Genomic DNA, 57043 nt, shown 5'->3' on the forward strand with positions numbered 1-57043 from the left:
AAAACCTTCCGTGCAGATACAAGGGGTGTTGGAAGGATCGCCGTCCGTGCCAAGCTGGAACACCCCTCATCCGACCGCTTCGCGGCCACCTTCTCCCACAAGGGGAGAAGGAAGAGTCGCCCCGCTATGCGAAGCCCCGGCCGACCCTCACGCAGCGGCCAGCAGGCTGGCGTTGCCGCCGGCGGCCGTGGTGTCGACGCAGACGGCGCGCTCATGCGCATAGGCGGCCGGATTGAGCACTTCGCTGACCAGCGGCACGATCGGGCCGGCGCGGTCGGCGATCACCTTGCGCACGATGCGCGCGGCCTCGGGCGTGCCGGAAAAGGCAACGACGTCGACACGCAGCGAGCGTGCCTCGACCGGGTCGGGCCGGCCGTCGATGGCCGCCAGCGGCAGGCCCTTGCCGGTCAATGATGAAAGTGCTGCCGGCGCACCGGGCGCGACCGCCAGCACCGCATTGCCGGCGGCGAGCGCCTGGATGGTCTGGGCAAGCAGCGTGTCGGCGTCCGGTCCCAGGCACAGCACGCGGCCGCGCGGCGACAGCGACAGCGTGTTGGCCTCGCCGGTCGGCCCGGGCAAATCGACCTGGCCGAAATCGATGCTGGCGGCGGCACCGATGGCCGCGGCAGCCTTGCCGCGCACATGCTTCCTCAGCACCGCCACCCGGTCCGCCCGCGTCGACCAGCCGCCGAGCGCCGGGTCTGGCAGATTGTCGGCGAGTTCGGTCGCCGTCACCTTGCGGCCGTCAACAATTGGCGTGCCCGCCTGCGGCCCCTTGCGGAACCGCCTGAGATAGTGCGGCCCGCCGGCCTTTGGCCCGGTGCCGGAAAGTCCTTCGCCGCCGAATGGCTGCGAGCCGACCACGGCGCCGATCTGGTTGCGGTTGACATAGATGTTGCCGGCATGGATGCCGTCGACGAAATGCTGGGCGCGGCCTTCGATGCGGGTGTGCAGGCCGAAGGTCAGGCCATAAGCCTTGCGATTGATCGCGGCGATGACCCCGTCGATGTCGTCGGCGTCGAAGCTGGCGACATGCAGCACCGGCCCGAACACCTCGCGCTCGATGTCCTCGATGCCCTTGACCCGAAACACATGCGGTGCCACGAAGCGGCCATCCTTGGGCGCTTCAAGCTTGGCGATCAGCCGGCCCTGCAGGCCCATCTCAGTGCAATAGTCGCGGATCGATTTTTGTGCCTCCTCGTCGATGACTGGCCCGACATCGGTCGAAATCCGCCAGGGATCACCGAGGCTGAGCGCTTCCATCGCGCCCTTCAGCATCTCCAGCATCTTCTTCTCGACGTCCTTCTGCACGTAGAGGATGCGCAGCGCCGAGCAGCGCTGGCCGGCGCTCTGGAAGGCCGAAGCCAGGATGTCGCGCACCGCCTGCTCGGGCAGCGCGGTGGAATCGACGATCATCGCATTCAACCCGCCGGTCTCGGCGATCAGCATGGCGTCGGGCGCGGCGGTCTCGGCCAACTGCTTTTCGATCAGCTTGGCGACCTCGGTCGAACCGGTGAAGCAGACGCCGGCAATGCGCGGGTCGGCGGTCAGCGGGCCGCCGACCGAGGGGCCGTCGCCGGGCAGAAGCTGGATGACGTCTTCCGGCACGCCGGCTTGGCGCAGCAATTCGACGGCGCGGAAGGCAATCAGCGGCGTTTGCTCGGCCGGCTTGGCGATGACCGAATTGCCGGTGACGAGCGCTGCCGCAATCTGGCCGGTGAAGATGGCGAGCGGAAAATTCCACGGCGAGATGCACGCGATCACGCCGCGCGCTTGCGTTCCCGGTTCGGCATTGGCCGCTTCGGCAGCGTAATAGCGCAGGAAGTCGACCGCCTCGCGCACTTCGGCGACGCCGTCGGCCAGTGATTTGCCGGCTTCGCGGGTGGCGAGCGCGAAGAATTCGATGGCGTTGGCCTCGTAGAGGTCGGCCGCGCGGTTGAGGATGGCGGCGCGCTCGGCGACGGCGCGCTTCGCCCAGGCCGGTTGCGCCTCCACACCGATGCGCACGGCGGTCGCAACCTGCTTGGCGGTGGCCTCGCTGACCGTGCCGACCACCTCGTCGGGTTTTGCCGGATTGACCACCGGACACTGTTTGCCGTAGCCGGCGGCACGGGTGATCGGCCGGGCGTGCCAGCGGTCCGGCCCGGCGAATTCAGCCCTGGCCTTGTCGATCGCGGCCAGCGTCACCGGATCGGTGATGTCGCATCCCTTCGAATTGCGGCGGGCAGCACCGAAGATCGCCGACGGGTGGGGGATCGCCGGATTGGCGGCCGGACCCTGTTTCTCGACGGTTTCGATCGGGTCGCGGGCAATATCCTCCGGCTCGACCTCCTCGTCGGTGAGCTGGTGGACGAAGGAGGAGTTGGCGCCGTTTTCGAGCAGCCGGCGGACCAGATAGGCAAGCAGGTCGGAATGCGCGCCGACCGGCGCATAGATGCGGCAGCGCGTGCCCTCGGCCCGCCGCACCGTCTCGTGCAGCGCCTCGCCCATGCCGTGCAGGCGCTGGAACTCGAAGGAGTCGCGATCGCCGGCCATCGACAGGACGGCGGCGACGGTGTGGGCGTTGTGGGTGGCGAATTGCGGATAGATGCGGTCGGTCATCGACAGCAGCTTTTTGGCGCAGGCCAGGTAAGACACATCGGTGTTGGCCTTGCGGGTGAACACTGGATAACCGTCGAGCCCGAGCGCCTGCGCCCGCTTGATCTCGGTGTCCCAGTAAGCGCCCTTGACCAGCCGCACCATGATGGTGCGGTCGTGCTTCCTCGCCAGCGCATAGAGCCAGTCGATGACGAAGGCGGCGCGCGGACCATAGGCCTGGACGACGACGCCAAAGCCGTTCCAGCCGGCAAGCTCCGGCTCGGCCAGCACCAGCTCGATGATTTCGAGCGACAGGTCGAGGCGGTCGGCCTCCTCGGCGTCGATGTTGAGGCCCATGCGCGAATGACGCGCCGCCAGCGCCAGCGACAAAAGCCGCTCGGCCATCACAGGCAGCATCTTTTCCTTCTGCGTCGCCTCGTAGCGCGGATGCAGCGCCGACAGCTTGACCGAGATGCCGTGATTCTGGCGGATGTCGGGGCCGTTGGCGCCGGCATCGAGCGACGAGATGGCGTCGGCATAGGCCTTGAGATAGCGCAGTGCGTCGGCCTCGGTGCGGGCCGCTTCGCCCAGCATGTCGAAGGAATAGAGATAGCCTTTCTGGGTCATCGGCCGGCCGCGCTTGACGGCCTCGGCAATCGTGCGGCCAAGCACGAACTGCTCGCCCATTTCGCGCATGGCGGCGGCGACCGCCTTGCGGATGACCGGCTCGCCCAGCCGGCGCACCATGGCGCGCAGCGTGCCTTCGATGCCGCCCTCGCCCTCGTCGAGCACCCGGCCGGTCAGCATCAGCGCCCAGGTCGACGCATTGACGAAGATCGAGCTCGATCCGCCCGAATGCGCCGACCAGTCATGCGGCGCGATCTTGTCGGCGATGAGGTCGTCCATCGTCTCGGTGTCGGGTACCCGGAGCAGCGCTTCGGCCAGGCACATCAGCGCGACGCCCTCCTTGGTGGACAGGCCGTAGGCGGACAGAAAAACTTCCATCAGCCGCGGATCGGACGAGCCGCGCACCGCCCGCACCAGATCGGCGGCGCGGGCCGAGATTGCCTTGCGCTCTTCCGTCGAGAGCCCGGTCGCCTCGGCCAGCCGCTTCACGGCCTCGTCTTCGTCAGGCAAGTAATTGGCACGGATCTGCTGGCGGATGGCTTCGAGCGCTGGCATGACGGTCCTGTGGAGCGAGCATCAGTGAGCGGTCCGGCGGTCACCGGACCGAATGACGCAAGCTAGCACAAAGCGCGGTTTCGATCGGTCCAAAGAAATCGACAGGAGAGGTCGATTGAACTATCATTCGGCCGGATTTCCTCGAATTTGACCAAATATTTGATGACAGAAGACCAATTGGACCGCATCGACAGGAACATCCTGTCGGCGCTGGGCAGCGACGGCCGGCTTTCGATGTCGGAACTCGCGGCAAAGGTCGGCCTGTCGAAGACGCCAGTGCAGGCGCGGGTCAAGCGGCTCGAAAAGGACGGCATCATCCGCGGCTACCAGGCGATCGTCGACCGTGAGCGCATGGGCGAAGGCCATGTCGCCTTCGTCCAGGTGAAACTGTCGGACACCCGCTCGGCCGCGCTCGACGCCTTCAACCGCGCCGTGCAGGCGGTGCCGGAGATCGAGCAATGCCACATGATGGCGTCGAGCTTCGATTATCTGCTGAAAGTGCGCACCACCGACATCGCCGCCTACCGCCGCGTGCTCGGCGAGCGCATCTCCGCCCTGCCCCACGTCGCCCAGACCTCGACCTTCGTGGCGATGGAGACGGTGAAGGACCGGTAGGCGCTCAATGACCGGCGCGCGACTTAGGCTTTCCGGGTTCGAAGCTGATGCGAAGCTTCGATCCGGTCGCCTTTGCGAAACGCTGCAAGGTCCGGGTCGAGGGCATATTTCGACCACTTTCCAGGCGAGCAATCACCGCCTGTGTCGTACCCATGGCGGCGGCGACTTCTTCCTGCGTCATATCGGCTTCACCTCGCGCCTTGATCAAAGCTTCTGCGATCGCGAACTCCTCTTCCAAGGCGTCGTATTCGGCGACAAACGCAGGGTCCTTGAACCACTCCTTGGCGGCGTCCTCAACGGGGATTGTTTTCCGGCTCATAGGGCCTCCTTTGCCCGCCTTGCAGCCAACTCGATCTCACTTCGCGGCGTCTTTTGCGTCTTCTTCGCGAACACCCGCACCACAACCACGCGCCGCGCGGTCGCGGTGACGTGGATCGCACGAGCAATGCCATCCCTGCCCTTCATCCGCATCTCCCAAAGCCGGCCCTCCAGATGCTTCACATAGGGCTCGTGGACCTTCTGCAGCCCATGCGCTTCGATCAAGCGCGATATCCGCAGAAAGCTGGCCAGGATGTCTTTCGGCTGGGCTTCGAGTTCCCGTCTCACCTCAACATTGAGAAACTCGACCGACCAATTAATCTGAATCGGAATATATCTTTTTTGCGATATTTATCAACTGTCCCGGCTTCACTCCGCCAGCGTCTTCAAAAACGCCACCAGCGCCGCGCGCTCGCGGCCCGACAGCTGCAGCGGGTGGATCTCGGATACACCCTCGACACTGGCCGGCGCCTTCGAATAATGCGCCACCACTTCCTCGAGCGAGGAAAACTGCCCGGCATGCATGTAGGGCGCACGGGTGGCGGCGCCGCGCAGCGACGGCGTCTTGTAGGCGCGGACGAGTTCCGTCCCGGCCTTGACCATGAAGCGCAGCTCGCCGCAGGCGCTGGCGTCGCCATCGCGAAACGCACCGAAACAGTTGAACGGATCGGCCTCGACTTGGCGCACCGCGTCTATGCGGCCGCGATCCGGCGGCAGATTCGCCACCGGCGGCACGCCGGTGTTGTGAAAACCGCCGTCGGTGAAACGCGGCCCGGTATGGCACGTCACGCAATTGGCCTTGCCGATGAACAGTTTTAGCCCGAGGATTTCTTCGGGCGACAAGGCATCGTCGCCTGGCAGTGCCTGTATGCCGGTATCCAACGCGGCGGCGAACCGGTCGAATCGCGTCTGCGGTGGCGCGATCGATCGCTCGAAGGCGGCGATCGCCTTGCCGATATTGGCGAAGACGCGGTTGACGTCCTCGGCTTGCGCACCGGACATGGCATTCCAGGCAGCCTTCTCGGCATCGCCGCCGAGCGGACTGGCATTGGCCGCCACATTTGAAAGGTCGGGCAGCGGCCCGAAGATGCGCTCGTAGCGCTCGCCGAATCGCGCCTTGATATAATGCGCGTAGGCGGCGCGGTTGCCGGCCTGCTCCAGCGGACTTTCCAGCGGCGCCAGCGCCTGCGCCCAGAGACTGTCGCGCCGCCCGTCCCAGAACAACCATGCGTCATGCCCAACGCCGGCCAACGGCATGGTGCGCCGGTTGGTGCGGCCGACACCGACCGCTCGCGGCAGATCGTCCTGGAACTGCCGGTCGATCTTGTGGCAGGTCGAGCAGGAAACCTTGCCGTCGCCGCTCATCCCGGCGTCGAAAAACAGCGTCGCGCCGAGCGCGGCGGCGGCCGGTACGTCGGCGAAGCGGTTGGTCGTGTCGGCTTTCAGCGGCGGCAGGGCTGACAGCGCCAGCGAGGCGATGGTCTTCTTTTCGGTATCGGAAAACTCAGGCTTGCCGCAGCCGGCAAGCACAGCGATCGCCAGCAGCGCGAAAAGTCGCGAAAAGCGGTTCAACTTGCTCCAGCGCTCAGAGCAACACATTGAAGACCACCGTGTCGGATCCGGCCGCCGCGGAAATGGCGAAATGCAGCTGCCACAAACCGCTCATTGTGAATTTCACCCCGCCGATGCGATAGCGGCCATCGCCCAGATAATCGGTTGGATGCGGGCTGGTCGGCAGACCGTGCCTGTGCTGCGGCATGCCGCCGGAAATCGTGATCGCAGCGCCCTCCACCGGAGTGCCCGCCTTTGTCCTCAGGGTCAGCAGCCAGGATTGCAGCTCGCCCTGCCTGACAACGCCCCGCTCCGGCTCGAAACTGGCCACAAACAGACCGTTCGCCGTCTTTTTCGAACGCGCAATTTCGGAACTGGCAGGCCGAGGCGCTTGCGGCGCGGTCAGATGGACGACGGCGAGAATGCCGGCCAGCAAGGCAGCCAGACCAACACCTGCCAGAACGTAGCGCCATAACGATGCCAAACCGGTTCCTCTTCCAGAAATAACGTCTCACTGAGCGGATCGCGTCCCGCCGCGCAGCTGAGAAAACGCCGCTGGCGCAAAAATCCGCTGCCGCCAAGCATGGCGCTCGCGCTCGCAAAAAGCTACAGCACCGGGTCTTTGGTTTTGTGCATGTCGTTATCCCAAAGCCGCCGCGCAAGCTGTGGCGACATGCACCAGGAGTGAGATACATGGCAGGAAACGGCGTCGCCTCGATCGGTGAATGTATGCTCGAGCTTTCAGGCCAGGCCGGGCCGAACTGGCGCATGGGCTTTGCCGGCGACACGTTCAATACGCTGTGGGCGCTGCATGCGCTGAGCGGTGACCGGCCGGCGACCTATGTGTCGGCCTTCGGCGACGACCCGTTCTCGCGCGACCAGATCGATTTCTTCGCGCAAAACGGCATCGGCATCGGCGCCAGCCCGATTATACCAGGCGCCCGGCCCGGCCTCTATGCAATCGCGCTGACCGGCGCCGAACGCTCCTTCACCTACTGGCGCGGCGACGCAGCCGCGAGGCAGCTTGCCTCCGACGCGGCAGCTTTGGCGAAAAGTCTTGAAAATCAGGCGCTTGTTTACTTTTCCGGAATCACTTTGGCAATTCTGGACGACGCCGCGCGCAAGACACTTTTGGCGGCGGTGGCCAAGGCGCGCGCCGCCGGCTCGCTTGTCGCCTTCGATCCCAACTATCGGCCGCGGCTGTGGCGCCGGAGCGAGGAAGCACAGACCGCGATCCTCGATGCGCTGGCAGTCACTGACATCGCGCTGCCGACCTTTCCCGACGAGCAGATGCTGTTCGGCGACGCAGCGCCGCAGAAAACCGCGGAACGGCTGGGAAAACTGGTCGGCGAAGTCGTCGTCAAGAACGGCGAGGAGCCGGCGCTGATCGCCGCAAACGAGACCCCGCATCCCGTTCCGGCCGTGCATGTCGCCGCCCCGGTCGATACCACCGGCGCCGGCGATTCCTTCAATGGCGCCTATCTCGCCGCCCGGATTGCCGGCCATGCCCCGACCGAGGCGGTGCAGCGCGCCCATCGCGTCGCCGCCGCCGTCGTGCAGGTGCGCGGCGCGCTGGCGCCATTCGAGACGCTAAGGGCGGCGTTCGAGGATTGAAACCGGCAACCGCCGACAAGCTTGCAGCCCAAGGCGGTCGCTATTCGCGCTTTTCGATGACGCCGTACAGGACGTTGCGGTTCTCGCCATAGAACACCTGCGCCTCGACGGTGTTTCGGTCGACGCTCGCATTGATGATGTTCCACATATCGGCCTCCGACCGCAGCAGCAACACCCAGTTCATGAACGTCTCCCAATACCCGGCGTCAGGATTGCCCTCCGCGTAGTTCGCGAAGAGGAATGTCCCGTTCGGCTTCAACATCTGCAGGCAGGTTTTCGTGAGCTTCACGGCGACGTTGTGCGCAAGGTAGTCGTAAAGGCCAGAGGCGTAGATGAAGTCGAACTTGCCAAGCTTGTGACCCCGCGTGAGCACGGTTCGCACCGAGCCGTCGATGGCCTCTACCGCAGTGCCTTGGAAGTCGCGCGTGATCAATCCAACGCTCTGAGGATCCTGATCGAGCGCAACCCAGCGCTTGAGACGGCCCTCCTGTAAGGCGGCCGAGCGACTGGCCTCCCTTAAATGGCCGGCCGCAATCGCCAGGACCTCGGTTTGCGTTCCATTCCTGGTCGCAATCTTATCGACATAGCGGGTCAGAAGATCACGCCGTTCGCGTGCCGCGATGGACGACGGCACATCCTTGGTATGCTTGTAGAGCGCCTTGCCGATCTCCGAGGCGTTTGCCACGCTCTCCGCCACGTGCGAATCGCAATAGATGTAGTCGAGCAACTGCGCGTCGCCGGAATAACCTCTGGGCTTGTCATGGGACCACCGCGTGAGCGGATCCTCAAGAAAGTACTCCAGGACTGGGTGATTCTGCACCACCGGTATCAATGCCTGCCAAATGTCGGGATGAACCTTGGAACGCGTCGCGCTGAGGTACGACGTCACACCACGAATGATCTCGGCGGGGTCCTTTCGTTGCTCGATTTGCTGGTGTGTCGTGTGGAGAATGAGCGCAAGCTCTACGCGAGCGGTTTCGAACGCTTCGCTATGAGGCCCGAGCTTTTTTCGAGGGAAACTGGCGGCGATCATCTCGGCAGTAATCAGACTTTTGCCATCGAGGATGGTTGCCACCGCAGAACTCCATAATCACATTTAACTAGATATAGTTGGATATTGCCTAAAATTTTATCTTTGCCAAGCCACATGTCAGGCATTTTAGCGGTGTCGTTTATTTCCCGCCAACCATGCTAGGTCTTTTGGTCGCTTCGCGGGCCGGATTCCCGATACGAGTTAACGCAAACCTATGCGCGACTGCATATTGCTTGCGAGGCGCCGCAATTCGCTGTCGCGCCTGAGGAGTCGGCCGGCGTGGGGGCAGAAGCTAGAAATGAGTTCGGCATACACAGCCCCGTTCAAATGGGGCTTAGCGTGACGAACGAATACGCGTCATCCGCATTGGCCGATATCGCCCATGCAGAACCGCTTGAGCGGCGCTACGAGCCACGGTCCGACGAACTCCGCAGCCTCTATTGGGAGGAAGGCCAGGCGAAGCGAAGGATGGACGCCAGGCCGGGGCTTTGGATCGCCGTCGCCATCTATCTGCTGTTTTCGGCAACGGATCTGCTGCTGATTCCGGATGTCGCACTCTATACGATCACGGCGCGCTTCGCCGTCGGAGTGACTGCGCTGTTGACCCTGGAAGCACAACTTCGCCGGGGGGTCGGAACGGAATGGATTGACGTGACTTGCGCCGCAGCCATCATCTTTGGCTATGTCGGTTGGTTGTGCCCAGCGGTTATGGCCGCGGACAAGGAAAGCGTCTCTTATTATATGGTCTTCGGTACTATCTTCATGATGGGCGCCAATCTTTTCTTCACATTCAGGTTTAATCTATCCATCATAACTTCTGCTATAATCTTGTGTATATTATACACCGTGAACTATTTTGTACCTTCTACGCTAACATACAAAATAGTACTAGGGATTTTTTACGTTTCGTGTTTCATATTCACGTCGTATGTAAACTGGAGGTTGAACGAGGAACGTTACAACGTCTTCCTGAACGCCTTGGAAGCTAAAATCCAGCACAAGGAGGCCACCGAGCGCGGACAGGCGCTGTTGAATCTGTCGAGAACCGATCCGCTTACCGGTCTGGAGAATCGGCGCGCGATCGACGAGAAGCTGCGCGACTACTGGAGCGACTGGCAAAGGCATGGCAGCGGTTTTGTGGCGATCCTCATCGACGTGGACTTCTTCAAAAGGTTCAACGACTACTACGGACATCAGGAAGGCGACCGCTGCCTGATACTTGTCGCCAACGCCCTGGCCGAGATGATCAAGCAGCACAATGGCTCAATCGGCCGCTACGGCGGGGAAGAGTTCATTGTCCTGGCTCGTATGGAGAAAAGGGAACAGGTTGCAGGTCTTGCGGAAGCCATTCGAAGCACGGTGGAGAACCTCGCGCTTCCCCACCAGCAGCGCAGAGACGGCACCTCGGTGGTGACGGTGAGCGTTGGCGCTGCCTTCACCAGGGCGCAGACTGGCGCCAAGCTGGAGAAGATCGTCCACGAGGCCGATCGTGCGCTCTATCTGGCGAAGGCAGGCGGTCGCAATTGTACTTGGCTGTTCGATCCAAACGATCCCCAGAGCAGCGACGAGAGCGAGAACATTGCGGCTTTGCTGAAGATCGCGATCGGCCAGGACCTCGTTTCACTCGTCTACCAGCCGATCCAGAACGTGGCGTCTGGCCGGGTTGAAGCCGTCGAGGCTCTGATGCGCCTCAAAATGCTGGACGGTACATCGGTTCCGCCGAGCCTGTTCATTCCTGTTGCGGAACGAACCGGCGCGGTCCTGGAGCTCGGGCGCTGGGCCATAAGGACAGTGTGCACTGAGCTCCTGGCGGACGATCACGTCCGTGTCGTCAGCGTCAACGTCTCTCCAATTCAGCTCAAGACGCCCGGCTTCGCAGCTTCGGTTGCGACGATTTTGAGCGAGACCGGCGTCGCCGGCAGCAGGCTGGCCCTCGAAATCACCGAAGGGCTGGAGATGGAGATGCACTCCGACGTTCTGCGCTGCATCAGCGACCTGAAGCTGCTGGGGGTCAGGGTATGGCTTGATGACTTCGGGACGGGCTTCGCGGGCCTCTCATGGCTTCGTCTCATCGATTTCGATATGGTGAAGATCGACCGCTCGTTTCTGCATGACTGCGGCACCCCAAGGGGCAAGGCGATGTTACAGGACATTATTGCCCTGGTCCGAAATCGCGGCCATAAAATCCTGGTCGAGGGCGTGGAAACCGACGAGCAGCTGGCCCTTATTCGCGAATTCGACATCGATAAAATCCAGGGCTTTTACGTCGGCCGTCCTGGTCCCGCCGCCAGTTTCCGCACGAAACCGGCCACCCACAAACGCACATTGTCGATCGTTAAGTCGGCCTGAATGGCGGCCGAGCGGTTGCCGCCAGCGTCGTCGCCGCACTTTCCTCAACAATGGTCCAGCTGCGATGTCTCGGGCCCGGATATACGAATAGCCGATCGACCGTCGCCGCCCGTCTGACCCGCCGGATCAGGTCTGGCTCATCGCTTCGTGCTCGCCGCCCGGAACGCCGCCTCTCCGGCCTCCGACACCTCGGCCCACTTCTTGTCGGCTGCCGGATCCGCGGCGTAGCTGTCGTGCCAGTTCCACCATTTGTAGGCCGGGGTCTGCGGATAGCCCTCGGGCGAGTCCTTGCAGACCTCCTGCCGGCCCAGCGGCGTGATGTCGAGATAGTTCCAGGTGCCGCCGCACCGCGCCGAGGGCGAGCGATTTTATGAGGAGGCGTTGGTGATCAGACAGCCAAGACGACAGGCGACTAACCCGACCGTGAGATCGATTGCCAGGAGGCGGTGGAGCCTGGCTTCCAGGCGGTCATCGACTGCATGCTGGGCTGAAAGCGGAGAGATCTGCTGTTCGCCGGCTGCGCCGCCGCCGCGAACTGGCCGAACAGCTGGCGATCATCGTCATCGTTTCGCGCGGCGATCCCGAGGAAATCAGGAAACAGATCAAGCAGCTGTCGAGGGACTAGGGTCAAAACTCAATCAGCCGGTGATCGACAATGGCCGGGATGGAAGGCGGCCCGTCGCTGGACGTTCCCCCACCACGACAGATACGCGCTCGGGCATCTCTTTGGGCAGCCATAGCCGCACTTCCACCCATCGCTTACCTCATGCGGGCATCAAATCGATGACCCGCATGATCGCGACCGCAGTGCTCGTGTTCTGGGTGCCTTCAGTAGTGGCGCCTTTGGCGCAGGCCCAAACATCGCCCTTCTTGACTGTGAACTTTTCTTTGTTGTGAACGACCGAAAGTTCTCCCTCAGTCATGTGGCAGAGCATGTCGTTCGTCATCATGTTGTCCGGCGTCTTCGCCCCGGGTTGGATAACAAAATCGCGTAGCATGACCGTTTTATAAGCTGGTATGACCGAAGCCCGCTCACCAAGCGCTACAACTCTGACACCGGGGCCGACCTCCTTGCCCTCATCGGGGCCGTAAGTCTGTGCGGCTGCTGGGGTCGCCCAAGCGATCAGTGGCGTCGCGGCTACTGTAAGACCGAGTGCAAATGTGGATCTACGATTGACGGCTTCCATTGCTTCCTCCCTATCAAAAGTTGGTCGGAAAGGTAGGCCAACAAGTCAAGGATGAGCCGTTGCGGCCCAAAGTCAACTGATCTTCCGTTGGGTTTTGAGCCTAGGCCGGATGGGATAACTGCCTGACGACACGAGAAACTCGGAGTGCGAATTGCTCTTGCCGTAGCAGCGGTGCGTGACGCTGGTGAACCCGGCTTAACCCACTGCATCGTCGGCCGCTTCTTCATGTCCTTGGGCGCCTCGCCGGCATGCTGGAGGCCCTTCCACAGCCGCTTCCAACTCAGTGAAGGCGGCGCGGCTCCCGATCACATGGAGTCGGGTTGGACAAGAAAACAATTCTCGTGCTCTTCGGTTGGATGGAGGGCAAATATGATAGCCGCCATCCTGCGACGGAATCTCATCACCATATGGACCGAAGTAGCGCTGTTGCGATCGTCGATTGCATGCTGGACGCCAGATTGACGCGCGGGGAGATGATGCGCTCGCTACGCCGGCTGATCGCCGCCAACAATATGACGCAAAACGAAACGCCAAGATCGAGGCGCAGCTCGCGATCGCACGAGCGATGATCCGCGCCGGCCGGCCACTCTAGGATCATAAATAGCGGACTTCGCGTCTTAGGCTACCGGAACCGCTTAATGCCGCGATCCGGAAGCCGGCGCACAAGTTTGGACCAAAGGCGGTTATGATCTCACGGCAGACCATTTCCGGAACCTGGTCCGACATCCAATGGAGCCTGCAACAAATCGCCTCGCGTCGGCGTCCGTTTGCGGCGGTCATGACTCACCTCCGACCGAATCTGGACACGGCGCAAAGCCAGGACTACTGTCTGCCCAATGAGCAGGCTCGTCCGCATCCTCGCAGTCGTCTTCCTCGCGACCTTCGCCGCGGGCACGGCGGCGCATGCCGCGGCTTTGACCGACATGTCTCTGAAGATGTCGATGGCTGAGATGGACGGCGACATGCCCCACTGCCAGGACTGTCCCGGCGATGACGGCCAGACGTCGGCATGCGACCAGTTCTGCGTTACCTCGCTTGCCGCGATCTGCACGCCTGTCGCGGCCGAGCTTCCGCATTTCGCAGGCATCGTATCTTTGCCTCCCGGAGAACCGTCCGACGGCCGCACCGGTCCGCCTGAGCCCTATCCTCCCCGAACCACCTTCCGAAGCTGACACGGCCGCAGCATCCGCTCGCGACCGACCCATCGACGCGCCCGGCTACGTCCGCGCGTCACAAGAGCCTATTCCGGGATGGTTGATCCAATGCTCTGTCCACGTGTGCCGGCGCTGACGCGTCGAACCTTTCTCGCATCGGCCGCCGCCGTTTCGGCGGGCGTATTGCTTCCACCGCGATCCGACGCCGCCGCAGGCCTTCGCGAGTTCCGGATCCGCGCCGAACCGGGGCGCGCCCAGATCGCGCCAGAGCCGCATGGCAACACCCCCATCTGGTGCTATGACGGCAGCCTGCCCGGTCCGGAAATTCGCATCCGCCAAGGAGTACGCCTGCGGGTCGCGGTCGAGAACAAACTCGACGAAGAGACGACGGTGCACTGGCACGGTTTGCGGGTCCCGAACGCAATGGACGGCGTGCCGCACCTCACGCAGGCGCCGATCGCGCCCGGCGAGACCTTTGCCTACGAGTTCGATGCCGTCGACGCAGGCACCTTCTGGTACCATCCGCACCATCGCAGTTTCGAGCAGGCCGGCCGAGGCCTCTACGGCCCGCTGATCGTGGAGGAAGCCGATCCCGTCCGGGTCGACCGCGAAGTCACTTGGGTGCTGTCCGACTGGCGGCTGACCAAGACCGCCGAGATGCGGGAAGACTTCGGCAACCGCCATGACATGATGCACAACGGCCGGGTCGGCAACACGGTGACGGTCAACGGCCGCGTGCCGGACGCTTTCCCGGTCAGGAAGGGAGAACGAATCCGCCTGCGCCTCATAAACGCCGCCAACGCCCGCATCTTCGGCCTCGACTTCGGGAGCCACGAACCCGTCGTCATCGCGCTGGACGGGCAGCCCGTCGAGCCGCATGCGCCGGAAGGCGGGCTGGTCGTGCTCGGGCCCGCGATGCGCGCCGACCTCATCCTCGACATGACGGCTGACGCCGGAAGTTCCGTGATCGACCGCTTCTACGAGGGCCTGGAATACCGCCTGGTCGACCTTGCCTATGCCGATAATCCGCTCAGGCAGGCGCCTCCCGACTGGCCTGTCGCCCTCCCGCCCAACCCGCTGCCGGAGCCGGACATTGCATCGGCCGTCCGGCACGAGGTCACCTTCAACGGCGGCATGATGGGAGCCATCGTCATGCAGGAGATGGGCGGCAGCATGGGGAACAGGGGCGAGGATTCCTCCGGCACGATGGGCAACCTGGGGGGCATGATGAACATGATGCATTCCGGCGGCATCTGGTTCATCAACGGAGTCGCGGCGGAAGGCCACGTCATGGACCCGATGCTGACGCTTGCGCAGGACAAGAGCCATGTCATCGCGATGACCAACGCGACGGCCTGGCATCATCCGATCCACCTGCACGGCCATCCCTTCCGGGTGATCTCCCGGAACGGCAAGCCGACGCGCCACCGCGAGTGGCAGGACACGGTGCTCATGTCGCCACGCGAGCGGGTGGAGATCGCATTCGTTGCCGACAATCCGGGAGACTGGATGTTCCACTGCCACATCCTCGAACACCAGGCCGCCGGGATGATGGGCGTCTTCCGCGTCGCTTGACCAATTCCCTCGAAAGGAGAACCGAAATGCGTACCATCCTCAACACCGTCGTTCTCGCTTCCTTCGTCTGGGCTGCCGTCCCGGCGCTCGCGGGCGAGAAGGACGTAACGCTCTACAAGAACCCGCAATGCGGCTGCTGCGAAGGCTATGCCGAGTACCTGCGGGAGAACGGCTTCGACGTTACCGTCAAGGCGACGCACGACCTGGCGGAAATGAGCCGCGAGGCAGGCATCGCGGACGAGTTCCAGGGGTGCCACCTGTCGTTCGTGGACGGCTACGTCGTTAGCGGCCACGTCCCCGTCGGCACGGTCAAGAAGCTCCTCACGGAGCGGCCCGACATCAACGGCGTGACGCTGCCCGGCATGCCAATGGGCTCGCCGGGAATGAGCGGCACCAAGGAAGCGCCATTCGAGATGCTGGAGATCACCAAGTCCGGCGTAGGTGGCGTTTACGCTCGCGAGTAGCTCTGCCCGCCCCGAAGCCCGGAAGGAGCCGACGATGATGGACGGCGGAATGATGGAAGGCATGGGCGGCATGATGATGGGCATGAGGCTAGGCTGGCTCCTGCTCGTGGCGGTGCTCGTCCTGGCGGGCGCGGCCCTGGTGAAGTACCTGTTCTTCAGCGGCCGCAAATGAGCAGGAAGGCTGTTGCCCTCGGCATCGTGGCGGCTCTGTCGGGAGCTGCCGCCCTCGCCCTGATCTGGCGGCTCGGAGCGAGCCCCGGCGAGGCTGCGGCGATCGCGCAGGGACGGCAGCTCTATGCCGAGAACTGCGCCTCCTGCCACGGGGCCAAGCGCGAAGGCCAGCCTGACTGGAAGAGGCTGCTCCCGTCGGGACGCATGCCCACCCCGCCGCACGACGCCTCGGGGCACACATGGCACCACCCGGACGGGGTGCTGACCAAGGAAGGCCCCGCCGCCGTCGTGGGCGGCGGGTACGCTAGCGACATGCCGGGATTCGAGGACATTTTGAACGACGAGGAAATCCGCGCCGTTCTCGCCTTCATCAAGAGCACATGGCCGGAGCGCGAGCGCGCCTACCAGTCGGAGATGAGCCGCCGCGAGCAGGAGAAGAGGCAGTGAAGACGATCCTGTCGGCGCTGGTACTTGTCGTCCTTGTGGCCGTGGGCAACGCGCACACGCAGGAACCGACAGTGATGCCGCTGCACGAAGAACCGCAGTCCTTGCCCGAACTCGTCTTCGCCGACGAGTCGGGCGAGCCGCGATCCCTCGATGACTGGCGCAGCAAGTTCGTGCTGCTCAACGTCTGGGCGACCTGGTGTGCGCCCTGCCGGGCCGAAATGCCGACGCTCGACCGCCTGCGGGAGCGGCTCGGCGGCGACGGATTCGAGGTTGTCGCCCTTTCGGTGGACCGGGCTGGTGCCGGCGCAGTCCGGAAGTTCTTCGACGAGATCGGGGTCAAGCTCCCCGTCTTCATCGACCAGGACGGAACTGCGATCCGCGCGTTGGGACTGTTCGCCCTGCCAGCCACGCTTCTGATCAGCCCGGACGGAAACGAGCTCGCGCGACTCGCCGGACCCGCCGAATGGGACACCCCCGAGATGGTTTCCTTCTTCGAAGGGATCATCGTACGAGAACTCGACCAAACCGGAGAACGGAGATGAACAGAAGAACACTTCTCGCCGCGATGGCCGCAGTCGCGGCCGCCGCATTGCCCGCTCATGCCCACCATCCGGGCGCCGATCTCGACAGGCTGATGGGCAGCGAGGAGAAATATTTCCAGGCGATCGACGCTCCCGCAGCGCCGGGATTCGATCTGGCCGACGACGAAGGCAATCCGGTCCGCCTCTCGGATTTCGCGGACAAGGTCGTTGTACTCAATTTCGTGTTCGCGAGCTGCACCGACGTCTGCCCGCTGCACTCCGACCTGATCGCCCGCGTCCAGGCCATGGTCAACGAAACGCCCATGAAGGACATGGTGCAGTTCCTGACGGTGACAACTGATCCGGTGGCGGACACGCCCGGGGTGATGAAGCCATACGGCGAGGCGCACGGGCTGGACCCGAGCAACTGGACCTTCCTGACCACCCGCGAGGGAGAGGCGGACGACGCGACGCGCAAGCTGTCCGAGGAATACAACGTCCGTTTCGATCCGCTCGAGGGCGGCCAGCAGATGCACGGCGTGGTCACCCATGTGATCGACCGCGGCGGGCGCTTCGCGGCCAAGTTCCATGGCCTCAGGTTCGATCCGCTGAACCTGGTCATGTATGTCAACGGGCTGACGAACAACGTGAAACGGCCGTGATCCGACGCGACGCTCCCAGCGGAGGCTGTAACGACTTGATCTGCGGTAACCGCGATTACGCTCGGCCTACCGCGCGGCATGCGGAACAGCGAGCACTATCCGAGCTGGAACCGCCTAGTTTCGATGCTTCGGTCGCTTGGTTCCGCAATCGCAGGCGCGGCAGATGATCAGGTAAGCCTCGTCAGCCACGCTGGCCTCGCCCTCCTCTTTACAAAGGCACTCCAGGGCGCACTGCAGGTGCTCCGCCACGTCGAGCCTCCCGGCCGCATGCGCAGACGTGAAGGCGGCCAGAATGGCGCGGTTGAGAGGCGGATTGCACCGGCACAACATAATCTCGTCTCCTCCCCTGCAAGGCATCCTGCTCCTTCCAGCAGGTGGAAGGTCAAGCGTCGGGACGAATACCCGACGGAACGAAAAGCGCGAAATTAGATCGACCAGATCCCTAACGCGACGAACACCACTCCCAACACAGTGAGAACACGCCGCGACAGGTAAGGCGATCCAGAGCGCGCCGCCGCGCAGGATCCCAAAGCACCGCCGCCACGGCAGTGATCACGAGAACGGAAAGAACGAGGACGATGAAGTTTGCCACGCCCATTCCCCACATCCCGCCCGGCATCATCTGATCAATATTTTTTCGTTCCTTCCTATTCGGCGGCCAACCTCAGCGGAGCAACCGCCATCGGTTCTTCAACGACAGCCCGGCTTGGCAACCGCCAGCCCTTGATGATCCCGTAGACCGCAGGGATCACGACGAGCGTCAGGATGGTCGACGAGATCATGCCGCCGATCATGGGGACCGCGATGCGCTGCATGACCTCCGATCCGGTCCCCGTGCTCCACAGGATCGGCAGCAAGCCCGCCATGATGGCGACGACGGTCATCATCTTCGGGCGCACGCGCTCGACCGCGCCGACCATGATGGCGACGTGAAGGTCGCTGCGTGTGGGGCTGCGTCTCTCCGCTTCGCTTCTCGCCTTCGCTTCGGTCCAGGCGTTGTCGAGATAGATCAGCATTATCACGCCCGTTTCGGCCGCCACGCCAGCGAGCGCGATGAAGCCGACGGCGACCGCGACCGACATGTTGAAGCCCAGCCACCACATCATCCAGATTCCGCCGACGATCGCGAAGGGCAGCGACAGCATGACGATGAGCGTTTCCGTCAGCGCCCGGAAATTCAGGTAGAGCAGCAGGAAGATGAGCGCGAGCGTCAGCGGAACGACGATCTTCAGCCGCGCCTGGGCCCGTTCGAGATATTCGAACTGGCCGCTCCAGGCGACCGAATAGCCCGGAGGCAGCTGCACCTCGGCGGCGACCGCCTGTTGCGCCTCGCTGACATAGCCGCCGAGATCGCGGCCGGCGATGTCGACGAAGATGTAGACGGCGAGCTGCCCGTTCTCGGTGCGGATCGAGGTCGCTCCGCGCGTGAGTTCGACCTTAGCCACTTCCCCGAGAGGCACGGAGCCGCCGCCAGGCAATGCCACCTGCACGTCGCGGGCGATCGCGCCGGGATCGCTTCTGAGCGCGCGCGGATAGCGGATGGCGACACCGTAGCGTTCACGACCTTCGACCGTGGACGTGATGACCTTCGCGCCGAGCGCCATGGAGATCACGTCCTGCACATCGCCGATCGATAAACCGTAGCGGCCCAAGGCGACCCGGTCAGGAATGATGTCGAGATAATAGCCGCCGATCACCCGCTCGGCGTAGGCGCTGGACGTGCCCGGCACTGCCCTGAGCACCGCCTCGATTTGGCGCGCGACATTTTCCATTTCGGCAAGGTCCGTGCCGTAGACCTTGACCCCGACGGGCGTGCGGATACCCGTAGACAGCATGTCGATGCGGGCGCGGATCGGCATCGTCCAGGCATTCGACACGCCTGGAAACTGCAGCGCCGCGTCCATCTCGGTCTTGAGGGTCTCCGACGTCACTCCAGGCCGCCAGGCCGATTTCGGTTTGAGGTTGATGATCGTCTCGAACATCTCCGTGGGCGCGGGATCGGTCGCGGTCTGCGCCCGGCCCGCCTTGCCGAATACGCTCTCGACCTCGGGGAAGGATTTTATGATCCGGTCCTGCGTCTGCATCAGTTCGGCGGCCTTTGTGACCGAGATTCCAGGCAAGGTCGTCGGCATATACATCAGCGTTCCCTCGTCGAGGTTCGGCATGAACTCGCTGCCGAGTTGGCGCGCTGGCCAGACGGTCACTGCAAGCGCTGCGATGGCGAGCAGGATCGTGAAAGTTTTCGCCTTCAGGACCCCGGCGATGACGGGCCGATAGAGGCCGATAAGCAGCCTGTTGAGCGGGTTCCTGTGTTCAGGGATGATGCGGCCGCGGACGAAGACGACCATCAAAGCCGGCACCAGCGTCACCGAGAGCAGCGCCGCCGCGGCCATGGCGAAGGTCTTGGTGAAGGCGAGCGGGCCGAACAGGCGGCCCTCCTGGCTTTCGAGCGTGAAGATCGGCAGGAACGAGACGGTGATGATGAGCAGGCTGAAGAACAGGGCGGGCCCGACCTCGGCCGCCGCATTGACCAGCACTTCGATCCGGGGCTTGTCCGGCGGGGCTCGTTCGAGATGCTTGTGGGCGTTCTCGATCATGACGATTGCGGCGTCGATCATCGCGCCAATGGCGATGGCAATGCCGCCGAGGCTCATGATGTTGGAGCCGAGGCCAAGAAGCTTCATCGCCGCAAAGGCCACTAGGATGCCGACGGGCAGCATAATGATCGCGACCAAGGCGCTCCTGACGTGAAGCAGGAAAGCGATGGTGACAAGGGCGACCACGACGCTCTCCTCGACCAGCGTCGACTTTAGCGTCTCGATCGCAGCGTCTATGAGTTCCGACCTGTCATAGACGGGTACGATCTCGGCACCGCCTGGAAGGCTCTTTTCGATCTCGGTGAGGCTCTCCTTGGCGTTCTCGATGACGGTCAGGGCGTTCGCGCCGACGCGTTGAAGAACGATGCCGCTCGCGACCTCGCCCTCTCCGTCGAGTTCCGCGATGCCGCGACGCTCATCGGGCACGATCTCGACCTTGGCGACATCGCCGAGCCGGAGCGGCACGCCGCTGACCGACTTGAGCGCGATGCTTTCGATATCAGCAACGCTCTCCAGGTAGCCTCGCCCGCGCACCATGAACTCGAATTCCGAGATTTCGACCGTGCGTCCGCCCGTATCCATGTTGCTGGTGCGGACGGCTTCGCCGATCTCCGACAACGTCACGCCCTGGGCCCGCATTCGCGCCGGATCGACCACGATCGAGTATTGCTTGACGAAGCCGCCGACGCTCGCGACCTCGGACACGCCTTCCGCCTTCGAGACTGCGAAGCGCACGACCCAGTCCTGCAGGGAGCGAAGTTCCGCGAGCGACAATTCCTTGGCAACGACGGCGTATTGGTAAACCCAGCCGACGCCCGTCGCGTCCGGTCCGAGCGCCGGGGAGACGCCATCGGGCAGACGGCTGGCGGCCGCGTTCAGATATTCGAGCACTCGGCTCCGCGCCCAATAGGGATCGGTGCCGTCTTCGAAGATCACGTAGACGAAGGACACACCGAAGAACGAGAAGCCGCGAACGACCTTCGATTTTGGAACGGTGAGCATCGAGGTCGTCAGCGGATAGGTGACCTGGTCCTCGACCACCTGCGGGGCCTGGCCCGGGTAATCGGTGAAGACGATGACCTGGACGTCGGAGAGGTCGGGGATCGCGTCGAGCGGCAAGGTCTTGACCGCATAGATCCCCGCGGCGGCGGCAAGCGCTGTGGCGAAGAAGACGAGGACCAGATTTCGGGCCGACCAGGCTATGAGCTTGGCGATCATGGTTTTGCCTCCGCGGGCGTGAGCGCGGAGAGCGCGGCCTTGAGGTTGCTTTCGGCATCGATGAGGAAGTTCGCCGCGACGACCACCTTTTCGCCTTCGGCGATGCCCTTCATGACCTCGGCCATGCCGTCGCCCCGCACCCCGACCTTCACGTCGCGCGGCTCGAAGCGGCCTTCGCCCTTGTCGACGATGACAACCTGGCGGGCTCCCGTATCGATGACGGCGCTGTCGGGCACGGTGATGACAGGATCGGAGCCGCCCGTCGCGACCTCGACCTCGGCATACATGTTGGCGAGCAGGAGACCGTCGGGGTTCGGGAGTTCGACACGGACCCTTGCCGTCCGCGTCTGACCCTGGATCTCGGGATGGATCAGCCCGACCCTGCCGTCGAACACCTTGCCCGGCAGGCTGCGGATACGGACGGCCGCCTTGTCGCCGACGCGAACCGAGCTCAGCTCGTATTCCGGCACGTCGGCCATGACCCAGACAGTCGAAACGTCGGCGATCCGGAACAGCGTTTGCCCGGCCTCAGCCATCATGCCGTCGACCGCCATGCGCTCCAGGACAACGCCGTTGCGCGGGGCCATTAGCGTCACCGAGATCGGCACCTTGCGTGTCGTCTCGATTTCAGTGATCGCTTCGATCGGAACGCCGAGGTTCGTCAACCTCTGCAGGCTGCCCGCGGCGGCGGCCTTGCTCGAGCCGCTCTTCAGATCGGCCGCATAAAGCGCCCCGGCGGCAGCAATTTCCTTGGCATAGAAACTGACGAGGGGCTGGCCTTTTTCGATTGTCTCTCCGGTCGTGATGTCGGCCACTTCTTCGAGGAAAGCCTCGGTGCGTATCGAAACCACGCTGACACGGCGCTCGTCCAGCGTGACGGTTCCGGGGACCCGCACCGGACGCACGATCGCGCCTTTCGTGGCCACAACCGCCTTTACGCCCGTACGCTGCAGCCTTCCCGCCGAAACCCTGACGGTCGAGCCGTCATCCGCCTCGCCTTCGTAGACTGGGATGTAGTCCATTCCCATGGAATCCTTTTTCGGAGCGGGAGACGTGTCCGGCAAGCCCATGGGATTGCGGTAGTAAAGGATTTCGCGCTCGCCTGATGCCGCTTCGGCCGCAGCCTTCAGTTCAGGCTTGGCTGGGTGATCGAAGCTGACATCCTCGCTGGCCAGGACGGCCACGAAATCGCGACCGTCATCGGTGCGCTTCGGCGCCGGCGAATACACCGGATCGCCGTCAGGATGGCGGTAATAGATGACAGGTCCCGTGGGAGCCGGGTTGGCGGCCGTCGACATCGGCTCCGCCCCGAGCGCGCGCCCGATGTTCGCCTCGAGCATTTGCACGACGGCCGGGATGGACAGATCGCGCTGTCCGGCCCAGTATCCGCCAGCCCCAGCCCCCGCCGCAAGTACGGCGAGGGCCAGGAAAGAGCCAAATCTACTCATTGGACTGCCTTGAATTCCAGGCGCGTCTCGACCGTCTCGGATTCACCCTGAACCTTAGCCGCGATCGAGAAGCGCCAGCCTCCGGCCATTGTGAGATCGGTCTTGAAGCGATAGACGCCGGGGTCCCCGGACGGCAGCGCCTCCACAGGCGAAGTCATCGCTTCCATCCCGTCGGGAGCCATGTCCATCCGCGTGGTGAAGACTACGGCGTTCTCGACTGGAGCCCCGGTCCGCTTGTCGACAAGCTTGACGGCGACGACGGCTCCCTTCCCTTCTTTGATCTCGTTCTCGACGAGCTGGAATTCGTAGTCCTCGGGCGCGGCCCGGGCCGCCTGGGAAGTTACAATAACGGATGCGAGCGCCAGTATCGTGGCGCGAAGTACGAGGTTCGATTTCATGTTCAAAAATCCGACTGTCATTGACCGCGCTTGCGCACGGCATTGGGCATGGCAAACACCACGCGGTTCCGTCCGTGCAGCGTTTATCCGCGCGGATTCCGGCGCTTAATGCGCTTATGACAGTCAGGCTCTGGGTGGTCTTGGCGGAGGCTCGCCGGCAAGCGACGAGAGGACGGTTTGCCTGCCAGCGAGAAATTCGTCGCCGATCCGGAGCTGGACGAGGAATGTCGGCGTTTCCGGAACCGGAATGCTGACGAGGCCCGACAGGCACAGGACTGCCAATGGACAATCCTTGGCGCAGTCAGGAGCAGCAGGCTGATCGTCCGGGCAGCAGGACATGCCGTCAGGCATCGATCCCACTGTCTGTGCTGCCATCGCGGGAACCGCCGATGACGCCGCCAGTGGCGCAAGCACCAGCCCGAAAAGGGCTAGCGCCAGAAGAAAGCGGCTGATCATCGACCAAGATTTCATTGATTGCGAGCATGTCACAGCTCCGCGGATATGGCTAGCCACTCATCGGATTGTGATTAGCAGGTGATTTCGCGGACGGCTCATCCCGCGGGAATCCGGTTGTGAAGAACCGCGATTAATGCTAATGCAAATCATTCTCATTTGCATATTGGCAGTACGATGACTGAAGTCAGCATGTGGTTCCGCGAAAAGATCAGCAGGCGTGGGCTGCTTTGGGGCGGTCTGGCGGCGGCCGGAGGCTCGGCGATGGCGGGAACGGCGGCTGGTCAAGCGGTCCATTCCGGCCATGGGGCGGCGTCGGCCGCGGGCATTGAGCCGCCTCCAGCGCATTTGGCCGCCCACGGATCGATGATCACCGTCGGAGACGTGGACAACGAGCGCAACGGCTTCGATCCTTCCCGGATGGTGACGGACTGGGAAACGGGCTCAGTGTCGGCGCTTCCCGACGGACGAACCCTTCGGACTTTCGAGATCGAGGCAGTCGACAAGGAAATCGAAATCGCGCCGGGGATCATGTTCCCGGCCTGGACCTACAACGGACGCGTTCCCGGGCCTGCGCTCAGGGCGACCGAAGGCGAGCACCTGCGGATGGTATTCCGCAACTCCGGCTCGCATCCCCACTCCATGCACTTCCACGGCATCCACGCCGCAAGAATGGACGGCGTCCCCGGTGCAGGATTGATCGGTCCGGGAGAAGAATTCGTCTATGAGTTCGATGCCAGGCCGTTCGGCTGCCATCTCTATCACTGCCATGCGCTGCCCCTGAAGCGGCACATCCACAAAGGCATGTATGGCCTCTTCGTGATCGATCCGGACCCGGCCCGCCATCTGGATTTGGCCGACGTCGCCCGTTCCCGCCTGCTCGGCACGCCCGAGAATGCCGAATGGCAGGAATTCGCCATGGTGATGAATGGCTTCGACACCAACTTCGACAACGAGAACGAAGTCTATGCGGTGAATACGGTCGCGCACGCCTACATGAAGCGTCCGATCCGGATCGTCCGCGGCCGCCCAGTCCGCATCTATCTGGCCAATGTAGTCGAGTTCGATCCTATCAACTCATTCCACCTGCACGCCAATTTCTTCGACTATTTCGAACAGGGGACGACGCTCACGCCGACCTTGAGGACGGTCGACCTGATCACTCAGGTGCAGGCGCAGCGCGGCATCCTCGAGTTTACCTACAAGGATCACGAGACCGGGCTCTACATGTTCCACCCGCACCAGTCGGAGTTCACCGAACTCGGCTGGACGGGCATGTTCGACGTGGTGGAGGCGGTCGCATGAACGAGGTCTCGCACATCGCCGCCGTCGACCCGACCGCTCCCGTCGGCTCCGGAAAATCACGCGCCGCTTTGCTGTGGCTGATCTTGCCGCTGGCCGCCCTCGGCCTGGCGATCGCTTGGCTGCTGGTCTCTGACCCGCTCAGAAACTTCGGGAACGGCGCTCCGCCTGTGGAGAGCCTGACTTTCGAGCGGACGATCCTTTCGTCCGACGGCATCCGGGTCCTCGTCCGCGCCGGCGGCTCGGAGCCGATGACGATCGCCCAAGTCCAGGTTGACGACGCATACTGGCAGTTCACGCAGGAACCCGCAGGACCGCTCGCCCGCGGCGCTACGGCATGGATCCACCTGCCCTTCCCCTGGGTGCTGGGGGAGGCGCATGCCATCAACATCGTCACCAACACCGGAGCGACGTTCGGGCACGAGATCGCGGTCGCAGTGCCTACCCCGAGGCGGGATGCAAGGAGCCTCGCCTCCCAGGCGCTGCTAGGCGTGTTTGTCGGCCTTGTTCCAGTCGCCATCGGAATGATGTTTTTTCCAGCGCTGCGCGGAGTCGGCCGCAACGGCATGAATTTCCTGCTCGCCCTGACTGTCGGCCTGCTGGCGTTCCTGTTGGTTGACGCCACGGCTGAAGCTTTCGAACTGGCGGGCGAGTCCGCCGCAATATTCCAGGGACAGGCGATGGTCGTCCTCGCAGCCGCTGCGAGTTTCCTCCTGCTGATGGCGACCGGCCGCCGGGACGGAGTGCCGACCGGACTTGCGCTCGCCACGTTCATCGCGCTTGGAATCGGCCTGCACAATCTTGGCGAGGGGCTGGCCATCGGCGCCGCGTTCGCGGCAGGCGCGGCCGGATTGGGCACTTTCCTGGTGTTGGGCTTCATGCTGCACAACATCACCGAAGGCATCGGTATTTCCGCGCCGATGCTGAAGAAGCGCCCGCCTCTGTGGACCTTCGTCGGCTTGGCGCTTCTGGCGGGCGGTCCCGCCGTCATCGGACTTTGGATCGGAAGCCTGGCCTATGCGCCGCAGTGGTCGGCGCTGGCTCTCGCGGTCGGAGCGGGAGCCATTCTGCAGGTCATTGTCGAGGTCACTGCGTACCTGATGAGGTCGGACGGGAGAGGCCCGGCGGCGCTTACAGCGCCAGCCACGATGGCGGGGTTGGCGGCAGGCGTTTCGTTCATGTATGTGACCGCCATGCTCGTCAAAGTCTGATCTGCCGCGGCGACAGCTTGTCCGGTCGCTCCTGCCGGGTCGTCGCTGTGAACTGCGGGCGCGGATATCGGTTGCGGCAAATAGCGGAGACGCGCGCGGGCATGCTCACGCTTCGGTGCGGTTGATACCCTGCCCGGATCGCATTTTAACGCTTCATTAACGAGAAGAATCACGGGCATGGACTTATAGGATTTGAAGAAGCGCGAGGGCGGATTCTGGCCGCCGTTCTGCTCGGATTGGCGGCGACGGGACAAGGCTTCCAGCCCGCCCAGGCGCATTGGGGAGCAATGCTGACGGGCGGCCCTACCACCCAGCCGATCGGGCATTACGAGTTCTCCAAAACCAATCCCAAGGAATGTGCCATTCGCACTCGCGACCTGTCTCCGGTGCAGATGTCGGAGGAGTTCCGGCAGCGGATCTCCGAGGTCAACCGCGATGTGAATCGGTCCGTCGAGCCGATGCTCGACGTCGAATTGTTCGGCAAGGAGGAACTCTGGACCTACCCCGGGAAGGCGGGTGATTGCGAGGACTACGTCCTCCAGAAGCACCGTGTCCTCCGAGCGGTATTTGTCACACTCGTTCAATGGTCGAGATCAAGGCGTAGAACCACTCAAACTACATCGAAGGCCATCAGCCACGCGTCAGAGAGTTGCCGTTTGGCGCAATAGCGCTGCAAGCGGCCGCGTGTCTTTTCTCCGCGACCCAAGCCTAGATACCGAACGGCATTGCGCCAGTAGATATTCTGCAACTGGTCCGGCGTGAAGCCCGCGAGACGAAGTTGAGCGTCGAGATTTGCGAGATAGTTGTTGTTGTCGAGTTCCTTGGCGGTCATGGTCCAGTCGGTGCCGTATATCAGGTGGCGCACGTCTGGATCATAGGCAATACGAAACTGTTCCAAACGGCGGCGGATCTCAGGGCGCTGTTCTTCTTGGCTATCCGGGATGGTCAGTTCGCTGAGATAGCCCAAATCGGCGAACAGGAAGTCGCGACCATCGTCCCTGATAGTCTTGCCGATAATGTCCTCCCAGACGGGGCCTGAGTATTTATCTGCCTCGCATCTTAGTCCCTGAGGCGTATTGCCCCCAATGTCGAGCGCTTCGTCGAAGCCGCCGAAATGGGCGAGATTGATTCGAAGGCGACCATATTTCGGGTCAGCAAGCAGTTTTCGCCACCATTTGGGGCTTGCACGATGCCCATAGCCGCAAACTGAACCCAGGCTGTTTTCGGCATGCGCGATGATCGGCACATCTTCGGCCGCGCACCAATCGTATAGTTCCATAAGCGCGCGTTCAACGCGCTCGCCGCTTGCGCCTTTTGGGTCTTTCGGAACCTCGAGATCGTCGCCGTTCTCAAGGGGCTGGAATCCCATCGGCGGATAGAGTTTGACGCCGACGAAGCCGCAATCGTTGACAGCATGCTTGACCAGCTTCAACACATTGCGGTCTTCCGCCGAGCGGCGCGGGTCGAAGCCCACCATGCTGTGCATGTGGATACCGGTAGATTGCGCTGTGGTAACTTGAAGCGCATCCATGACATCCACTTGTTCGGCGATGGACGAGATTGGCGCCCTGCCTAACCAGCGGTGCATATCGAGAAAGCTCGGCGTGATCATCTGCACGCAGCGCTTGTCTGCGAAGACCCGGATATATTCCCGCGCGATTGCCTCACGGCTGCCCAGCAGCAAACGAGCGAAATCGATATAGCGTGCGATTTTCGAACCCTTGCCCTTTAGCCTTCGGGCCACCGCAACCGCTTCAGCTTTGTTAAGCGGCTCGCCACTTCGCTTGGCCGTCGCAACGCCGGCTTCGGCATAGATCTGGTTGAGCAGCGCACGATAGTCGGGTATGGCCTGTTTGCCGACGATCGATTGAACGACCTTGTTTGGCGCGCGCTGGCTTTGATCGAGGGTCAGCAGTGCATCTGCCACCGCCTCGGTCTGGCGGTCGTCCAAGTTCTCCGGCTTTTCCATCGGCTGACGCCGCCGCAGATTGGCGGCTTCTTGCTTCGCGGTAATCGTCCTGGCACTGAGGATCAAAACCAGCAGCACGACCAGCGCGTCCACAATAGCGCCGGCCCGGGCAGATTTTAATTCCGGAAAAACCTCTTCCCGGTGCTCACCAAGCACGACATATCTGACAAAGCCTTCAACTGGCACGTCCGAAGCATTGAAGAGGTGGCAGTGGACATCGATGACGTTGCCGCGTCCATCTACAACGCAGAGTCCCGGGGGCAGCGGCCGCGATGCACATGCGGGCAGTATCGCGGCGGTTGCTGCGCCACCCAGCCAGTGTAGCAGCATCCGTCGATTTGGGATGCCCGCAGCATCCCCAATCAAGTTGCGCATTTGGCCGCCCCCCAATTGCCCCGGGTAATGTGCGACAAAAAAGATCTGCTGTCACGGGCCGGCGCACGGCCTTAGCGGCTGGACACGATCAAATGCGATCCCGCCCGTAAGCTGCCCCCTCTGTCTCTGAGGGACAGTGCCCTCTTTGGGTCCTACGTGCGTCGTCCGATCAGCGAGCACAGAGCGCCGGTTCCGGAGATTCGCGACCGCTCTTCGTCGCGGCCCTTCGCCCAACGGTCGATCGGGGGCCCTCAGACCGACCGTCAGACCCACCCGAACAGGCCTGGCTCATTGCTTCGTGCTCGCCTCCCGGAACGCCGCCTCTCCGGCCTCCGACACCTCGGCCCACTTCTTGTCGGCCGCAGGATCCGCGGCGTAGCTGTCGTGCCAGTTCCACCATTTGTAGGCCGGGGTCTGCGGATAGCCCTCGGGCGAGTCCTCCCAAACTTCCTGCCGGCCCAGCGGGGTGATGTCGAGATAGTTCCAGGTGCCGCCCATCTGCTCGTCGCCGCGGTTGTTGATGAAGTAGGTGCGGAACACGCGGTCGCCGTCGCGGATGAATACGTTGTGGCCGTGCCACTCGTCGACGCCGAAGTCGGCGTCGAAGCTGTCGGTGAGCGTGAACCACGGTATCTCCCAGCCCATCCGCGCCTTCAGCCGCGCGATATCCGCCTGAGGCGCGCGCGAGACGAAGACAAGAGTGGTGTCGCGGGCGTTCAGATGGGCGAGGTGGGCGACCTGGTCGGCCACCATGGAGCAGCCGCGGCAGGCATGGTCGGGCCAGCCGAACACGCCCGGCTCGAAGAAGGCGCGGTAGACGATCAGCTGACGCCGACCGTCGAACAGGTCGAGCAGGCTCACCTTCCCGTCGGGCCCCTCGAACGCATAGTTCTTCTCCACCGCCATCCACGGCATCCGCCGCCGCTCGGCGGCCAGCGCGTCACGGGCGCGGGTCTGGGCCTTTTCCTTCACGAGCAGCTGCTCGTGGGCCGCTTCCCACTCCTGCGGCGACACCACCGGTGGTGTGTGCATGGCAGTCTGTCCGCCTTTCCGTCCGTTCTCGGCTGCTGAAGTCATGGCTTCCTCCTGATCTGGGCGCGCGCGTCATCGCTGAAGCGCGGCTCATTCGCTGCTCATCGCTCGTTATTGGGCCTGAAATAGATTGGCACCGGAAAATGACCAGTGGGAGTAACAAGTGTGACGCTATTCCGGAAGCCGCCGATCAAAACCGCGGCGGGTGCGCCGGAAGCGGGTGATCCCCTCGGCGCGTTGAACCGCATGGCGTGGGCGACGGTGCTCCCGCCGCATGCCCCGGTGCGCTGGCGCCATTCAAAACGTTGAGGGCAGCGTTTCGAAGATTGGGCTCAAACTCGATCGGACTTGCTGCCGCCAATGGCCGAGAACCTTGCTGCTTGAACTGGTCGGCGGGAACTAGCAAAGACCGCCATAACGGGCATCCGACACTGAACGCCAGAGCGGACGTTGACTCTCTTCTCCGCTACATCAACCCCACCAATCTACCGTCCACCGGGCTATGTCGAAGACGAACGGTGGAGATCGACTCGCGCCACGGCGTAGGCGTCAAGAGAGATGAATTGGTCATCCAACCGTCTTCCGGGACTTTCCATGAAATTCGGATCGGCTGCCGCCCGCTCGAACTGGTCGGCAGCAAGAAGAGCAGTGCGGGCGCTGATCGGCGTATCCGGAAGCTGCACTGATTGCTTTTTGGCAGTGAGATTCGAGAGCCACAGCGTCGTGCGCCCGTCTTTTTCGGCCGCGATCGCCGCGATGCTGTCAGCTCCGGAAGTTCCCACGGACAGCAGGGTGGCCCCGCTGAGTTTTGATAGGCCTGCCATGACATGGAAAGCGGGATACATCATTCGGCCATCCTGTTCGTCAAACCACGGCTGCACGAAATCGGCCTTCCTGTAGACGTATCCGAACGGGCCGGTGAAGTCGCCGAATGCGACGGCCTCGATTCCCTCGCGCGCGCAGGCCGCGAAATAGCCGACTGTCCAAGCCGCATTGAACAGGCCGCGCTGCCGAGGATCGATGCGGCTCAGACAGACGCGACCGTTCGCTTCATTCGGCGTAGTGGACTTGCCGTAGGGGTTCTCGCGGCAGCCTAGCTGACTGGGACCTATACGCAGGGGCAGGCGGTCGCCCATGAAAGCACGGGTCGAGCGGATCAGATGGGGGATAGCCTGAAGCGTCTCCATCACGGAGACATCATCTGCTGCGTGCACGTTTGGACAGGTGGTGAAGGTTGCGTAGTCGAGCGTTCCGGTTGGCGGACGCTTGCGGTTTAGCTCGGTGAAGTATGCGGCCATGCCACCGCCCAGCGGCACCCCGGGGAAAGCCCGGCGGGCGGCGGCGTAGTTTTGCTCGAAGGTGGGCATCGTCGGCCACGGTGCTCCCGGCTGCACCGACTTCATATCCTGCGCCGGAAAGACGGAGACGGCTTCTGGATTGAGGCGAAGGCTTTGGACAGCATCCGCGAGAGGCGCCAATTCGCCGAAGGGATCGAGCGTGCCCCTGGTGATGATCTCAAGTACGACGCCAGCGCCGGTCAACTGTGCCAGGGCGGTGTAACTTTCAAGTTCATCCTGGCCGTGCCCGAACCGGAGATCGACTTGGCAGGCCATCCACTGCGGAGCCAAACGTCGAATGAGCTCGGGGATTTCAAGCGCGTGTTTCGCCTCGTCGGCAGCGACGCCGATGCCAATGCGGGGCACTCGACCGATGGCTCTGCCGATCGTCAGGTTGATGGATGGATTGGGGTTTTTGGAAGACCCGACAGGGAGCGTTCCCAACAGCTGAAGTCGGACGGCCTGCGTGAATTTCTCGCCTTTCGGCAATCTGTAGGGCCACGGGCGACGCAGGGGACGGACATAGGTTTTGTAGGAGGCGTCGGACCAATTGCGCTGATCCTCCATTTCAAAGGCGTCACCTTCCATGGTGCATGTGGCCCAGATTCCAGGCACGATCTCGTGCGAAAGCGCGCGAATGTCGGTGAACGGACACCTAGGATCGATGGTGTCCGGAAAAAGCGAGAGTTTTTCGCGACCGTCCTCGTGCAGCACCTTTACCGGCTTGCCGGCCAAACCCTCGATCGGATGCAGCACGACGAAGCCGGTTCTGTTGGTCAATACGTCAGTTTCGGGCTCTGCGTCCACCACAAACGACAGCGCACCGTCGCTCCCGCCTGCGATCCGCGCCTGGTAGACCAGCCGACCGCACGCACCGGCGCATGTTCCACGGTAGGCGACGCTGAACGCATCCGGCTTTTCATCGATCTGAAGGTCGTCGAGAATGGGCGTCTCGGTTCCCCAGTTCTCGTCCCGTACGAGAAATGAGATCCCGCGCAGAACCTCGACCCCGCCGATACGCACATAGCGTATCGCCCCATTGTCAAACTCGACCGACAAGGGTCCCGCGCGCAGCGTCCGCAACTGCGGATCGACCTGTTCGGTCCCACACAAGCGGATTGCTCGAGATGCTGCCGTGGTCAAATCGCTCTCTCGGTCTTGGCGTCGAAAATCGAGGCCCGGTTCATGTTGATGTCGATCGGCAGCCTCTCGCCGGGACGACTGACGTCGTGCGCCTGCAGTTCCGCCATCACCGGCGCGCCGGCCAGGCGGAAGGTCGCATAGCTGCGCGAGCCGGTCGGCTGCAGCAGGTCGATCGTTGCGTCGTAGCGAAACGTGCCCTGCGCAGGTGTCGCAGCATGCGCGCGCGTCAGATGCTCTGGCCGCAGTCCAAGCAGCACCGCCTGTCCGTCAATGGCGCCATTCAGGCTCCGGCCGGGGGCGACCGGAAGCAGCGCCTCGGAGAGCCGGATGGCGGCAACGCTGCCGTCCAACTTCAGCGTGCCCGGCAGGAAGCTCATGCGCGGCGAACCGAGAAAGCCGGCGACGAAGGTCGAGGCGGGGCGCTCGAACAGGTCGAGCGGCGCGCCCTGCTGCTCGATCATCCCGTCGCGCATCAGCACGATGCGGTCAGCCAGAGTCATCGCTTCGATCTGGTCATGGGTGACGTAGATCATCGTTGTGGCAATGTCCTGGTGAAGGCGCTTGATCTCGCCGCGCATCTCGTCGCGAAGCTGCGCGTCGAGGTTGGACAGCGGCTCGTCGAACAGGAAAATGCGCGGGCTGCGGACGATGGCGCGACCGATGGCGACGCGCTGGCGCTGCCCGCCGGACAATTGGCGCGGAAAGCGCCCGAGCAGCGGGGTGATGCCAAGCATGCGCGCCGCCTCGGCGACGCGCGCCTCCACCTCTGGCTTCGGCATCTTGCGGGCCTTCAGGCCGAAGCCAATGTTTTTCGCCACGTTCATGTGGGGATAAAGCGCATAGTCCTGGAACACCATCGCCACGTCACGGTCGCGCGGTCGGAAATCGTTGACCACTTCGCCGCCGATCTCGATCGTGCCTTCCGAACTTTCCTCCAGCCCTGCGATGGTCCTCAAGAGCGTACTCTTGCCACAGCCGGACGGGCCGACCAGCACGGTGAACTCGCCGTCGCGAATGTCCAGGTCTATGCCGCGCACGGCATGGAAGGCGCCGTAGCGCTTGTGCAAGCCGGTGATCCTGACTTCGGCCATGCCGACCCTTTCTATCCGCGAACAGCGCCGAGCGTGAGCCCGCGCACGAGATGTCGTTGGGCAAGTACTCCCAGCGCGATCGACGGCACGAGGGAGACGATGGCCAGGGCTGCCGCCTCGCCATATTGCGCGCCTTGGAAACCGATGAAGGCGCGAAACACCGTTGGCAGGGTGAAAGCAGTGCGGCTGGTCAGAATCAGCGCGAAGAAGAACTCCGTCCAGCAGGCGATGAAGGCGAAGACGGCCGCCGCGACGATGCCGGGCGCGGCGAGCGGCACGGCGACGCGCCAGAACGCCTCCCAGCGCGTGCAGCCGTCGACAAGGGCCGCCTCCTCCATCGATTTCGGCATGCCGCGGAAATAGGCGAACATCATCCATACCGACACCGGCAGCGTGAACACCGTATAGGCGATGATCAGGCCGATATGCGTGTCGTAGAGGCCAACGCCGCGGTAGATCAGGAACACCGGCAGCACGATGCCGATGGGCGGCAGGAAGCGCTGCGACAGCACCCAGAACGACAGATGCTGGCCGCCGGTGTTGTAGCGCGCCAGGCTGTAGGCCATCAGCGTGCCGAACAGGGCCGAGAGCACCGTTGCCGACAGCGAGATGATCAGGCTGTTGATCAGCCCGTCGAGGCCGCGATAGGCGAACAGCGCAGCTTCATAGTGGACAAGGGTGGGTGCGGTTGGGAACCAGACCGGCGGCACGGTGAGATAGTCGTCGCTCGGCTTGATCGAGGTGTTGAACATCCAGTAGAGCGGCCACAACACGAAGACCAGGAAGAAGCCGAGCAGCAGGATGCGGCCGACCGGTATCGACCGGCGTTTCGGGCGACGGACAGGCGCGACGGCCGCCATCAGACCGGCTCCGTCTTCAAAAGCCGTCGCACCAGCAGCATCACCACGAGCGCGGTGAAGATCAGGAACAACCAGCTTCCGGCGGTCGCCTGCGACAGGTGGAACTGGGTGAAGCCGACGGTGTAGAGATAGTAGGAGGCGGTGTAGGTCCGCGTGCCTGGCCCGCCGCCTGTCATGATGAAAATAGTATCGAACATGCGGATTGCATCGAGCAGCCGAAAGGTCAGCGCCAGCAACATCATTGGCGCGAGGTGCGGCAGGGTTATCGCCCAGAACGCCTGCCAGGCATTGACCCCGTCGAGTTCCGCCGCCTCGTAAAGGTTCGGGGGAATGGCGGTAAGCCCGGCGAGCAGGATGACGAACATGAACGGTGTCCACTGCCAAACATCGGCGATAATCAGCGAAAAATAGAGCCATGGCGATTCGGTCATCCAGCCGATTGTCACCTCCTGCCCCAGAAGTTGCGTCAAAATGTAGTTGGTCGGCCCGAAAGGCCGCTGCAGCAGCAGCGTCCAGGCCTGGCCGACGATAACCGGGCTGATGAACAGCGGCACGATCAGGATCGACATTATCACGCCGCGGCCCGGAAAGCTGCGAACCATGGTCAGCGCCACCAGAAGGCCGAGAACGAATTCGATAGCGACGCTAATCCCCGAGAGCCACGCTGTCAGCCAAAGCGACCAGCGCGCGACGGGATCGAACACGACGCGTTCGAAATTCTTCAATCCGACAAAGGCGTGGCCCGGCACCTGGAAATCATAGTTGATGAAAGACACGACCAGCGAGAACAGCAGCGGATAGACCGACAGCGCCAGGATCAGCAGTACTGCTGGCGCCACCAGCAGCCATTTGAAGTGGCGGTCCGCCCATTGTGCGAAGCCCGACAGTCGTGGCGGGGCGCCAGCGGCCTTCAAGCGACTGATGGTGGCGGTATGCTGCATCGATTACATCCCAAAACCTGCCTGACGGTTGCGACAGGTGTTGCGGACCAAGCGCCCGCAACACGGATTTTGATCAAGAAACCGGCCTGCGCCGCGACGCAGGCCGAGGTTCACAGGGTGACCGCCATGCCGAGCTTCTCCACCGTGTTGTCGGCAGTAGCGCCCGGCAGTTTCAGGAACTCGGTGTAGAATGCCTTCTGCGAATCGACGCCGAGCCGGTCGGTCGTCTCATTCCACTCGGCCGCCGCTGTTTCTAGCGACGCCTTCGGATCCGCACCGGCCCACACAGCCGTGCACATGCGGTCGATGCTCAGGAAATAGTCCTGCGCGCCGGGCATGATCGGGTCGAGGAGACCGACATTGGCCGAGCTGTTAAGATTGCTCAGGTACTCCTTGGCGCTCGGGAACAGCGCGCCGTAAAGCTCGGATTTGAAGTGGGAGATGCGGTAGGGATCGCGCAGGGCGTAGGGCAGCATGCAGCGCGCAAGCGAGACGGGCGGTGAGCAGACCCACTGCATGAACAGGTAGGCCGCTTCGGGGTTGGCCGAATCCGCCGACAGCGCCTTGTTGAAGCCGGTCGCATGTTCAGGATTGCCGGGCACGACGGCATAGCCGACCTTGCCGGCGATCTGTGATTGCGGGATGAAGTTGATTGCGGTGGCCGACTGCGAATAGTTCGCGGCCATGCGGCCAGACGGCGGCCAGGAGTAGATCATCGCTACCTTGCCGGTCAGGAACGCCGCCCACAGCGAGACGGCGTCGAGTTCATTGTTGCCGGGGATAGACGCCGCATTGGCTGCAATCATGTTTTGCAGCGTCTTCACGCCGGCATCCGAAACCAAGCCGGCTTTCATGTCGTCGCCGAACAGTTTTCCACCGTTGGCGCGGTACTGTTGCAGAAAGTCGAACTGATTGCCGGGACTGCCCGCCTTGCGGAAATGGCCTGCGCCATAAACGTTCGGCGCCATCTGGTCGGTGATGAACTGGGCGATCTGGGCATATTCCTCCCAGGTCTTCGGCGGCGCCAGCTTGGCGTTGAACTTGGCCTGATAGGCCTCAACCATCTTGGGATCCTCGAAGATGTCCTTGCGGTAGTAGAGAGCGAACATGTCGCCGTCGTCGAAGAAGCCCCAGATTTTGCCCTTGTAGGTCGGCAGCGCCTTGTAGAGCGGATGATAGTCCTCGAGGTCGGCCGGGTTCATGTATTTGGCGATGTAATCGTCGAGAGGTGCGATGACGCCGCCATCGGCTAGCGAGGGCGTCCAGGCTGGCGAGATGTCGAGGACGTCATAGGCGCCTGAGCCGGCAATGTGCTCGGCAACGGCCTTGGAGTACTGGTCCGGGTTCGACAGTTCGACCACGTTCGACTTCATGCCCGTAAGCTGCTCCCACATCGGTCCACTGAAATTGCGCGGATCGAGAGCCTGCAGGCCGACCTCGTAGGTCATGTTCAGCGTGACGCCCGAATGCGCCTTGGCGGCCTCGACGGCGCGGAAGGCGGAACCATCCGCCGGGCCTTCCATCGACGCCTTCATGGCCGCCGCCTGTGCCTGGCCGAGCGGCGAACCGGCGTCTGCCAGTTCGAGCTTCTGCTGCGCTAGCGCCCAATCTGTCATCATGGCGAGCATCGGTCCGGACGCCGCCAGCATGCCGGTCATCTGGCCGAAGCGGGTTATGAAGGTTCGGCGGGTGGTCTCGCCGCGCATAAAGGCGTCGACCTCTGCTTCGAGGCCTGCGTGAAAGTCACGCTTGTCATGATCGTTCATAGTGCTTGGTCCTCCCATTTTCGTTTGCCTTCACTCGTCCGCGGGCGCGGCGATCGAGTGTTTCTCCCGTGAAGCCGCCGCGAATCCTGTGGCGGCGCGCCGAATTCTTGACTCCTACGTTCCGAAGCGGGCAGCGAAACCGGCCAGCCGATTCTTCCATGCCTCGCTTGAAAGCACCTCGCTATTGACCACGCCGCGCGGCTCGCGGCCGTGCTGGACCTCGATGACCGCCTTCACGTCGGCGGCACCGTTGCCGGCAAAACACTGATCGGTCCAACAAAGCGCGTGCGGCGTCAGGATAACGTTGTCGAGCCTGAGGATCGGGTCGTCGGCTTCCGGCGGCTCCTGCTCCAGCACGTCGAGCCCCGCCCCGGCGATGCGGCGCTCCTGCAGCACTTTCGTCAGCGCCTTCTGGTCGACAATGGGACCGCGCGCGGTGTTGATCAGGTAAGCCGTCGGCTTCATCAGGGCGAGCCGCTCGGCATTGACGATATGGTGGGTCTGAGGCGTTAGCGGACAGCTCACCGACAGCACATCGGCGCGGCGGAACAGATCGTCCAGCCCGACCAGTTCGATGCCTAGTTCGGCAGCGACCTTGCTGTCGGCGAATGGGTCATGGGCGATGAATTTCATGTCGAAGGGCTTGGCCAAGCGAAAGACTTCGGCGCCGATGTTGCCGATGCCGAGCGATCCCAGCGTCCGCCCGACGAGGCCGACGCCCATATGCTCCGAACGCTTGTCGAACCCCTCACGTGCCTTGCGGGTCAGCGCGTCCTTGGTGAGCAGTTTGCCGGTCATTGCCAGCATGAAAGTGATGACGGATACGGCGACGGGCCGTCGCACGCCGTCGGGCGTGATGACAAGGGCGATGCCAGCGGCGGTGCAAGCCTCAACGTCGACGGTATCGTAGCCGACCCCGAAACGGGCAACGACGGCCAGGCGGCCGCTCTTGGGGACACTGGTCGCATCGAAGCGATGGGCAAGCAGGATCAATGCATCGAAGTCCTCAAGCTGTTCGGCGCGCAGCGGATTGTTCGGCTCCAGGAATGCCATCTCGATGCCGGGCGCATTGCGCAGCGGCTCCAGGTCGAAGTCGGGATAGGTCGGCGCGCCGTCCGGCTTGCGGAAATCACCGGAGAGCGCCACCCTGAACATTGCGTTGGCCATCGTCTCCTCCGCCTCACTCGCACCCGGCCCGGATCTTTGAGACCGCGTCAGCCATCGCATCGTGCAGGACCCAGACGTCACCCGAATAACAGATGAAATCGAAGCCTTGCGCGTAGAAGTCGTGACCCTGCTGGACGCTGGGTACCAGGCGTCCAAGCGATTTGTTGTGCTTCTTGGCGGCGGCAACGATCTTGTCCATCGCCGCGGTGAAGGTGGGATGGGCGAAGTCGCCGGGAACGCCGAGTGATACCGACAGATCGAAATGTCCGACCCACAGACAGTCGACCCCGTCCAGTCCCGCGATGCCGTCGATGCTGTTGACGCCGTCGGCGGTCTCGATCAGGCAGATGAATACCGAGCGCCGGTTGGCCGTTTCGAATTTATCTGTGACCGAGCCCGGACGGTAGCGGTCATGCGCGATCTGCAGCGCCACACCACGAGCGCCAGCAGGATGGTACTTCATCGAATTGATGATGTGCTGCGCCTGTTCGACCGTACTCACCATGGGCGCGATCAGGCCTTCAGCCCCCATGTCCATGGCGCGGGCGAGGAAATGATAGTCCTGCGACGGCACACGCACCATAACCGGCAGGTCGGCCGCCTCGAAATAGCGGATCGCGCTCTTCACCGTCTCCAGGCTGAAGCCCGAATGCTCCATGTCGAAGAAGACGAAGTCGCAGCCGGCGGATTTCAGAATGTGCCCGATTCCCGGCGTCGCGAATTCGGCGACGAGCGTGCCGAGCTTGACCCGTCGGTGCGCAGCCAACCCCTTGAGACTAGACTCTGACATGCGCTTCCCTCCCTTCGCCCCGAAGGGCGCAATCCGATTATGCTTTGTTCAAGGCGTTGCCTCGAGAACGAGGTCGCAGATCGTCACCAATTTGGTGTCAACGAGCGGCGCGCTTTGCGTGTTGAATTCATCGAAATGCGCCGTCCGGCAGTGTTCGTCGAAGGCGGCCTCGCTGTCGTAAATCTCGTAGAGCACGAGCCGGTCCGGTTCGCCGCGCGCCTCCGTCACGTCAAAGCGGCGGCAGCCGACCTCGTTGCGTACCGACGCGGTCGCATTGGCGTCGACGAGCTTTCGGAAGCTGTCTCGGGCGCCCGGCTTGAGGCGGAAATCGACCCAGACGACGAAGCTGGTCATCACATGGGCCTCGCGATTTCCAGATAGCGCCTCGACACATATTCCAGATGCCTGCGCATTGCCGCTTCGGACCCGTCCGGATCGCGCGCAGCGATCGCCTCGAAAATCTTGCGATGGGCCTCGTAGGCCTTGCGGTCTTCACCTTCGGCCAAAGTCGTCCGCCGCTGGTCGAGCAGCCATTCGGCCAACGCCGCATGGATAGCCGTGAAGATCCGATTGCGGGTGATCACCGCCAGCACGTAATGGAAGTCCACGTCAGTGCGTTCGAAGCGCGTGAGGTCGCCGATCGACTGCCGGTTTATCTCTAGCGCCGCCTTGAGGCTTTCAATGTCCTCTGGCGTGGCATTCACAGCGGCGTTGCGGGCAAGCCCGACCTCGAAAAACAAACGTGCGCTCTGGAAGTCTTGAACCCCGCCCGGGGCCGAAATCATGTGTCGCGCCGGCCCTGAGAGGGCGTCGATTACGAATTGGGGCGTGGGGCGGGTGACGCGGGCACGCTCGCCGGACCTCACTTCGACAAGGCCCATCTTGCTCAGATGCAGCAGCGCCTCACGGATTGAGGGGCGCCCGACCCCGAATTGCCGCATGAGTTCCCGTTCCGACGGCAGCCGCTCGGCTTCGGCCAGTTCTCCCTTGCGGATCATCCGCTCGAGGTGCTCTGCAACCTCGTCCGAAAGCTTCCGCTGTTTGATCTGAACCCCAATCACGTGGCATACCTTTGATACCAGCTAAGCACGCTATTGCCATCGTGCCCCTGTGTCAAACACAACTCAAATCGACAGACGCCCGCCTTCAGCTCCATCAGCCGCTCGGTGGCAAAGCCGATCATCTCGCGCAGGATATCGGTGTCGTGGGGCTTCTCTACGAGCGTACGCAGGTTCATCATGTCGTTGGTCATCGGTGGTTCCTTCGAATCAGGTTGTGTCAGCAACCCAACCCTACCGAAGAGCATCGATGACCACCGCAAAGCCGCTCGCTCGCCACAGCGCTGTTGAGGGCGCGCTCGCGAGCGGCTTCGCTACCGCCGACCTACACCCACGCGGTGGGACAAAACCAACCTGTGCGCCATCTCGGCTACCGGCTACAAACGTCCGAGAAGGGTCCGAACTCGATCGCTGACAGTGATTGGGTTCCGATCCGAGAGCGTCGCGTGTCCCAATGCAAGCGCAAAGGACGCTCTTTGAACTTTGCGCATGATCCTTTCCGGACCTAAGTAAGCACAGCAAAAGCCGGTACCGGTGTCGTGTGTCAGGCAATCGGAACCGGTATTCCGTCACATGACGCTAGATCTGGCCCGGCCGCAGCGTGGCCTGCGGGAAATACGGCCGGTTCGGCGCGTTTGGCCAGACCTGCGGCTCCAAGCAGAAGCCCGAATAAGCCTTGTAATGACGTCTCTCGAGCCCCGGCGAAGCTGGCGCCCGATACTGGCCGGTATAGAGCTGGACGCCCGGTTCCGTGGTCTACAGCTCCATCTCGACGCCGTAATTCGCACCTTGCGCCCATGACGCCAGCTTTGAGCGGTCCGCGCGTCGGAGCAAGGTAGAAATTCTGGTCGTAGGGGAGTTGGCTGCCCTCACTCTCCATGCGCAGCGGCCGCGCCTGGAGAGCTACTGAAGCATACACGACGAACCCGCGCGCTCCCCTCGAACTCTACGGCAGCACTCACTTCCCCAACGCCGCCGGGGTCGGCGCCACGTCCACGAGATCGACCACCGCAGCGGGAATGGCGTCGCTGACAACGAGCGCATCACCATCGCGTAGAATCTCGAAATCGATCGACGGCTGGCCGGCCGACTGGGGCACGGAAATGGTCATGCGCTGCCCGGGAGCGAGCGTGGAGATCACCCGCAGCGGCAGCGCGTCTCCTCCGGATGCCAAAGTTGCCACGATCCGATAGCCATCCTGCTCGACCGTATAGTAGACGACGCCGTCGAAGGCGGCGAGATGAACGCTATGCCCGTTGCCTGGCGCCAGTTCGGCCGCAGCCGAGGTCCCGGTCCAGACGAGGCCGGCGAATGCGAATACTGCGAAAAGTCTGGTCATGATAATTTCCTCCATCCGCCGGACGGGCGGACGCACACAGACAATCGTTGCGTTCCGCCTCTTTCTCGACCCACGCAGGATGAGCCCGACGGCACCATTCGTAACGAGAGCAGCACGATGGGCTGACGAAATCCGACGAAATCTTCCGATCGCCGACTAAATCCTCGACGATTGCTGGAATGACGACGGGCTTTGCCGTAGACTGACTACAAAGAGACCCAACCGGCCTCGCCCCCGTGGGGAACGTTCCGATGGACAGCTCGGCGCTGACGCCGATTCGCTTGAACGGCCGCACGGCCGACCTTCAGCGCGGCTTCATCACGGACCAGAGCGGGCATGTCATAGCCCTGAGGCCGCAGGCCACCGAGGTGCTGAAGGTGCTGGCCGCCCGGCCAGGAAAAATCGTCACCAAGGATGAACTGATGCAGGCGGTGTGGGGAAACATCGCCGTCACCGATGACAGCCTTGTCCAGTGCGTTATCGAGATCAGGAAAGCGCTCGGCGACGAGCGGCACGAGATCGTCCGGACGCTGCCGAAGCGCGGCTATGTGCTGGAGGCGGGAGAGGCGGTCGAAGTTCGCAGGAAAGTTGCCAGCGCTCGGCTGCTCGGGTTACGCAGAAAATCCTGGCTAGGCCTCGCCGCCGGCCTCATGATCCTGATCGGTGCGGCCGCCACCTATCTCCTACCGACAGCAAAATTCGGCGCCGAGGCACCGGCTGTCGCCGTGCTGCCCTTCGAAAACATCAACGGCGACGAGAGGTGGGACCGTTTCGCCACCGGCGTGACTGAAGACATCATCACCGATCTGGCCCGCTACCGCGATATATCGGTCATCGCCCGGACCTCCGCCGAATTCTATAGTGGCAAGTCGCACGATGTGCGCGAGATCGGCAGAGCGCTTGACGTCAAATACGTGCTGGAAGGCAGCCTGCAGGTAGATGGGCACCGCATGCGGGTGACGGCACAGCTGATCGATGCCGAGACAGGAGCGCATGTCTGGTCGGAGCGCTACGATCGCCTCGCAGCGGAGCTGCTCGAAGTCCAAGACGAGATTACGCAGAAAATTGCGACCGCGCTTACCGGCTGGCAAGGTCAGGTGACGGAGGCCGAGCGCACGCTGGCGCGACGCAAGAATGCAACCGGCCTCAATGCCTATGATTACTGGCTGCTGGGCATCGAAGCGAAGCACAGGATGACCGTGGCGAGTCAGCTCGAGGCGCGGGCGTATTTCGAGAGGGGGCTGAAGCTCGCTCCCGATTTCATGCCGCTGGTGCGCGACATGGGGATCACCTATGCGATCGAGATGGATATCGGCTCGGTCATCGACTTTCCGGCATGGGTCGATGCCCAGCGGAAGTATGCAGAAAGAGCGCTCGCCCTCGACCCGAACGACTCCACCGCAAATTTCACGATGGCGGTGGCCTACGCCTACCAGAACGACAGCGAACAGGCGGAACGCTATCAGAAGCTCGCGCTGCAGTTTGGTCCTAATAATGCCGACACAATGATGCAGCTGGCCTGGACTTACGCCGGCTGGCAGACGGAGCGCGCCCTGGAGCTTGTGGAACGGACGCTGAAGCTCAACCCGCGCTATCCCTCCTGGTGGAACTTTCCGATCACGCAAACCTATTTCGCGGCGCGCCAGTTCGATAAAGCTTACACGACGGCGAAGCAGTTCGGCGAGTCGCCCAGTCAGGCCGCCTTTGTCGCCATGAGCGCCGCGCAACTCGGGAAAAGCCAGGAAGCAGCCGAGGCCGTGGCCAAAGTGCTGCAAATGAAGCCCGACTGGACGGCGGAGAGCATGTTCCCGTATCCAGCCTTCTCGGACGAAACCCTACTAGCCGAAAGCGCCGCCAAGGCCGGGCTGCCGGTCTGCATGACGGTCAAGCAGGCCAAGACCAATACCGGCATGTTCCGCATGAAGCAGTGCGAAGCGGAGCGCGTGAGGGCCGCGCTGAATTAGGACCGGTTTCGCCGTATTTGGGAAAGGCCGGCCCAGACCGACACAGACCGCGGATATGATCCTTTCCAAACCGAAGGTGGATTCGAAAAACCGGCTTCGGCGTCAGGCGCCAGGCAGTCGGAACCGGTATTCCGTCACATGATGGTAGATCTGGCCCGGCCATAGCGTGGCCTGCGGAAAATACGGCCGGTTCGGCGCATCCGGCCAGACCTGCGACTCCAGGCAGAAGCCCGAATAAGCCATGTAATGAACTCCCCCGAGCCCCGGCGAAGCTGGCGCCAGATACTGGCCGGTATAGAGCTGGACGCCCGGTTCCGTGGTCCACAGCTCCATCTCGACGCCGGAATTCGCGCCTTGTGCCCATGACGCCAGCTTGAGCGGCCCGCGTGTCGAGGCCAGGCAGAAATTCTGGTCGTAGGGGAGCTGCTTGCCCTCGCTCTCCATGCGCAGCGGCCGCGCCTGACGGAAATCGAACGGCGTGCCGTCGACCGGCTTCACGACGCCAGTCGGGATCAGGTCGCCATCGACCGGAAGATAGGCGCCGGCGTTCAGCATCAGCCGGTGATCGAGGACATCGCCGGCGCCGCCGTCATCCAGGTTGAAATAGGAATGCTGGGTGAGGTTGCACAGCGTCGGCTCCTCGCAGGTGGCGGTCAGCTCGACGCTGAGCGTGCCTGGGATCTTCAACCTGTAGGTGCAGGTCACGTCGAGCGCGCCGGGAAAGCCCATCGTGCCGTCGGGATCATGCAGCGTCAGGGTGACAAAATCCCTGCCATGCAGCGAAACCTCCCATGGCCGGTGCGAAAAACCTTGCGTGCCGCCATGCAGCGTGTGCTTGTCGAGGAAGTTGCGCTCGGTCTGGTAGCGCTGGCCGGCGATGGTGAAGCGGCCATCGCGGATACGGTTGGCATAGCGTCCGACGACGGCGCCGAAGAAGGCCGTATCCGTTTCGTAGGGCTCAAAACTGTCATAGCCGAGCACCAGCGGCGCATCGTGGCCGGCCAGGCGCAGATCCTGGACAATGGCGCCCAGGCCGATGATGTTGGCGGTGAGGCCGCCGCCGCGGATGCTGAAGCGGCGGATGGCCTCGCCCGCTTGCGTCGTGCCGAAAACCTCGCCGTCCTTCATCGCCATGCCCGAAACGCCAGTTGGTTGATCGATCCCCGCCTGGCCTCTCCGGCCGGCTTGGGTCCATTGGCAGTCAACAGACCCCTGCCCGATCAGAGGCCGAGGCCGCCGATGCAGACATATTTGGTGTCGAGATAATCCTCGATGCCCTGATGTCCGCCTTCCTTGCCGAGGCCCGATTCCTTGACGCCGCCGAACGGCGCCTCAGGCGTGGTGATGAGGCCTTCATTGACGCCGACCATGCCGTACTTCAGCCCTTCCATGACCCGGAAGGCGCGGCCGAGATCGCCGGTGTAGAAATAGCAGGCGAGGCCGAACTCGGTATCGTTGGCGAGCGCGATCGCCTCCTCTTCGGTTTCGAACTTGAACACGGGTGCTACCGGGCCAAAGATCTCTTCCTTCATAAAACGCATCTTCGGCGTGGCATTGGCGATCACCGTCGGCTGGAAGAACGAACCGCCGAGCGCATGGCGCTTGCCGCCGGCGACGACCTTGCCGCCCTTGGCGGTGGCGTCGGCGATCAGTTCCTCGACCTTTTCCACCGCCTTCTCGTCGATCAGCGGCCCCTGCTGCACGCCGTCATCGAGGCCGGAACCGACCTTCAGCCCGTCGCTGGCGGCGGCGAGCTTTTCGACGAACTTGTCGTAGACACCAGCCTGGACCAGGAAGCGGTTGGTGCAGACGCAGGTCTGGCCGGAATTGCGGTATTTGGCGGTGATCGCGCCGGCGACGGCGCGCTCGATATCGGCGTCGTCGAAGACCAGGAACGGCGCGTTGCCGCCGAGTTCCATCGACACCTTCTTGACGGTGACGGACGACTTCTGGATCAGGATCTTGCCGACCTCGGTCGAGCCGGTGAAGGTGATCTTCTTGACCAGCGGGTTGGCGCAGATCTCGTCGCCGATCTCGCCGGCGGCGCCGGTCAGGATGTTGATGACGCCTTTGGGGAAGCCGACCTCCTCGGCGAGTGCGCCCCAGGCAAGGCCGGAATAAGGCGTCTGCGACGCCGGTTTGACGACCGCGGTGCAGCCGGCGGCAAGTGCCGGGCCGAGCTTGCGGGCAAGCATCGAGGACGGGAAATTCCACGGCGTGATGGCGGCGATGACGCCGACCGGCTCCTTGGTCACCAGGATGCGGCGGTCCGCCCAGGGTGACGGCACGACATCGCCATAGGTGCGGCGGCCTTCTTCGGCGAACCACAATATGTAGGACGCCGCCGAACCGATCTCGCCCTTCGATTCGAACAGCGACTTGCCCTGCTCGATGGTCAGCAGCTCGGCCAGCACATCCTGGTTGTCCATCATAGCATCATGCAGCTTGCGCAACAGCTTCGAGCGCTCGAGCGCGGTGGTCTTGCGCCATGTCTGGAAGGCGGCGTCGGCAGCTTCGATGGCGCGGCGGGTCTCGACCTTGCCCGACTTCGGCACGGTGCCGATCTTGAGGCCGGTGGCCGGATTGTTGACGTCGACCGTCTGGCCGCTGTCGGCCTGCACCCACTCGCCATTGATGAGATTGGCCTGGCGCATGAAATGGCTGGTTTTCTGAAGCATGGTCTAGCCTCCGTTCGGCGCTGGCGGGCCGATATCTGGATTTCTTTGACGGGCGTGCGCATCGATGCCGGCACGCCTGGAGCCACTGCTCTTTACCTAGGGCAAGCCCCGCAATCAATCGCAAGATGGCATATAGGGTTTGGGCCAGCACAAGGCGAGGCCGAATTGCGCTCCCGTTGTTGCTGGAGGGGTGTCAGGAAACGACCGGACCGGTGGCTCCCGAGAACCGGAACGGAGCGTAACGTTTGGTATATGAGTACCGGAAGTACCAAGAAACCGCCCTTCGCAGGCATCAATATCGATCATACCTATCCAAACACCTGGACAACCACCGTCAGCCAGAACGCCGTGGTGACGACTGCACAGGCAGTGGCGATGGTCATCTGGTTCGATGCCAATGCCTGGCCGGTGTTGAACTGCGTCGCAATCAGGTAGGAATTCACCCCGGATGGCAGCGCGGCCGCCACGACCGCGACTTTCGCCGACAGCGGCGGCAGGCCAAGCAGCCAGACCAGGCCGAGTGCGACGGCCGGCATCAGCATCAGCTTCAGCGCCGACAGCGCCAGCGCCGGCCGCACATTGCCGGAAATGCCGAAACGGCACAGGCCCAGTCCCATGGCAAACAGCGCGACCGGTCCGGCGATGTTGGCCAGCGCGTCGACCAGCCGGACGGCCAGCGCCGGCAATGGCAGGCCGGTCATACGCCACACCCACCCGGCCAGGATGCCGACGATCAGCGGATTGGAGAGCATCTTGTGAAGGAAGCGCCGGATGATGCGCAGCGGATGCACATGCTCGTCACCGCGGCCAAAGATCTCAAACAGGATGATCGATGCCATGATCATCGTCGGCAGATGCACGGAAATCAGCAGCGACAGCACTTCGAACCCACTTGCCCCGAACGTGCCGAGGAAGAACGGGATGCCGAGCAGGACGAGGTTGGAAAAAGCCGACGACACGCCGCCGACCACCCCGGCACGCGCGTCGCGCCCGAACACCCGGGTGATGACCAGGTGGCCTGCGGCCCATGTCACTGCGGCAGCCGTAAAATAGGCTCCCCAGAACAACCAGGGCGCGGTGCCATGGAAATCGGCGTTGACCATGGTGCGGAACAGAAGCAGCGGCATTGCCACCCCGACGGCGAATTCGGCGATGGCCTCGCCCGCCTCCGCTTTCAGATACCCGGTGAGCCCGGCCAGATAGCCGAGCGCGACAAGGCCGAAGACGAAAAGGACGGTTTCGATGAGTGGAGACATTTTCTCCTGATAGGCGAGCCGGGATTTGAGCGCAACCGCCCCGCCTTGCGAAGCGGCCTGTCCTCGTCAACAGCCGGGATCGGTCGTGCCCCTGTCTTTCAGCTGGCCTTGTTTTTCAGCCGGCTTTGCCGTCCCTATGTGCAACCTGCGGTGACCGCAAAGGACGTCTGATGCTTCGATTTATGCTAGCGCTAATGCTGCTCGTCATTCCCGCGTCGGCCCGTGCGACTGAAGCCGGCTGGGCGCTGTTGCGCGATGGCGGGCACGTCGTGCTGCTTCGCCATGCCATGGTCACCGGCACTACCGATCCGGCGAATTTCGACATCGAGAAATGCGCCACCCAGGTCAATCTCTCGGTGCGCGGCAAGCAGCAGGCACGCAAGATCGGCGCGCTTTTCGACGCCCGCGCGGCGCCGGTCGAGCGCGTGCTGTCCAGCCGCTATTGCCGCGCCCTCGACACGGCTCGCACCGCTTTCAGGGAAGAGCCCGAACCCTTCGCCCCGCTTGACCTGCTGAAGACCGACGCGAGCGAGAAAGCCGCCCAGCTCGAGGCGATCATGAACGAGATCAGCGCCTATTCCGGCTCCGACAATGTCGTCATGGTCACCCATCTGGAGAACATCATGGCGCTCACCGGCATCTCGCCGCGCGAAGGCGAAGCCGTGATCGTCGAGCCGCAAGGCGACGGCCTGCGCGTGCTCGGCCGCGTCACCTTTTAGTGGCGAAAATCTGACACTATCCAAGACGGAATACCGCTTGCGACCCGTTGCGGAAGTTCTCTCGCCCTCGGTCGAATCACCCCCCATGGCCTTCTCGGGAGATACAGTGCTAGCTACCCAAAGATCGGAGTCCGACCGAACCCGGACCTTGTGCGGGCACAACAGCATGAGCTACCTTTTTGTCGGTTTCGCCAAGTCCTCGAAGGTTGCACACTATTTTTCGTCTGCGGACGTCGACTCGCCGTCGTTACCCACGCCGTATTCATGTTTGCGCAATTCAATCTGCTCTTGCGCACGTCGCCGTTCGTCCTGTGATATGCGCTCAAGACTCTCAATGAACAGACGCGCAAAGTCTCGAACTTTCATCCGCTGATCGTCTAACCATGGCCTAATGGCTTCAATCTTTTGTTCGTACGCTTCAGCGAAACCAAACTCTCCAACGACGACCCCGGTAGTTCGCAAAACGATGCCAACCTCGGTCAGAAGGTCGCTAGCACCATCCGGGATAGCTGCTACGATATCTTTGCAGATGTCGTAGAGGAATGGTTCTCCGTCGTAGTTGCGGAGAATCGCAAGAACGAAGGCCAAGTTCCGTTCTGTTCCATTTTCGACTAACTGCGATAGCTCATCAGAGAATGGCTTCGGAACCTCTGGAAACACGATCTGCAGAAGCCTGCCACCACAGTACTGAAAGCCGCGCTCATTTCCATCAAACCAGCTGTTTACCTCGTCAACGACGAGGTCCGGCGACCTCTCTAGAACCTTGTGCAGTTGATGAAAGCTAAAAGGAATTGCTTCATAGGAGCCATCTCGACGCTTCCCCTCTCTATACGTCAGCCGTTGCCCAAAGAATTCAATGATACGACGAGGATCACGTTCCGCGAGTGGTATCAAAACCTCCTCCGCGTGATAGTCGATTTCGTTAAGGCGAAGAAGTCCCTCCAGAACGATCTCACGATCGGCTGCGTCTAGCTCGGCAAAAATGTTGCGCGTTTCGCCCCGGTACCAAATCTCGTTAACCCAACTGGCATCTCCCAGCACCGACAAGGCCTTTATTGAAGGCAGCGCGAACTTGGACACCAAGCCAGGATGTGTCTTATAGTTGGAGGCAGCCAGGCCGATGATCAGACTGAGGCCTACATGGTCTTCCTCGCTAACATATCTCTCGAAGAGGATCTGCAATATCCCCTCATCTAGGTCGCTATTTGACCAAAAGAGCTTTGTAACCGCGACCAGCTCGTGACCATCCCTTATCCACTGGAGCATAAGCTGTCGCAGTTCAGTTCGCTCTGAACCTTTCCACACTCCTCTCAAAAGCGGGATCGTAAATGGCCGAATCTGCGAGAGGTCCTCTTTAAGGAGCCTCAAAGCGAGATCGGCACGATGCTCAGCGAAGAGCTGCAAGAATTCATAGAACTTGGGAAAGGTAGCTAAGTCGTTCGACTCTGTTTTGCCAAAAGCGATGATGCGAGCGCGCCATTGCTCCCACGTGTCGTCGTCGATGCTGCTCGCATATTCGCGTGCCTTGTTCGACCTATAAGTCTCGATAGCTTTGAAATCAGGGCCTGTTTCCTTCCTATCTTCCCATCGCTCAAAAATGCCTTCGAACCCCACAAGGTCCCGGTAGACGCTGTATTCCTTCAGGGTGTCCAGCCGATCGCGAATCTTGAGTGCCGCGATCTTCACTGCCTCGGTTGGAGCATGGTAAAAGCGCCAGAAGGCATCGTGTTCGATTTTCTGGACGATTTGGAGCGGCTCCTCGGGTAGGCGCGCTTCCAGGAACTCGAGCACGTCAGCCGTGTTCGCCGAAACCATCTGTACGACATCCTCGCCGTAGCCTCTATGATCTGGCATTCGCGCTGCCACCATCATCGCATTGATGATCGACTTCTTCTCTGCGGTCGCGGTCGCATCCGCATACATATCCTTGAGGAGGCCCAAGGTACGTTGCCTGACATCGATGATCGCAGGCATCGCGGGGACAGCACCACTCTTCCAAGTCACGCTGCGATAGTCCCAGGAGGTCCCTGATATGTTTGGCGAAAGTAGATGGCCGCACAGGGCGACTATTGCTCCGAAATACCGGCTCAGCTGGGCTCGATCCTGAGACTCCAGCCATTCGACCACCTCGATTTGTGGGCGTGCGCCAAGGCCACCACGATTCTCACCAGAATAGAATACATCAATGTCCAACTCAGCTACTCGCTGGAGGCACTCAAGTGCTTTCTTGCAAACTTCCGCTTCATTGGAAGCGGAATATCGCACAAAAATTTCAAGTATTTTCTTCGTACGGAAGTATCTAATTCGCGAAAGCAGATCGAGGGTAGCGACTACTAGTTGCGCGTTGGTTTCGTATTTTCTTCTCCACTCCGAGTCTCGACTGTAAGCGATATTAAGCGACTCCAAACGGACCAAAAACCGGTTACTGGCTTCAACGGCCATGTCTGGTACGCGAAAAGCGAAGACGTCAAACAGCTCCACCTGCTCGCGCAGCACTTCGAAGCGCGTATCGCTCTCCAATACATCAATGATCTTCCTAGCCTCTCGTTCGAGAGGCGCGTCCGTCATCTTATTGGACGTACGGGCCAGTTGCCTCAGAACTTTTAGCCTTGACGCTGCATCCAGAGAACTCATGGTTCCAGCTCCTGCACAAGCTCATCTATCAGGGCCTCGGCTGCCTGCTGGCTGAGCTCTTCATCGATTGAAAGATAGTGATTCTCCGTGATCTTTATGAGGCCTGCCTGCTGAAGTCGCTGCGCATTAATGAGGATGACTTCCTCCGTATGAACTAGCGCCGCAATTCTACCATTTACCTCCTCTCTCGTAGCTGGATCGAACCACCAACTATAACCGAGCAAACGGCGACGCACTTCTTCATCTTCTTCACTGAGTTCCCCCATCGCGTCTTGAAGAGCGTTAGTGTTTGCTTGCGCAACCGGCGCCGCTTCCGCAGTGGGAGTCGGGGGTCGACTTTGTTCGAATCTTCGAGCAAGAAATTCGTGCATTTCAGACGAGAATTCCTGCCCATCAGAAAATCCTGGAACTAGATTTGTTAGTGCAGCGTCTGTCAGCCCCAGTATTTCTTTCGCCAAGTGACCTGAAGTCCACACTCTCAGATCGATATCTGGGTACTTTTCTCGCAACTTGTGCAGAAGCTCATTCGCATTAGCGGGTGTTTCCTTCTGATTGTGGACGAATATCCACGCTTTCATCCGATCTCCAAAATGAGCCCGGGCACCTTCAAAGTCCTTTTCTATTTTTCCCTCAACGTTGCGGGCAACAAATTGCTCTGGAGCGTTACACTGAAAAACTGCCTGTGTTGAGCGTCGATAGCCATCGCACTTGTGGTCACCGTATCTGCCTTGTGGCTTCCAGGGCTCAAAGTCATCTCCCCACATCTCTATTGCTGCTGCTGTGAAAAAATGTTCGAACTCCGCGCCCTTCTTGTCGAGCAGAGCGAACTTGATCATAAACGAAAGCAGCAGTCTGTCCGCACCAGCCATCTAGAACTAAGCCAATCCCACCTCAGACCCGCGAAGAGCGGAGCGGTTGATATCACACGGCGAGGCTACTGTCGCGCGATGCGGCGCATAGTTGAAAGCAGCCCCAAGTGCGTACTGCCCTAACCCTGGGCGCTGTCAAGCGAACTGAAGCGTCATTTTCGGGCCGGAGTTTGGCGCGGCAGCAGTTCGTCGTCGGTGTCATCAGGGCGGTCGACGCGACCGAACGTCAGGACCGCCAAATCGTTCTTGGTGCTCCTGACGATACTAGGAGCGGATGGTTGCGGCATATCGCCGGGAGGGTCGCCAACGGCTCTTCTTGCGTTTACGGAGTGGGTATCCCATCTGCGCCCGGCGTTCAGGCCTTTTCCTGCCCGGAAAAACCGATTAGACAGCGCGCAAACACATGCGGACAGATTCCGCCCGCCACCGAAGGAAAAGCCCTTGTCCACCACGTTCGACAAAGTCGCCAAGATCATCGCCGACACCAGTGAGATCGATATCGACACGATCACCCCTGAAAGCCACACCATCGACGATCTTGGCATCGACAGCCTCGACTTCCTCGACATCGTCTTTGCCATCGACAAGGAATTCGGCATCAAGGTGCCGCTGGAAAAGTGGACGCAGGAGGTCAATGACGGCAAGGCCTCGACCGACGATTACTTCGTCATGAAGAACCTGTGCGCCAAGATCGACGCGCTGGTCATGGCAAAGAACGCCTGAAATGGTTCGTTTTCAAGCCTGACCACAACAGCCGCCCCATGAACCCTCGCCCATGAGCCCCCACGACGTCGTCATCTCAGGCATCGGCCTTGTCTCTTCGCTGGGAGAAGGCCCGGATGCGCATTGGCGCAAGCTCGTCCAGCCCGGCCTTGAGCCGGTGCTCGAAGCTGCCCGCTTCTCGCCCTACACCGTCCACCCGCTGCCGGAGATCGACTGGAACCTGCAGATCGCCAAGCGCGGCGACCAGCGGCAGATGGAAACCTGGCAAAGGCTCGGCACCTACGCCGCCGGCATGGCGCTGGACGACGCCGGGATCAAGGGCAATGACGAGCTCTGCACGACCATGGACATGGTGGTGGCTGCCGGCGGCGGCGAGCGCGACGAGGCGGTCGACGCCGACATTCTCGCCGCGTCCGAAAGCCGCAACGACCGCGACGTGCTGCTCAACGAGAAACTGACCACCGAATTGCGGCCGACGCTGTTTCTGGCGCAGCTTTCCAACCTGCTCGCCGGCAACATCTCGATCGTCCACAAGGTGACCGGCTCGTCGCGCACCTTCATGGGCGAGGAAGGCGCCGGCGTCGCCGCCGTTGAGACGGCCGCGGCGCGCATCCGCTCCGGCCAGTCGACGCACATACTGGTCGGCGGCGCTTTCCAGACCGAACATTCCGACATGCTGCTTGGCTATGAACTGGCCAGCTACCTGCATCGCGGCCCCTGGCGACCGGTCTGGCAGAGACAGGGCGCCGAAGGCGGCGGCGTGGTGACTGGATCCGGCGGCGCGTTTCTCGTCCTGGAACAGCGCGAACATGCGATCAGCCGCGGGCGAAAAATCTATGCCGAACTCGGCCCGGTGGTATCCGGACGCGCCAACCGCCGGGAGGGCGAGCTCGATGACGAGATCGCCGCGCTGCTCAGCCAGGCGGCATTGCCGAACGGCGAGCTGCTGACGATTTCAGGCGCTTCGGGTGCCCATGCCGCGACTGCTGCCGAGAAATCGGCGCTCGACGCCAATCCGGCGATCGCCGCACGCGGTTTTTCGACGCTGACCGGCCACATGAAGGAAGCGCAGTTTCCCTTCGCCGTGGCGCTGGCGGCATTGGCTGTCGAACGCAAGGCCGCCTACCCGGCTTTTGACGCCGCCAGCGAGAAGCCGTTCAACGGCATTCCCAGGACCGTGCTTGCAACGGCGATCGGCTATCACCAATTCGAGGGCATGGCGTTGGTCAACGCCGCTAGCGCATGACCCCGAAAATCGGGAATCGATTTTCGGAAAATGATCATGCGCAAAGTCAAAAGTGCTACAGCGTCCTTTGCGCGTCCGAAAGGACGCGCGGCGCTATAGAAGCATCGGACCGAAAAGTGGGAAGCGGTTTTCGGATGATTCCGATGCTCCGATAAAGGAACAGGTCAGGATAAGAATATGGCCAATCTGAACGATCACATGGGCAGGCCGATCGTCGCCGTCACCGGCATCGGCGTGGTGACGTCGCTGGGCATCGGCAAGGCCGACAATTGGGCAGCGCTCACCGCAGGCGTGTCCGGCATCCATCCGATCAGCCGCTTTCCGGTGGACCATCTGAACACCCGCATCTCGGGCATGGTCGATTTCCTGCCGTCGAGCTCCAGGGGCGCTTCGCTTCTTACCTACGACCTCGCCGAGATCGCCGCGCAGGAAGCCGTGGCCGAATCGGGTCTCGATTGGGGCGATTTCGGCGGGCCGCTTTTCCTCGCCTCGCCGCCGGTCGAGCTCGACTGGAGCGAGCGCTTTTCGCTCTACAATTCCGACAAGCACGACGCCGGCGCCGAACGGCTGCTTCGCGTGGCCCGCGGCTTGAAGGGACTTGATGTTTTCGAGACCACCCAGTTCGGTTCGATCGCCGACCGGCTCGCCGACCGTTTTGGCACACGCGGCCTGCCGATCACGCTGTCGACGGCCTGCGCCTCGGGCGCCACCTCGATCCAGCTCGGCGTCGAGGCGATCCGCCGCGGCGAATGCGACCGGGCGCTGTCGATCGGCGCCGACGGCTCGGCGACCGCCGAGGCGCTGATCCGTTTCTCGCTGCTTTCCGCACTCTCCACGCACAACAACATTCCCGAAAAAGCGTCAAAGCCGTTTTCCAGGGATCGCGACGGTTTTGTCCTCGCTGAGGGTTCTGGCGCGCTTGTGCTGGAATCGCTGGAGGCGGCACTCGCCCGCGGCGCGGCCATTCTCGGCATCCTGCGCGGCTGCGGCGAGAAGGCCGACGATTTCCACCGCACCCGCTCGAAGCCGGACGGCTCACCGGCGATCGCTGCGGTTCGCGCCGCGCTGGCCGATGCCGGCTTGGGCGAGGATGAGATCGATTACGTCAACGCCCACGGCACCTCGACGCCGGAAAACGACAAGATGGAGCATCTGTCGCTGTCGACCGTGTTCGGCGAGCGGATCGGCTCGATGCCGATCTCGTCGAACAAGTCGATGATCGGCCACACGCTGTCGGCCGCCGGCGCCGTCGAGGCCGCGTTTTCGCTGATGACCATGCGCGAGAGCGTCATCCCGCCGACCATCAATTACGACAATCCCGATCCGGCGATCGTGCTCGACGTGGTGCCGAACCAGAAGCGCGACGCCGAGGTCGGCACGGTGCTGTCGAATTCCTTCGGCTTCGGCGGCCAGAACACCTGCCTTGTCATGGCGCGGGAACCAGTCTAAGCGAGCTTTTTTCCCGCTCAACAGAACCGACAGGCCCAATGCGCGCATTGCAACTTATCGAGGACCGCCGCCTTGAAACAGTGGACCTGCCGCCTCCGCCGCAGCCGGCGCTGGGTGAAGTGACGCTGCGCATCAAGGCCGTGGCGCTCAACCATATCGACGTCTGGGGCTGGCGCGGCATGGCCTTCGCCAAGCGCAAGCTGCCGCTGGTCGTCGGCGCCGAAGCTTCGGGCGAGGTCGAGGCGGTCGGCCCCGGCGCCTCCAGCCTTGTCCCCGGGCAGCTTGTGTCGATCTACGGCGCGCGCACCTGCGGGCTTTGCCGCGCCTGCCGCGAAGGCCGCGACAACCTCTGCGAGCATGTCTCGGGCGTACACGGCTTCCATCTCGACGGCTTTGCGCAAGAGAAGATAAACCTGCCGGCTCGCCTGCTGGTCCCTGCCCCGCCCGGCGTGACCGACATCGGCGCCGCCGTCGCGCCCGTAACCTTCGGTACGGTCGAGCACATGCTGTTCGACAATGCCAGGCTGCAGCCCGGCGAAACCATCCTGATCCATGCCGGCGGCTCGGGCATCGGCTCCGCCGCGATCCAGCTGGCGAAGAAAATGGGCTGCACCGTGATCACCACGGTCGGCTCGAACGACAAGATCGACAAGGCGAAGGCGCTTGGCGCCGATCACGTCATCAACTATCGCGACGACCGTTTCGAAGGCGTCGTGCGCAAGCTGACGAAGAAGAAGGGCGTCGATATCGTCTTCGAGCATGTCGGCGCCGACACCTTTGCCGCCTCGATGCTGTGCCTGAAACGCGGCGGCCGCCTGGTGACCTGCGGCTCGACCTCGGGCGTGTCGACGCAGATCAATCTGATGCAATTGTTCCAGCAGCAGCTGAAGTTGCTCGGCTCGTTCGGCTGTCGCATGCAAAACATGGCCGACGCCATGCAGAAAATGGCGGCGGGGCTGGTTTCTCCGGTTATCGACACCGAAGTCGGCTTCGACGGCATCGAGACCGCACTGAAGCGCATGGAAGGCCGCGACGTGTTCGGCAAGATCATCCTGCGCGTCGGCTAGACAATGATGCTGCTGTCTGAAAACATCATGGTCTAGGAATGGTCAGCAACGCCTTCAAGAAGCTCCGGCGGGACCTGGCGTTCCGCCACGGCAGGCGGCTGCGCCAGTTCAACTACTGGCTGCTGGCGCGCCTCGCGATGACCATGATTTGGCTGCTGCGTCTGCTGCCGGTCGACAGCGCGCTCAATTTCGCCGACCGCGCCGCCCGTCGCATTGGTCCGTGGGTGGGGCGCCACAACGTCGCCATCGCCAATCTGCGCAAGGCTTATCCGGAAAAGAGCGACAAGGAGATCCAGGCCATCGCCTCCGATATGTGGGGCAACATGGCTCGCCTTGCCGCGGAATACATCTTTCTCGACGCCCTGTTCGACTACGATCCCGCCGCGACGAAACCGGGCCGCATCGAGGTCAAGGGGATCGAGCACTTCGTGCAAATCGCCGGCGAGCAAAAACCACATATCATCTTCACCGGACATCTCGGAAATTTCGAACTGCTTCCGGTGGCGGCAGCCACTTTCGGCATGAGCATCACCGCCCTGTTTCGTCCGCCCAACAACCCTTACCTTGCCGACTACATCCTCTCGACGCGCCGCTCGACCATGGGGTCGCTTCTGCCTTCCGCGACCGGCGCTTCGTTCGCGCTGGCGGCCATCCTGGAGAAAGGCGGCAATATCGGCGTGCTCGTCGACCAGAAATTCTCGAGCGGGCTCGAAACGACATTCTTCGGCCGCCCATGCGAGAGCAACCGGGTCCTGGGCACCCTGGCGCGGCACTATGACTGCGATGTCTATCCGGCGCGCTGCGTGCGCCTGCCGGGCAACCGCTTCCGGCTCGAGATCGAGGACAAGCTGACCTTGCCGCGCACCGCCGGCGGCAGTGTCGACGTCCACGGCACCACCCAACTGCTCAACGACGTGGTCGAGCGCTGGGTGCGCGAGGATCCCGGCCAGTGGATGTGGTTCCACAAAAGATGGGAAATCAGCGGCCCGCGCGGGAAGCATCGCCGGACGAGACAGCGCGGCAAAGCCGCCTGAGTAGAAGTGAGTGACAGCAATTATGCTATTGTTGGCAATGTGCTAATTGCGCCACCGACCCCGCCCGGTTGCCGAGGTGGGTTTTTGTTTGGTCACCGATCGCGCGGTGGCCTGTCCTGACAAGACCAATCCCCCACTCTCAGGAGCTCATGCAGGCGTTGGAGCGAGACTGACAACTTGCCTTATGCATGTCTCGCGAAAGTGCGCAGCGGCTTTGCGATAACGACATGCATAAAAACAAGAACCTAAAAGCGCGTCGCATGAATCCATTCAAACGCGACGCGCTTTAAATGTCAGCGCCGACCGAAGGGCGCCATAGCGAAGCCCATCCACCAGCAAGCCAACCATGCGTCGTGCCTGGTCGGGGCCTCCACCATAGCGGTCTGGTGAGCAGAGCCTGGCAATCGCGAACAATAGTTCTTTAGCATCAACGTCCGAGCGAACATCGCCCGCTGCGGTCGCGGCATCCAGCAAGGCCTGCAGCGCGGG

51 protein-coding genes and 2 pseudogenes (1 of these 53 cut by a window edge) are annotated in these 57043 nt (G+C 62.4%); 21 read left to right on the forward strand and 32 right to left on the reverse strand.

Annotated elements, in window-relative coordinates:
- Positions 1–147 precede the first annotated feature (147 nt).
- Positions 148–3759, reverse strand: a complete 3612-nt coding sequence (putA, locus tag AC0L16_RS27330; RefSeq protein WP_473624392.1) for a bifunctional proline dehydrogenase/L-glutamate gamma-semialdehyde dehydrogenase PutA — start codon at positions 3757–3759, stop codon at positions 148–150.
- A 162-nt stretch (positions 3760–3921) separates the two neighbouring features.
- Here putA and AC0L16_RS27335 point away from each other — a divergent pair, with 162 nt between their 5' ends.
- Positions 3922–4374, forward strand: a complete 453-nt coding sequence (locus AC0L16_RS27335) for an Lrp/AsnC family transcriptional regulator (protein ID WP_023803583.1) — start codon at positions 3922–3924, stop codon at positions 4372–4374.
- 4 nt (positions 4375–4378) lie between these two features.
- Here the strand turns inward: AC0L16_RS27335 and AC0L16_RS27340 are convergent, their stop codons facing one another.
- From AC0L16_RS27340 to AC0L16_RS27355, 4 genes are all read right to left on the reverse strand, one after another.
- Positions 4379–4693, reverse strand: a complete 315-nt coding sequence (locus AC0L16_RS27340; RefSeq protein WP_287213090.1) for a helix-turn-helix domain-containing protein — start codon at positions 4691–4693, stop codon at positions 4379–4381.
- On the reverse strand, positions 4690–4980 hold the full coding sequence (locus AC0L16_RS27345; RefSeq protein WP_473624394.1) for a type II toxin-antitoxin system RelE/ParE family toxin: 291 nt from the start codon (positions 4978–4980) through the stop codon (positions 4690–4692). Before AC0L16_RS27345 ends, AC0L16_RS27340 begins: the two co-directional genes overlap by 4 nt.
- Before the next feature lie 81 nt (positions 4981–5061).
- The gene (locus tag AC0L16_RS27350) at positions 5062–6291 is read right to left on the reverse strand and encodes a cytochrome-c peroxidase (protein WP_473624395.1); all 1230 of its coding nucleotides are present in this window, start codon (positions 6289–6291) and stop codon (positions 5062–5064) included.
- Complete coding sequence (locus tag AC0L16_RS27355) at positions 6278–6727, reverse strand: FixH family protein (protein ID WP_473624397.1); 450 nt, start codon at positions 6725–6727, stop codon at positions 6278–6280. Before AC0L16_RS27355 ends, AC0L16_RS27350 begins: the two co-directional genes overlap by 14 nt.
- 209 nt (positions 6728–6936) lie before the next feature.
- Here AC0L16_RS27355 and AC0L16_RS27360 point away from each other — a divergent pair, with 209 nt between their 5' ends.
- On the forward strand, positions 6937–7857 hold the full coding sequence (locus AC0L16_RS27360; RefSeq protein WP_473624398.1) for a sugar kinase: 921 nt from the start codon (positions 6937–6939) through the stop codon (positions 7855–7857).
- A 40-nt stretch (positions 7858–7897) separates the two neighbouring features.
- On the opposite strand, the gene AC0L16_RS27365 is transcribed toward AC0L16_RS27360, so the two are convergent.
- Positions 7898–8932, reverse strand: coding sequence for a class I SAM-dependent methyltransferase (locus AC0L16_RS27365; protein WP_473624399.1), 1035 nt, complete (start codon positions 8930–8932; stop codon positions 7898–7900).
- Between the two features lie 285 nt (positions 8933–9217).
- Here AC0L16_RS27365 and AC0L16_RS27370 point away from each other — a divergent pair, with 285 nt between their 5' ends.
- The gene (locus tag AC0L16_RS27370) at positions 9218–11239 is read left to right on the forward strand and encodes a putative bifunctional diguanylate cyclase/phosphodiesterase (protein ID WP_473624484.1); all 2022 of its coding nucleotides are present in this window, start codon (positions 9218–9220) and stop codon (positions 11237–11239) included.
- Between the two features lie 137 nt (positions 11240–11376).
- Here AC0L16_RS27370 and AC0L16_RS27375 read toward each other — a convergent pair.
- Positions 11377–11586: pseudogene (locus AC0L16_RS27375) on the reverse strand (DUF899 family protein); the annotation flags it as partial.
- A 417-nt stretch (positions 11587–12003) separates the two neighbouring features.
- Positions 12004–12426 (reverse strand): hypothetical protein, encoded by a 423-nt coding sequence (locus AC0L16_RS27380; RefSeq protein ID WP_473624401.1) that lies wholly within the window; start codon positions 12424–12426, stop codon positions 12004–12006.
- Positions 12427–12746: 320 nt separating this feature from the next.
- On the opposite strand from AC0L16_RS27380, the gene AC0L16_RS27385 reads away from it, so the two are divergent.
- The 8 genes from AC0L16_RS27385 to AC0L16_RS27420 all read left to right on the forward strand — a co-directional run bounded on the left by AC0L16_RS27385 (position 12747) and on the right by AC0L16_RS27420 (position 17420).
- Positions 12747–12995 (forward strand): hypothetical protein, encoded by a 249-nt coding sequence (locus AC0L16_RS27385; RefSeq protein WP_473624402.1) that lies wholly within the window; start codon positions 12747–12749, stop codon positions 12993–12995.
- A gap of 267 nt (positions 12996–13262) precedes the next feature.
- A complete protein-coding gene (locus AC0L16_RS27390) occupies positions 13263–13598 on the forward strand; it encodes a hypothetical protein (protein WP_473624403.1) in 336 nt (111 codons plus the stop codon).
- Positions 13599–13688: 90 nt separating this feature from the next.
- Complete coding sequence (locus AC0L16_RS27395) at positions 13689–15155, forward strand: multicopper oxidase family protein (RefSeq protein ID WP_473624404.1); 1467 nt, start codon at positions 13689–13691, stop codon at positions 15153–15155.
- Between the two features lie 26 nt (positions 15156–15181).
- Positions 15182–15619 carry a DUF411 domain-containing protein gene (locus AC0L16_RS27400; RefSeq protein WP_473624405.1) on the forward strand — a complete coding sequence of 146 codons (438 nt, stop codon included), beginning with the start codon at positions 15182–15184 and terminating at the stop codon, positions 15617–15619.
- A 34-nt stretch (positions 15620–15653) separates the two neighbouring features.
- The gene (locus AC0L16_RS27405; protein WP_473624407.1) at positions 15654–15791 is read left to right on the forward strand and encodes a hypothetical protein; all 138 of its coding nucleotides are present in this window, start codon (positions 15654–15656) and stop codon (positions 15789–15791) included.
- Positions 15788–16237: a c-type cytochrome gene (locus tag AC0L16_RS27410; RefSeq protein ID WP_473624409.1), complete on the forward strand. Its 450-nt coding sequence runs from the start codon at positions 15788–15790 to the stop codon at positions 16235–16237. The genes AC0L16_RS27405 and AC0L16_RS27410 overlap by 4 nt, the downstream gene beginning before the upstream one ends.
- Positions 16234–16779: a TlpA family protein disulfide reductase gene (locus tag AC0L16_RS27415; protein ID WP_473624411.1), complete on the forward strand. Its 546-nt coding sequence runs from the start codon at positions 16234–16236 to the stop codon at positions 16777–16779. The genes AC0L16_RS27410 and AC0L16_RS27415 overlap by 4 nt, the downstream gene beginning before the upstream one ends.
- Positions 16776–17420, forward strand: a complete 645-nt coding sequence (locus tag AC0L16_RS27420) for an SCO family protein (RefSeq protein WP_473624412.1) — start codon at positions 16776–16778, stop codon at positions 17418–17420. The genes AC0L16_RS27415 and AC0L16_RS27420 overlap by 4 nt, the downstream gene beginning before the upstream one ends.
- Positions 17421–18067: 647 nt before the next feature.
- On the opposite strand, the gene AC0L16_RS27425 is transcribed toward AC0L16_RS27420, so the two are convergent.
- The 4 genes from AC0L16_RS27425 to AC0L16_RS27440 form a co-directional block, all read right to left on the reverse strand.
- Positions 18068–21235 carry an efflux RND transporter permease subunit gene (locus AC0L16_RS27425; protein ID WP_473624414.1) on the reverse strand — a complete coding sequence of 1056 codons (3168 nt, stop codon included), beginning with the start codon at positions 21233–21235 and terminating at the stop codon, positions 18068–18070.
- The gene (locus tag AC0L16_RS27430; RefSeq protein ID WP_473624415.1) at positions 21232–22683 is read right to left on the reverse strand and encodes an efflux RND transporter periplasmic adaptor subunit; all 1452 of its coding nucleotides are present in this window, start codon (positions 22681–22683) and stop codon (positions 21232–21234) included. Before AC0L16_RS27430 ends, AC0L16_RS27425 begins: the two co-directional genes overlap by 4 nt.
- Positions 22680–23081 carry a FixH family protein gene (locus tag AC0L16_RS27435; protein ID WP_473624417.1) on the reverse strand — a complete coding sequence of 134 codons (402 nt, stop codon included), beginning with the start codon at positions 23079–23081 and terminating at the stop codon, positions 22680–22682. The genes AC0L16_RS27430 and AC0L16_RS27435 overlap by 4 nt, the downstream gene beginning before the upstream one ends.
- A gap of 123 nt (positions 23082–23204) precedes the next feature.
- Positions 23205–23537: a hypothetical protein gene (locus AC0L16_RS27440; protein ID WP_473624419.1), complete on the reverse strand. Its 333-nt coding sequence runs from the start codon at positions 23535–23537 to the stop codon at positions 23205–23207.
- A gap of 174 nt (positions 23538–23711) precedes the next feature.
- Between AC0L16_RS27440 and AC0L16_RS27445 the strand changes: the two genes are divergently transcribed.
- The 3 genes from AC0L16_RS27445 (at position 23712) to AC0L16_RS27455 (ending at position 26715) form a co-directional block, all read left to right on the forward strand.
- Positions 23712–24839 carry a multicopper oxidase domain-containing protein gene (locus AC0L16_RS27445; protein ID WP_473624421.1) on the forward strand — a complete coding sequence of 376 codons (1128 nt, stop codon included), beginning with the start codon at positions 23712–23714 and terminating at the stop codon, positions 24837–24839.
- Complete coding sequence (locus AC0L16_RS27450; protein WP_473624423.1) at positions 24836–26047, forward strand: ZIP family metal transporter; 1212 nt, start codon at positions 24836–24838, stop codon at positions 26045–26047. Before AC0L16_RS27445 ends, AC0L16_RS27450 begins: the two co-directional genes overlap by 4 nt.
- Before the next feature lie 287 nt (positions 26048–26334).
- Positions 26335–26715 (forward strand): transglutaminase-like cysteine peptidase, encoded by a 381-nt coding sequence (locus AC0L16_RS27455; RefSeq protein WP_473624425.1) that lies wholly within the window; start codon positions 26335–26337, stop codon positions 26713–26715.
- On the opposite strand, the gene AC0L16_RS27460 is transcribed toward AC0L16_RS27455, so the two are convergent.
- The 14 genes and pseudogenes from AC0L16_RS27460 to AC0L16_RS27525 all read right to left on the reverse strand — a co-directional run bounded on the left by AC0L16_RS27460 (position 26658) and on the right by AC0L16_RS27525 (position 40915).
- Entirely contained in the window at positions 26658–28391 is a 1734-nt protein-coding gene (locus AC0L16_RS27460) for an amidohydrolase family protein (RefSeq protein WP_473624427.1), read from the reverse strand. The two genes, AC0L16_RS27455 and AC0L16_RS27460, sit on opposite strands and share 58 nt — an antisense overlap.
- Before the next feature lie 288 nt (positions 28392–28679).
- Positions 28680–29468, reverse strand: coding sequence for a DUF899 domain-containing protein (locus AC0L16_RS27465; protein WP_473624429.1), 789 nt, complete (start codon positions 29466–29468; stop codon positions 28680–28682).
- Between the two features lie 455 nt (positions 29469–29923).
- Positions 29924–31903: a D-apionate lactonase family protein gene (locus AC0L16_RS27470; RefSeq protein WP_473624431.1), complete on the reverse strand. Its 1980-nt coding sequence runs from the start codon at positions 31901–31903 to the stop codon at positions 29924–29926.
- On the reverse strand, positions 31900–32994 hold the full coding sequence (locus tag AC0L16_RS27475; RefSeq protein WP_473624433.1) for an ABC transporter ATP-binding protein: 1095 nt from the start codon (positions 32992–32994) through the stop codon (positions 31900–31902). Before AC0L16_RS27475 ends, AC0L16_RS27470 begins: the two co-directional genes overlap by 4 nt.
- Positions 32995–33005: 11 nt before the next feature.
- On the reverse strand, positions 33006–33854 hold the full coding sequence (locus AC0L16_RS27480; protein ID WP_128246859.1) for a carbohydrate ABC transporter permease: 849 nt from the start codon (positions 33852–33854) through the stop codon (positions 33006–33008).
- On the reverse strand, positions 33854–34795 hold the full coding sequence (locus tag AC0L16_RS27485) for a carbohydrate ABC transporter permease (protein ID WP_473624435.1): 942 nt from the start codon (positions 34793–34795) through the stop codon (positions 33854–33856). Before AC0L16_RS27485 ends, AC0L16_RS27480 begins: the two co-directional genes overlap by 1 nt.
- A 110-nt stretch (positions 34796–34905) precedes the next feature.
- Positions 34906–36561, reverse strand: coding sequence for an extracellular solute-binding protein (locus AC0L16_RS27490; RefSeq protein ID WP_473624437.1), 1656 nt, complete (start codon positions 36559–36561; stop codon positions 34906–34908).
- 114 nt (positions 36562–36675) lie between these two features.
- A complete protein-coding gene (locus AC0L16_RS27495; protein ID WP_473624438.1) occupies positions 36676–37728 on the reverse strand; it encodes an NAD(P)-dependent oxidoreductase in 1053 nt (350 codons plus the stop codon).
- A 13-nt stretch (positions 37729–37741) separates the two neighbouring features.
- Positions 37742–38518 (reverse strand): HpcH/HpaI aldolase family protein, encoded by a 777-nt coding sequence (locus tag AC0L16_RS27500; protein WP_473624440.1) that lies wholly within the window; start codon positions 38516–38518, stop codon positions 37742–37744.
- Between the two features lie 48 nt (positions 38519–38566).
- Positions 38567–38872 (reverse strand): putative quinol monooxygenase, encoded by a 306-nt coding sequence (locus AC0L16_RS27505; protein WP_128246864.1) that lies wholly within the window; start codon positions 38870–38872, stop codon positions 38567–38569.
- Complete coding sequence (gene nanR / locus AC0L16_RS27510; RefSeq protein WP_473624441.1) at positions 38872–39579, reverse strand: transcriptional regulator NanR; 708 nt, start codon at positions 39577–39579, stop codon at positions 38872–38874. Before nanR ends, AC0L16_RS27505 begins: the two co-directional genes overlap by 1 nt.
- Entirely contained in the window at positions 39576–39770 is a 195-nt protein-coding gene (locus tag AC0L16_RS27515; RefSeq protein WP_473624485.1) for a hypothetical protein, read from the reverse strand. Before AC0L16_RS27515 ends, nanR begins: the two co-directional genes overlap by 4 nt.
- Positions 39771–40155: 385 nt before the next feature.
- Positions 40156–40474, reverse strand: a pseudogene (locus AC0L16_RS27520) (aldose epimerase family protein); the annotation flags it as partial.
- 60 nt (positions 40475–40534) lie between these two features.
- Positions 40535–40915, reverse strand: a complete 381-nt coding sequence (locus AC0L16_RS27525) for a hypothetical protein (protein ID WP_473624443.1) — start codon at positions 40913–40915, stop codon at positions 40535–40537.
- 251 nt (positions 40916–41166) lie between these two features.
- On the opposite strand from AC0L16_RS27525, the gene AC0L16_RS27530 reads away from it, so the two are divergent.
- On the forward strand, positions 41167–42879 hold the full coding sequence (locus tag AC0L16_RS27530; protein WP_473624444.1) for a winged helix-turn-helix domain-containing protein: 1713 nt from the start codon (positions 41167–41169) through the stop codon (positions 42877–42879).
- Between the two features lie 102 nt (positions 42880–42981).
- Here AC0L16_RS27530 and AC0L16_RS27535 read toward each other — a convergent pair whose 3' ends face one another.
- From AC0L16_RS27535 to AC0L16_RS27545, 3 genes are all read right to left on the reverse strand, one after another.
- Positions 42982–44013, reverse strand: a complete 1032-nt coding sequence (locus tag AC0L16_RS27535) for an aldose epimerase family protein (RefSeq protein ID WP_473624445.1) — start codon at positions 44011–44013, stop codon at positions 42982–42984.
- Positions 44014–44099: 86 nt separating this feature from the next.
- Positions 44100–45557, reverse strand: coding sequence for an NAD-dependent succinate-semialdehyde dehydrogenase (locus AC0L16_RS27540; protein WP_473624447.1), 1458 nt, complete (start codon positions 45555–45557; stop codon positions 44100–44102).
- 308 nt (positions 45558–45865) lie between these two features.
- Entirely contained in the window at positions 45866–46813 is a 948-nt protein-coding gene (locus AC0L16_RS27545) for an AEC family transporter (protein WP_473624448.1), read from the reverse strand.
- A 170-nt stretch (positions 46814–46983) separates the two neighbouring features.
- Between AC0L16_RS27545 and AC0L16_RS27550 the strand changes: the two genes are divergently transcribed.
- The gene (locus AC0L16_RS27550; RefSeq protein ID WP_473624449.1) at positions 46984–47532 is read left to right on the forward strand and encodes a histidine phosphatase family protein; all 549 of its coding nucleotides are present in this window, start codon (positions 46984–46986) and stop codon (positions 47530–47532) included.
- 213 nt (positions 47533–47745) lie between these two features.
- Here AC0L16_RS27550 and AC0L16_RS27555 read toward each other — a convergent pair whose 3' ends face one another.
- The gene (locus tag AC0L16_RS27555; protein ID WP_473624451.1) at positions 47746–50166 is read right to left on the reverse strand and encodes a hypothetical protein; all 2421 of its coding nucleotides are present in this window, start codon (positions 50164–50166) and stop codon (positions 47746–47748) included.
- Positions 50163–51035 carry a hypothetical protein gene (locus AC0L16_RS27560; protein ID WP_473624452.1) on the reverse strand — a complete coding sequence of 291 codons (873 nt, stop codon included), beginning with the start codon at positions 51033–51035 and terminating at the stop codon, positions 50163–50165. Before AC0L16_RS27560 ends, AC0L16_RS27555 begins: the two co-directional genes overlap by 4 nt.
- Positions 51036–51476: 441 nt before the next feature.
- On the opposite strand from AC0L16_RS27560, the gene AC0L16_RS27565 reads away from it, so the two are divergent.
- The 5 genes from AC0L16_RS27565 to AC0L16_RS27585 all read left to right on the forward strand — a co-directional run bounded on the left by AC0L16_RS27565 (position 51477) and on the right by AC0L16_RS27585 (position 56554).
- Positions 51477–51758 (forward strand): acyl carrier protein, encoded by a 282-nt coding sequence (locus AC0L16_RS27565; protein ID WP_023802974.1) that lies wholly within the window; start codon positions 51477–51479, stop codon positions 51756–51758.
- Positions 51759–51810: 52 nt separating this feature from the next.
- The gene (locus tag AC0L16_RS27570; RefSeq protein ID WP_473624453.1) at positions 51811–53004 is read left to right on the forward strand and encodes a beta-ketoacyl-ACP synthase; all 1194 of its coding nucleotides are present in this window, start codon (positions 51811–51813) and stop codon (positions 53002–53004) included.
- A 177-nt stretch (positions 53005–53181) separates the two neighbouring features.
- A complete protein-coding gene (locus AC0L16_RS27575; protein ID WP_473624455.1) occupies positions 53182–54453 on the forward strand; it encodes a beta-ketoacyl-ACP synthase in 1272 nt (423 codons plus the stop codon).
- Between the two features lie 38 nt (positions 54454–54491).
- The gene (locus tag AC0L16_RS27580) at positions 54492–55520 is read left to right on the forward strand and encodes a zinc-binding dehydrogenase (RefSeq protein ID WP_473624456.1); all 1029 of its coding nucleotides are present in this window, start codon (positions 54492–54494) and stop codon (positions 55518–55520) included.
- Positions 55521–55558: 38 nt separating this feature from the next.
- Entirely contained in the window at positions 55559–56554 is a 996-nt protein-coding gene (locus tag AC0L16_RS27585) for a lipid A biosynthesis lauroyl acyltransferase (protein WP_473624457.1), read from the forward strand.
- A 270-nt stretch (positions 56555–56824) separates the two neighbouring features.
- Here AC0L16_RS27585 and AC0L16_RS27590 read toward each other — a convergent pair whose 3' ends face one another.
- Positions 56825–57043, reverse strand: the 3' portion of a protein-coding gene (locus AC0L16_RS27590) for a TetR/AcrR family transcriptional regulator (RefSeq protein ID WP_473624458.1). Its footprint extends 429 nt past the window's final position; 219 of the gene's 648 nt are visible here — the last part of the coding sequence; its start codon lies beyond the right edge, outside the window — the gene reads right to left on this strand; its stop codon occupies positions 56825–56827.

This window comes from Mesorhizobium sp. WSM4848 (assembly GCF_055811375.1).

Coding starts and splice junctions, on each gene's coding strand:
- putA (WP_473624392.1), bottom strand. CDS start 3,759: ATGCCAGCGCTCGAAGCCATCCGCCAGCAGATCCGTGCCAATTACTTG.
- AC0L16_RS27335 (WP_023803583.1), top strand. CDS start 3,922: ATGACAGAAGACCAATTGGACCGCATCGACAGGAACATCCTGTCGGCG.
- AC0L16_RS27340 (WP_287213090.1), bottom strand. CDS start 4,693: ATGAGCCGGAAAACAATCCCCGTTGAGGACGCCGCCAAGGAGTGGTTC.
- AC0L16_RS27350 (WP_473624395.1), bottom strand. CDS start 6,291: ATGTGTTGCTCTGAGCGCTGGAGCAAGTTGAACCGCTTTTCGCGACTT.
- AC0L16_RS27360 (WP_473624398.1), top strand. CDS start 6,937: ATGGCAGGAAACGGCGTCGCCTCGATCGGTGAATGTATGCTCGAGCTT.
- AC0L16_RS27370 (WP_473624484.1), top strand. CDS start 9,218: ATGGGGCTTAGCGTGACGAACGAATACGCGTCATCCGCATTGGCCGAT.
- AC0L16_RS27380 (WP_473624401.1), bottom strand. CDS start 12,426: ATGGAAGCCGTCAATCGTAGATCCACATTTGCACTCGGTCTTACAGTA.
- AC0L16_RS27390 (WP_473624403.1), top strand. CDS start 13,263: ATGAGCAGGCTCGTCCGCATCCTCGCAGTCGTCTTCCTCGCGACCTTC.
- AC0L16_RS27395 (WP_473624404.1), top strand. CDS start 13,689: ATGCTCTGTCCACGTGTGCCGGCGCTGACGCGTCGAACCTTTCTCGCA.
- AC0L16_RS27400 (WP_473624405.1), top strand. CDS start 15,182: ATGCGTACCATCCTCAACACCGTCGTTCTCGCTTCCTTCGTCTGGGCT.
- AC0L16_RS27405 (WP_473624407.1), top strand. CDS start 15,654: ATGATGGACGGCGGAATGATGGAAGGCATGGGCGGCATGATGATGGGC.
- AC0L16_RS27410 (WP_473624409.1), top strand. CDS start 15,788: ATGAGCAGGAAGGCTGTTGCCCTCGGCATCGTGGCGGCTCTGTCGGGA.
- AC0L16_RS27420 (WP_473624412.1), top strand. CDS start 16,776: ATGAACAGAAGAACACTTCTCGCCGCGATGGCCGCAGTCGCGGCCGCC.
- AC0L16_RS27425 (WP_473624414.1), bottom strand. CDS start 21,235: ATGATCGCCAAGCTCATAGCCTGGTCGGCCCGAAATCTGGTCCTCGTC.
- AC0L16_RS27430 (WP_473624415.1), bottom strand. CDS start 22,683: ATGAGTAGATTTGGCTCTTTCCTGGCCCTCGCCGTACTTGCGGCGGGG.
- AC0L16_RS27435 (WP_473624417.1), bottom strand. CDS start 23,081: ATGAAATCGAACCTCGTACTTCGCGCCACGATACTGGCGCTCGCATCC.
- AC0L16_RS27440 (WP_473624419.1), bottom strand. CDS start 23,537: ATGATCAGCCGCTTTCTTCTGGCGCTAGCCCTTTTCGGGCTGGTGCTT.
- AC0L16_RS27445 (WP_473624421.1), top strand. CDS start 23,712: ATGACTGAAGTCAGCATGTGGTTCCGCGAAAAGATCAGCAGGCGTGGG.
- AC0L16_RS27450 (WP_473624423.1), top strand. CDS start 24,836: ATGAACGAGGTCTCGCACATCGCCGCCGTCGACCCGACCGCTCCCGTC.
- AC0L16_RS27455 (WP_473624425.1), top strand. CDS start 26,335: ATGCTGACGGGCGGCCCTACCACCCAGCCGATCGGGCATTACGAGTTC.
- AC0L16_RS27460 (WP_473624427.1), bottom strand. CDS start 28,391: ATGCGCAACTTGATTGGGGATGCTGCGGGCATCCCAAATCGACGGATG.
- AC0L16_RS27465 (WP_473624429.1), bottom strand. CDS start 29,468: ATGACTTCAGCAGCCGAGAACGGACGGAAAGGCGGACAGACTGCCATG.
- AC0L16_RS27475 (WP_473624433.1), bottom strand. CDS start 32,994: ATGGCCGAAGTCAGGATCACCGGCTTGCACAAGCGCTACGGCGCCTTC.
- AC0L16_RS27480 (WP_128246859.1), bottom strand. CDS start 33,854: ATGGCGGCCGTCGCGCCTGTCCGTCGCCCGAAACGCCGGTCGATACCG.
- AC0L16_RS27485 (WP_473624435.1), bottom strand. CDS start 34,795: ATGCAGCATACCGCCACCATCAGTCGCTTGAAGGCCGCTGGCGCCCCG.
- AC0L16_RS27490 (WP_473624437.1), bottom strand. CDS start 36,561: ATGAACGATCATGACAAGCGTGACTTTCACGCAGGCCTCGAAGCAGAG.
- AC0L16_RS27495 (WP_473624438.1), bottom strand. CDS start 37,728: ATGGCCAACGCAATGTTCAGGGTGGCGCTCTCCGGTGATTTCCGCAAG.
- AC0L16_RS27500 (WP_473624440.1), bottom strand. CDS start 38,518: ATGTCAGAGTCTAGTCTCAAGGGGTTGGCTGCGCACCGACGGGTCAAG.
- AC0L16_RS27505 (WP_128246864.1), bottom strand. CDS start 38,872: ATGACCAGCTTCGTCGTCTGGGTCGATTTCCGCCTCAAGCCGGGCGCC.
- AC0L16_RS27515 (WP_473624485.1), bottom strand. CDS start 39,770: ATGACCAACGACATGATGAACCTGCGTACGCTCGTAGAGAAGCCCCAC.
- AC0L16_RS27525 (WP_473624443.1), bottom strand. CDS start 40,915: ATGACCAGACTTTTCGCAGTATTCGCATTCGCCGGCCTCGTCTGGACC.
- AC0L16_RS27530 (WP_473624444.1), top strand. CDS start 41,167: ATGGACAGCTCGGCGCTGACGCCGATTCGCTTGAACGGCCGCACGGCC.
- AC0L16_RS27535 (WP_473624445.1), bottom strand. CDS start 44,013: ATGGCGATGAAGGACGGCGAGGTTTTCGGCACGACGCAAGCGGGCGAG.
- AC0L16_RS27540 (WP_473624447.1), bottom strand. CDS start 45,557: ATGCTTCAGAAAACCAGCCATTTCATGCGCCAGGCCAATCTCATCAAT.
- AC0L16_RS27545 (WP_473624448.1), bottom strand. CDS start 46,813: ATGTCTCCACTCATCGAAACCGTCCTTTTCGTCTTCGGCCTTGTCGCG.
- AC0L16_RS27550 (WP_473624449.1), top strand. CDS start 46,984: ATGCTTCGATTTATGCTAGCGCTAATGCTGCTCGTCATTCCCGCGTCG.
- AC0L16_RS27555 (WP_473624451.1), bottom strand. CDS start 50,166: ATGAGTTCTCTGGATGCAGCGTCAAGGCTAAAAGTTCTGAGGCAACTG.
- AC0L16_RS27560 (WP_473624452.1), bottom strand. CDS start 51,035: ATGGCTGGTGCGGACAGACTGCTGCTTTCGTTTATGATCAAGTTCGCT.
- AC0L16_RS27570 (WP_473624453.1), top strand. CDS start 51,811: ATGAGCCCCCACGACGTCGTCATCTCAGGCATCGGCCTTGTCTCTTCG.
- AC0L16_RS27575 (WP_473624455.1), top strand. CDS start 53,182: ATGGCCAATCTGAACGATCACATGGGCAGGCCGATCGTCGCCGTCACC.
- AC0L16_RS27580 (WP_473624456.1), top strand. CDS start 54,492: ATGCGCGCATTGCAACTTATCGAGGACCGCCGCCTTGAAACAGTGGAC.
- AC0L16_RS27585 (WP_473624457.1), top strand. CDS start 55,559: ATGGTCAGCAACGCCTTCAAGAAGCTCCGGCGGGACCTGGCGTTCCGC.